Source organism: Enterobacter sp. 120016, from assembly GCF_018383635.1.
Classification (GTDB): Bacteria; Pseudomonadota; Gammaproteobacteria; order Enterobacterales; family Enterobacteriaceae; genus Enterobacter; species Enterobacter asburiae_D.
Genome location: NZ_JAHAWC010000016.1, coordinates 57,473 through 112,163, shown reverse-complemented (window position 1 = coordinate 112,163; position 54,691 = coordinate 57,473). Strand labels below are relative to the sequence as shown.

At 56.4% G+C, this 54,691-nt stretch carries 51 protein-coding genes (1 of these 51 only partly in view); 33 read left to right on the top strand and 18 right to left on the bottom strand.

Features of this window, described 5'->3' with window-relative positions; translation table 11 throughout:
• Positions 1–264: 264 nt before the first annotated feature.
• From avtA to KIF87_RS19200, 4 genes are all read left to right on the top strand, one after another.
• Positions 265–1,521, top strand: coding sequence for a valine--pyruvate transaminase (avtA, locus tag KIF87_RS19215; RefSeq protein ID WP_213330172.1), 1,257 nt, complete (start codon positions 265–267; stop codon positions 1,519–1,521).
• A gap of 403 nt (positions 1,522–1,924) precedes the next feature.
• On the top strand, positions 1,925–2,191 hold the full coding sequence (locus KIF87_RS19210; RefSeq protein WP_213330170.1) for a hypothetical protein: 267 nt from the start codon (positions 1,925–1,927) through the stop codon (positions 2,189–2,191).
• Complete coding sequence (locus KIF87_RS19205; protein WP_349628243.1) at positions 2,188–3,063, top strand: collagen-like triple helix repeat-containing protein; 876 nt, start codon at positions 2,188–2,190, stop codon at positions 3,061–3,063. The genes KIF87_RS19210 and KIF87_RS19205 overlap by 4 nt, the downstream gene beginning before the upstream one ends.
• 90 nt (positions 3,064–3,153) lie before the next feature.
• Entirely contained in the window at positions 3,154–4,872 is a 1,719-nt protein-coding gene (locus KIF87_RS19200) for a ShlB/FhaC/HecB family hemolysin secretion/activation protein (RefSeq protein WP_213330167.1), read from the top strand.
• Here KIF87_RS19200 and KIF87_RS19195 read toward each other — a convergent pair.
• The gene (locus KIF87_RS19195; RefSeq protein ID WP_213330165.1) at positions 4,856–5,311 is read right to left on the bottom strand and encodes a 4Fe-4S dicluster domain-containing protein; all 456 of its coding nucleotides are present in this window, start codon (positions 5,309–5,311) and stop codon (positions 4,856–4,858) included. The genes KIF87_RS19200 and KIF87_RS19195 overlap by 17 nt on opposite strands.
• Before the next feature lie 3 nt (positions 5,312–5,314).
• On the bottom strand, positions 5,315–6,133 hold the full coding sequence (gene yiaJ / locus KIF87_RS19190; RefSeq protein WP_021242452.1) for an IclR family transcriptional regulator YiaJ: 819 nt from the start codon (positions 6,131–6,133) through the stop codon (positions 5,315–5,317).
• A 225-nt stretch (positions 6,134–6,358) separates the two neighbouring features.
• Between yiaJ and yiaK the strand changes: the two genes are divergently transcribed.
• The 8 genes from yiaK to araD all read left to right on the top strand — a co-directional run bounded on the left by yiaK (position 6,359) and on the right by araD (position 14,196).
• Positions 6,359–7,357, top strand: a complete 999-nt coding sequence (gene yiaK / locus KIF87_RS19185; protein WP_213330163.1) for a 3-dehydro-L-gulonate 2-dehydrogenase — start codon at positions 6,359–6,361, stop codon at positions 7,355–7,357.
• Between the two features lie 10 nt (positions 7,358–7,367).
• Positions 7,368–7,835, top strand: a complete 468-nt coding sequence (locus tag KIF87_RS19180) for a YhcH/YjgK/YiaL family protein (protein WP_213330161.1) — start codon at positions 7,368–7,370, stop codon at positions 7,833–7,835.
• Positions 7,836–8,052: 217 nt separating this feature from the next.
• Entirely contained in the window at positions 8,053–8,979 is a 927-nt protein-coding gene (locus tag KIF87_RS19175; protein ID WP_213330159.1) for a DUF4862 family protein, read from the top strand.
• Between the two features lie 46 nt (positions 8,980–9,025).
• Positions 9,026–10,345: an MFS transporter gene (locus KIF87_RS19170; RefSeq protein ID WP_213330157.1), complete on the top strand. Its 1,320-nt coding sequence runs from the start codon at positions 9,026–9,028 to the stop codon at positions 10,343–10,345.
• 143 nt (positions 10,346–10,488) lie between these two features.
• A complete protein-coding gene (locus KIF87_RS19165) occupies positions 10,489–11,994 on the top strand; it encodes an FGGY-family carbohydrate kinase (RefSeq protein WP_213330155.1) in 1,506 nt (501 codons plus the stop codon).
• The gene (ulaD, locus tag KIF87_RS19160) at positions 11,991–12,644 is read left to right on the top strand and encodes a 3-keto-L-gulonate-6-phosphate decarboxylase UlaD (protein ID WP_213330153.1); all 654 of its coding nucleotides are present in this window, start codon (positions 11,991–11,993) and stop codon (positions 12,642–12,644) included. The genes KIF87_RS19165 and ulaD overlap by 4 nt, the downstream gene beginning before the upstream one ends.
• A gap of 2 nt (positions 12,645–12,646) precedes the next feature.
• On the top strand, positions 12,647–13,507 hold the full coding sequence (locus KIF87_RS19155) for an L-ribulose-5-phosphate 3-epimerase (RefSeq protein WP_213330151.1): 861 nt from the start codon (positions 12,647–12,649) through the stop codon (positions 13,505–13,507).
• Complete coding sequence (gene araD, locus KIF87_RS19150) at positions 13,501–14,196, top strand: L-ribulose-5-phosphate 4-epimerase (protein WP_213330149.1); 696 nt, start codon at positions 13,501–13,503, stop codon at positions 14,194–14,196. The genes KIF87_RS19155 and araD overlap by 7 nt, the downstream gene beginning before the upstream one ends.
• Here the strand turns inward: araD and KIF87_RS19145 are convergent, their stop codons facing one another.
• Entirely contained in the window at positions 14,197–15,006 is an 810-nt protein-coding gene (locus KIF87_RS19145) for an AraC family transcriptional regulator (RefSeq protein WP_032643746.1), read from the bottom strand. It lies immediately after the preceding gene.
• A gap of 225 nt (positions 15,007–15,231) precedes the next feature.
• Here KIF87_RS19145 and KIF87_RS19140 point away from each other — a divergent pair, with 225 nt between their 5' ends.
• Both KIF87_RS19140 and KIF87_RS19135 read left to right on the top strand, forming a co-directional pair.
• Positions 15,232–16,632: an MFS transporter gene (locus tag KIF87_RS19140; protein WP_213330147.1), complete on the top strand. Its 1,401-nt coding sequence runs from the start codon at positions 15,232–15,234 to the stop codon at positions 16,630–16,632.
• A 10-nt stretch (positions 16,633–16,642) separates the two neighbouring features.
• Positions 16,643–18,592 (top strand): glycoside hydrolase family 127 protein, encoded by a 1,950-nt coding sequence (locus KIF87_RS19135; protein WP_213330145.1) that lies wholly within the window; start codon positions 16,643–16,645, stop codon positions 18,590–18,592.
• A gap of 69 nt (positions 18,593–18,661) precedes the next feature.
• On the opposite strand, the gene KIF87_RS19130 is transcribed toward KIF87_RS19135, so the two are convergent.
• Positions 18,662–19,402 (bottom strand): MipA/OmpV family protein, encoded by a 741-nt coding sequence (locus KIF87_RS19130; protein ID WP_159515264.1) that lies wholly within the window; start codon positions 19,400–19,402, stop codon positions 18,662–18,664.
• Between the two features lie 117 nt (positions 19,403–19,519).
• Here KIF87_RS19130 and KIF87_RS19125 point away from each other — a divergent pair, with 117 nt between their 5' ends.
• Positions 19,520–20,485, top strand: a complete 966-nt coding sequence (locus tag KIF87_RS19125; RefSeq protein WP_121425999.1) for a LysR family transcriptional regulator — start codon at positions 19,520–19,522, stop codon at positions 20,483–20,485.
• On the opposite strand, the gene aldB is transcribed toward KIF87_RS19125, so the two are convergent.
• The 6 genes from aldB to KIF87_RS19095 form a co-directional block, all read right to left on the bottom strand.
• Positions 20,482–22,020 carry an aldehyde dehydrogenase AldB gene (gene aldB, locus KIF87_RS19120; RefSeq protein ID WP_213330143.1) on the bottom strand — a complete coding sequence of 513 codons (1,539 nt, stop codon included), beginning with the start codon at positions 22,018–22,020 and terminating at the stop codon, positions 20,482–20,484. The two genes, KIF87_RS19125 and aldB, sit on opposite strands and share 4 nt — an antisense overlap.
• A gap of 86 nt (positions 22,021–22,106) precedes the next feature.
• Positions 22,107–23,954 carry a selenocysteine-specific translation elongation factor gene (selB, locus tag KIF87_RS19115; protein WP_213330141.1) on the bottom strand — a complete coding sequence of 616 codons (1,848 nt, stop codon included), beginning with the start codon at positions 23,952–23,954 and terminating at the stop codon, positions 22,107–22,109.
• The gene (gene selA, locus KIF87_RS19110; RefSeq protein ID WP_213330139.1) at positions 23,951–25,336 is read right to left on the bottom strand and encodes an L-seryl-tRNA(Sec) selenium transferase; all 1,386 of its coding nucleotides are present in this window, start codon (positions 25,334–25,336) and stop codon (positions 23,951–23,953) included. Before selA ends, selB begins: the two co-directional genes overlap by 4 nt.
• A 228-nt stretch (positions 25,337–25,564) precedes the next feature.
• Positions 25,565–26,173 (bottom strand): glutathione S-transferase, encoded by a 609-nt coding sequence (locus KIF87_RS19105; protein WP_213330137.1) that lies wholly within the window; start codon positions 26,171–26,173, stop codon positions 25,565–25,567.
• Between the two features lie 90 nt (positions 26,174–26,263).
• Positions 26,264–27,400, bottom strand: a complete 1,137-nt coding sequence (locus KIF87_RS19100) for an HlyD family secretion protein (protein WP_213330135.1) — start codon at positions 27,398–27,400, stop codon at positions 26,264–26,266.
• A gap of 2 nt (positions 27,401–27,402) precedes the next feature.
• Entirely contained in the window at positions 27,403–27,759 is a 357-nt protein-coding gene (locus KIF87_RS19095; RefSeq protein ID WP_024906600.1) for a DUF3302 domain-containing protein, read from the bottom strand.
• Between the two features lie 656 nt (positions 27,760–28,415).
• Here KIF87_RS19095 and KIF87_RS19090 point away from each other — a divergent pair.
• The 9 genes from KIF87_RS19090 (at position 28,416) to trmL (ending at position 38,506) form a co-directional block, all read left to right on the top strand.
• Positions 28,416–30,323, top strand: a complete 1,908-nt coding sequence (locus tag KIF87_RS19090; protein ID WP_213330133.1) for a PTS mannitol transporter subunit IICBA — start codon at positions 28,416–28,418, stop codon at positions 30,321–30,323.
• A 102-nt stretch (positions 30,324–30,425) separates the two neighbouring features.
• Positions 30,426–31,574 (top strand): mannitol-1-phosphate 5-dehydrogenase, encoded by a 1,149-nt coding sequence (mtlD, locus tag KIF87_RS19085; RefSeq protein WP_196350873.1) that lies wholly within the window; start codon positions 30,426–30,428, stop codon positions 31,572–31,574.
• Positions 31,571–32,161, top strand: coding sequence for a mannitol operon repressor MtlR (gene mtlR / locus KIF87_RS19080; protein ID WP_038417732.1), 591 nt, complete (start codon positions 31,571–31,573; stop codon positions 32,159–32,161). The genes mtlD and mtlR overlap by 4 nt, the downstream gene beginning before the upstream one ends.
• Positions 32,162–32,219: 58 nt before the next feature.
• Positions 32,220–32,582 (top strand): YibL family ribosome-associated protein, encoded by a 363-nt coding sequence (locus KIF87_RS19075; protein ID WP_063145475.1) that lies wholly within the window; start codon positions 32,220–32,222, stop codon positions 32,580–32,582.
• Positions 32,583–32,853: 271 nt separating this feature from the next.
• Positions 32,854–34,509, top strand: coding sequence for an L-lactate permease (gene lldP / locus KIF87_RS19070; protein WP_213330131.1), 1,656 nt, complete (start codon positions 32,854–32,856; stop codon positions 34,507–34,509).
• On the top strand, positions 34,506–35,279 hold the full coding sequence (gene lldR / locus KIF87_RS19065; RefSeq protein ID WP_121426006.1) for a transcriptional regulator LldR: 774 nt from the start codon (positions 34,506–34,508) through the stop codon (positions 35,277–35,279). The genes lldP and lldR overlap by 4 nt, the downstream gene beginning before the upstream one ends.
• Positions 35,276–36,463: a quinone-dependent L-lactate dehydrogenase gene (gene lldD / locus KIF87_RS19060; protein ID WP_023309918.1), complete on the top strand. Its 1,188-nt coding sequence runs from the start codon at positions 35,276–35,278 to the stop codon at positions 36,461–36,463. Before lldR ends, lldD begins: the two co-directional genes overlap by 4 nt.
• Positions 36,464–36,646: 183 nt before the next feature.
• Positions 36,647–37,987, top strand: a complete 1,341-nt coding sequence (locus tag KIF87_RS19055; protein WP_133550814.1) for an MFS transporter — start codon at positions 36,647–36,649, stop codon at positions 37,985–37,987.
• 45 nt (positions 37,988–38,032) lie between these two features.
• On the top strand, positions 38,033–38,506 hold the full coding sequence (gene trmL / locus KIF87_RS19050) for a tRNA (uridine(34)/cytosine(34)/5-carboxymethylaminomethyluridine(34)-2'-O)-methyltransferase TrmL (RefSeq protein WP_033147028.1): 474 nt from the start codon (positions 38,033–38,035) through the stop codon (positions 38,504–38,506).
• Here the strand turns inward: trmL and cysE are convergent.
• The 5 genes from cysE to KIF87_RS19025 form a co-directional block, all read right to left on the bottom strand.
• Entirely contained in the window at positions 38,503–39,324 is an 822-nt protein-coding gene (cysE, locus tag KIF87_RS19045) for a serine O-acetyltransferase (RefSeq protein ID WP_008502718.1), read from the bottom strand. The two genes, trmL and cysE, sit on opposite strands and share 4 nt — an antisense overlap.
• Before the next feature lie 74 nt (positions 39,325–39,398).
• Positions 39,399–40,418, bottom strand: coding sequence for an NAD(P)H-dependent glycerol-3-phosphate dehydrogenase (gene gpsA, locus KIF87_RS19040; RefSeq protein ID WP_023309915.1), 1,020 nt, complete (start codon positions 40,416–40,418; stop codon positions 39,399–39,401).
• Positions 40,418–40,885: a protein-export chaperone SecB gene (gene secB / locus KIF87_RS19035; RefSeq protein WP_003860835.1), complete on the bottom strand. Its 468-nt coding sequence runs from the start codon at positions 40,883–40,885 to the stop codon at positions 40,418–40,420. The genes gpsA and secB overlap by 1 nt, the downstream gene beginning before the upstream one ends.
• A 32-nt stretch (positions 40,886–40,917) precedes the next feature.
• Positions 40,918–41,169 (bottom strand): glutaredoxin 3, encoded by a 252-nt coding sequence (gene grxC, locus KIF87_RS19030; protein WP_023309914.1) that lies wholly within the window; start codon positions 41,167–41,169, stop codon positions 40,918–40,920.
• Between the two features lie 11 nt (positions 41,170–41,180).
• Positions 41,181–41,612, bottom strand: coding sequence for a rhodanese-like domain-containing protein (locus KIF87_RS19025; RefSeq protein ID WP_023309913.1), 432 nt, complete (start codon positions 41,610–41,612; stop codon positions 41,181–41,183).
• 247 nt (positions 41,613–41,859) lie between these two features.
• Between KIF87_RS19025 and gpmM the strand changes: the two genes are divergently transcribed.
• From gpmM to KIF87_RS19010, 3 genes are read left to right on the top strand one after another with little or no spacing between them, the layout of a single operon-like run.
• The gene (gene gpmM, locus KIF87_RS19020; protein WP_213330129.1) at positions 41,860–43,404 is read left to right on the top strand and encodes a 2,3-bisphosphoglycerate-independent phosphoglycerate mutase; all 1,545 of its coding nucleotides are present in this window, start codon (positions 41,860–41,862) and stop codon (positions 43,402–43,404) included.
• Positions 43,405–43,437: 33 nt separating this feature from the next.
• The gene (envC, locus tag KIF87_RS19015; protein WP_229231479.1) at positions 43,438–44,697 is read left to right on the top strand and encodes a murein hydrolase activator EnvC; all 1,260 of its coding nucleotides are present in this window, start codon (positions 43,438–43,440) and stop codon (positions 44,695–44,697) included.
• A gap of 3 nt (positions 44,698–44,700) precedes the next feature.
• Positions 44,701–45,633 (top strand): divergent polysaccharide deacetylase family protein, encoded by a 933-nt coding sequence (locus KIF87_RS19010; RefSeq protein ID WP_213330127.1) that lies wholly within the window; start codon positions 44,701–44,703, stop codon positions 45,631–45,633.
• A 3-nt stretch (positions 45,634–45,636) separates the two neighbouring features.
• On the opposite strand, the gene KIF87_RS19005 is transcribed toward KIF87_RS19010, so the two are convergent.
• The gene (locus KIF87_RS19005; RefSeq protein WP_213330125.1) at positions 45,637–46,437 is read right to left on the bottom strand and encodes a glycosyltransferase family 2 protein; all 801 of its coding nucleotides are present in this window, start codon (positions 46,435–46,437) and stop codon (positions 45,637–45,639) included.
• 205 nt (positions 46,438–46,642) lie between these two features.
• Between KIF87_RS19005 and KIF87_RS19000 the strand changes: the two genes are divergently transcribed.
• Both KIF87_RS19000 and KIF87_RS18995 read left to right on the top strand, forming a co-directional pair.
• Entirely contained in the window at positions 46,643–47,848 is a 1,206-nt protein-coding gene (locus KIF87_RS19000) for a glycosyltransferase (protein ID WP_213330123.1), read from the top strand.
• 15 nt (positions 47,849–47,863) lie between these two features.
• Complete coding sequence (locus KIF87_RS18995) at positions 47,864–48,778, top strand: hypothetical protein (RefSeq protein ID WP_213330121.1); 915 nt, start codon at positions 47,864–47,866, stop codon at positions 48,776–48,778.
• A gap of 27 nt (positions 48,779–48,805) precedes the next feature.
• Here KIF87_RS18995 and tdh read toward each other — a convergent pair whose 3' ends face one another.
• Complete coding sequence (gene tdh / locus KIF87_RS18990; protein ID WP_032650737.1) at positions 48,806–49,834, bottom strand: L-threonine 3-dehydrogenase; 1,029 nt, start codon at positions 49,832–49,834, stop codon at positions 48,806–48,808.
• A gap of 9 nt (positions 49,835–49,843) precedes the next feature.
• Complete coding sequence (gene kbl / locus KIF87_RS18985) at positions 49,844–51,040, bottom strand: glycine C-acetyltransferase (RefSeq protein ID WP_023309905.1); 1,197 nt, start codon at positions 51,038–51,040, stop codon at positions 49,844–49,846.
• Between the two features lie 215 nt (positions 51,041–51,255).
• Here kbl and rfaD point away from each other — a divergent pair, with 215 nt between their 5' ends.
• The 4 genes in view from rfaD to KIF87_RS18965 are tightly spaced (at most 3 nt apart) and all read left to right on the top strand, a layout consistent with a single transcriptional unit that may run on beyond the window.
• On the top strand, positions 51,256–52,188 hold the full coding sequence (gene rfaD / locus KIF87_RS18980) for an ADP-glyceromanno-heptose 6-epimerase (RefSeq protein WP_063145463.1): 933 nt from the start codon (positions 51,256–51,258) through the stop codon (positions 52,186–52,188).
• Positions 52,189–52,190: 2 nt separating this feature from the next.
• On the top strand, positions 52,191–53,237 hold the full coding sequence (gene rfaF, locus KIF87_RS18975) for an ADP-heptose--LPS heptosyltransferase RfaF (RefSeq protein ID WP_063438983.1): 1,047 nt from the start codon (positions 52,191–52,193) through the stop codon (positions 53,235–53,237).
• A 3-nt stretch (positions 53,238–53,240) separates the two neighbouring features.
• Positions 53,241–54,224, top strand: coding sequence for a lipopolysaccharide heptosyltransferase RfaC (gene rfaC / locus KIF87_RS18970; protein ID WP_213330120.1), 984 nt, complete (start codon positions 53,241–53,243; stop codon positions 54,222–54,224).
• Positions 54,225–54,227: 3 nt separating this feature from the next.
• Positions 54,228–54,691: the 5' end (the start) of a glycosyltransferase family 9 protein gene (locus KIF87_RS18965; protein WP_213330118.1), read on the top strand. It continues 625 nt past the right edge of the window; only the first 464 of its 1,089 coding nucleotides appear in the window; it begins with the start codon at positions 54,228–54,230; its stop codon lies beyond the right edge, outside the window.

Sequence of the window (54,691 nt, the reverse complement as noted above, 5' to 3'; positions counted from 1 at the left end):
CTGAAGAAAAAGTCGATCACCATGGGTAAAGGATGTTAAAAAGTGTTCACCATGTCCCCGAACACCTGTCTACCATGTCCCCGGACTGTACACCCCTTTGGGGAGAGGACCGGGGTGAGGGGAAATCCCACCAGAACTATTCACTACACAAATCCAACTCCGCCATACAAAACAACAAATCCGACCACATCACCCGATTTGCACCAGCACGGTGCTAGCGTTATGGTTACCCACTTTCAAAATAAGCTCGACAGATCACCTGCTATGACGTTTTCACTTTTCGGCGACAAATTTACCCGCCATTCAGGCATTACTCGCCTGATGGAGGACCTCAACGACGGGCTGCGCACACCGGGCGCAATCATGCTCGGCGGCGGAAACCCGGCTCAAATCCCGGAGATGACGACCTATTTCCAGACGCTGCTCGCTCAGATGCTGGAAAGCGGCAAAGCAACCGATGCGCTTTGCAATTACGACGGCCCGCAGGGTAAAACCGAGCTGCTGGCACTCCTCGCCGAAATGCTGCGTGACGAGCTGGGTTGGGATATCGAACCACAGAATATTGCACTGACAAACGGCAGCCAGAGCGCGTTTTTCTACTTGTTTAACCTGTTCGCAGGGCGTCGCGCCGACGGCACCACCAAAAAAGTGCTGTTCCCGCTGGCACCGGAGTATATCGGCTACGCTGATTCCGGCCTGGAAGAAGATCTGTTCGTCTCCGCGCGCCCGAATATTGAGCTGCTGCCGGAAGGCCAGTTCAAATATCACGTCGATTTTGAACACCTGCATATTGGTGAAGAGACGGGCATGATCTGCGTATCGCGTCCGACTAACCCAACGGGCAACGTGATCACCGACGACGAACTGATGAAGCTGGATGCGCTCGCGAACCAGCACGGCATTCCGCTGGTGATCGATAACGCCTACGGCGTGCCGTTCCCGGGCATTATCTTCAGCGAAGCACGTCCGCTGTGGAACCCGAACATTGTCCTGTGCATGAGCCTCTCTAAGCTGGGTCTGCCGGGCAGCCGCTGCGGCATCATCATCGCTAACGAGAAAATCATCACCGCTATTACCAATATGAACGGCATTATCAGCCTCTCACCCGGCGGCATCGGCCCGGCGATGATGTGCGAAATGATTAAGCGCAACGACCTGCTGCGTCTGTCCAATGACGTGATCAAACCGTTCTACTACCAGCGCGTTCAGGAGACGATCGCGACAATTCGCCGCTATTTGCCGGAAGAACGCTGCCTGATCCACAAGCCTGAAGGGGCGATTTTCCTGTGGCTGTGGTTTAAGGATTTGCCTATCACCACCGAGCTGCTCTACCAGCGCCTGAAAAAGCGCGGCGTGCTGATGGTACCAGGCGATTATTTCTTCCCGGGGCTCGATAAGCCGTGGCCGCATACGCACCAGTGCATGCGCATGAACTATGTGCCCGACCCGGAAAAAATCGAAGCGGGGGTTAAGATCCTCGCCGAAGAAATCGAAAAAGCCTGGCGCGAAGGCAATTGTTAAATAATAAGGCTCTTCAAATGAAGAGCCTTAATTTTTCCGTGATCTCTATCTTATATAAAGGATATATCCTTCAGTATTTATTCCCTATTATTTAAAGGGATAATTTAGGATAATTCCTGTTGTTTTAATGGCGCTATAGTAATTAGAAAATAATTAAGTGCACGTTAAATAATAATTCAATTAACTCCTTGTTATATAAAACTTAAAACCAACGGCACTGGCAGAAAAATATCCTCGAAGCGAGTCTATGTGCATTTTTAAAATACTGCATATACTCACTAATACGCCGCTCGGCGTTCTATTGCGTGGAGTATTTTTATGCTACCTAATAATGCTAGTCGCATCAGCGTAATTGCTGCTGCGGTACTGCTCGCGTTCTCTCTTTCTGCCTGCAGTGGAAGCGGTGGCGGATCTCACTCAACAGCCAAAAATAACCCTGCAACCGGAAGTAATACCGGCTCGGGTGATGGAAGTGGCACAACGGCTAACAATGGTGGTTCAGGTAGTAACGGATCTGGCTCAGGTTCAGGGACTGGCTCGGGCTCCGGAACAGGCTCAGGAACGGGGACCGGAACAGGCTCAGGCTCAGGAACGGGGACCGGAGGTAACGGCAGCGGAGGAACCGGAACAGGCAACACGGGCAGTGGCGGCACAACCACTGCAGGTGTGAATACTGTGCTGGGCGATGCCGGTAAAACAGTAACCAGCGTTGGCTCTACGGTGGATGGCCTTGGAAGCCAGCTTCCAACGAATAATCCCGTAACGTCAACCGTTTCAACCACCGTCAGCGGTGTTGGCAGCGCTGTTTCTACCGTGGGGACAGGCGTCACAACCGGCGTTGGCGATCCGGGCAACGCGAACGGTGTGGGGACAACGGTTAAAGGCGTAACCACGTCGGTAACCTCCCTGGGCAATACCGTTTCAACGGTAGGCACGGGCCTGGCGAGTTCTACTTCAGGCACACCGGTCAGCGGCGTTACCGGCCTGACGGGCAGCGTGGTAAACAGTACCGGGCAACTGGTCAGTAACACCGGCACAGGTTTAACCAACACGGTAAGTAGCCCTGCGATAACGCAGGTAACAACCGATACCACAACCGTTGCCAACAAGACGCTGGGCGGAGTACAGGGCGTCACGCAAAGCGTGGGCACCACGACGGGTCTCGGCACACCGGTCAACGGTCTGCTGACCCAGGTGGGTAACACCGTGAGCGGCGTGGGAACCAACGTCAGCAACAGTAATAGCGGGCTTAACGGTGTCGGTCAGGTCGTCCAGAACGTCGGCCAGACGGTGACGGATAGCGGCACGCTGGTGAAACCCGCCTCTTCGACAACCGGAGGAGGATCGGGCTCTCTCACGGCCAATGCAAATGTGGCGGCCACGAACAACAGCCTGGGTGCAACGGTCAATACGACCCTTAATACCCTGACTGCTGGCGTTACGGCCAACGCAGCAACAACATCAGGTCAAAACACGTCGACAACTAACCCGGTCAACGGTCTCAATACGTTAACCTCCGGTCTGCTGACGCCAAAACAGTAAAACGGTTATTGCCTTTCTGCGCCCCTGCTTCAGGGGCGCGTTGTACAGCGACACTCCCCCTAACCGGGAATGATGAACAGGGATAGCGCGATGAAAAACCATTTCCTTTTTTCGCTGACGGGGCTGGTTGTGCTGAGCATGGCCCGCGCCGATACACTGCCCTCTATTATTAACCCTGATAACCCGGCGCAAGTTTCTCGTAACGTTGCCCCAGAACAGCCTGAGACCGTCCCACAGCCGAAAGTCAAAATAGAAAAACCGCAGTCAACGCTGACGCCTGAAACGCCCATTACCATTCATCACATTCAGTTTATTGGCGGCACGCGTTATCCTTTGCAGGAATTACTTAAACCCTTCAGGCCTTATGCCGGAAAAACCGTGCCGCTAAAAACGCTCACGGGGCTGGTAAATGATATTACGGCGCGCTATAAGGCCGACGGTTTTCCGCTCTCCTATGCCTGGCTGCCGGATGATAATTTCCAGCAGGGAAATATTAAAATTGTTCTGGTTGAAGGGTATGTCGCTCACAGTGACATCACCAGTAATAACCCTCACATCGCCGAGCGTCTTAAACGATTGTCAGAAAAAATCATGGCGGAAAAACCGCTGTCTCAGGATACGTTCGATCGCTATAGCCAGCTGATGACCCGTACCCCTAACGTTCCGGTCACGGCCAACGCGAAGCTGCCAACCAATATCTATGGCGCGGCGGCGATGCAGATAACCGGTAATCAGGAGCGGAGCTGGAATATCGCCTCCACGATCGACACCCGTAAAGGGCAAGATTTAATGATGCTGAACGGAACGCTCAGCAACCTGACAAGCTATGGCGATCAGCTGGGCGTGGCGACGCTTGTGCCGTTAGATAGCAACACGCGAAAAAACTATGTGGGTCTGAACTGGCAGCAGTTTTTAAACGATGAAGGGCTGACGATGCAGCTCAAAGGCAGCTATTACCGTGAAGATCCGCGAGATTTTTCCCCCCTGCTCTCTTTGCCCAATAATATTCAGGTCGATTCGAAGCAAAAAACAACGCAGTACAACGGCGGCGTGACGTTTGGCTATCCATTGCTGCTAACGCAAAAATCCCAAATTAATCTGACCGGCGGTTTTGATTATACCGACCGCCAGGATGATTATGCCCTGCAGGCCAGAGTGCAGGGCAAAACCTATAGCCTGGACTCCGTCAACCAACACGCGCGTTATCCTGCGCTGGAAGTGGGTATCAACGGTGCGCATCAATTCACAGCCGCCAGCATCAGCGGCCGGCTCAACGTCCGTCAGGGTATTGATGCGATGGGGGCCGATATCGTCTCAGCCCCTAAGCCCGATATGAATTTTACGCTCACAAAAAGCTATCTGGACGCTGCCTGGCTGTTTGCCGAAAAGTGGCGGCTATCAACATCCTGGGAGGGAGACTGGTCAAATAACACGTTGCCAGAGCCCGAACGCGTTAGCTTCGGTGCCCAGCGCTTTGGCCGTGGGTACCAGGACAGTGAAGCAAGCGGTGATTACGGCTATGGCGGGCAGGTAGAACTGCGCTATATCAAGATGCGGAAAGAGAGCGCCTGGCTTGCCACCATCCAACCCTATATCCTGGCCGATACCGCGCAAACCTGGTTTAACACGTCCGGTTTACCTCATCAGCGGCTCGGGTCAGTGGCTACCGGGGTGATGATAGGCGATACGCGCCACTATAGCGTCACGGTGGAGGCGGCAAGACCCGTCGGGGATGTTCCGACAGACAGTCGCAACAGGGACTGGCGCTACAGTCTGACGTTCACGTGGAATTTCAATAAAATGCAGTAAGCTTTTCAGCCCGATTACTGACAGGGTCAACACAGCGCAGCGCGTGGGTTGGACAGGCCTCCACGCAGGCCGGTCCGCCTTCGCGATGCACACATAAATCACATTTCAGCGCCTGCGGCTTATTTCCCTCCAGACGAACCTGCATCGCCCCAAACGGACACGCCACCACACAGCTTTTGCACCCAATGCAGCGCGTCTGCTCAACGAGCCAGGCTCCCGCCGTGCGGCTGATGGCATGGGTTGGACAGACGTTAGCACAGGGCGCGTCCTCGCACTGATGGCAACCCACGGCCGTAGTGTAGGCGCCCCCCTTAACCACCCGAAGGCGGGGCGTAAAGGCATGAGCGGAGACAGCGCTCTGATGCGACACCGCGCAGGCCACTTCGCAGGTGCGACACCCAATGCATTTTTCCGCATCCGCCATGATAAATCGGTTCATCTGTTACGCCTCGCGCACGTTAAAACCCAGCTCTTTTGAGATAGCCTCTGCCGTTTCGCGCAGCGGCTTGAGCAAGTTCTTCTCACCCACCTGCTTCATTCGCGACGTTGATAGCGAGATAGAGATCGCATACGGGACGCGGCCGTGGATATCAAATACCGGCACGGCAATGCAGGAAACGCCCAGCTCGTTCTCTTCTTTGTCCATCGCCATGCTGCGATCGCGAATTTCCGCCAGCTCATCATACATCGCACTCAGCTCAGTGATGGTGTTGCGCGTCAAAGGTTGGATCTGTTCCTGATGGCTTTCCCAGTAGCTCGCCACGTAATCCTGATGACCAAACGCCATGTAGATCTTGCCCATTGCGGAGCAGTAGAGCGGCATATGCTGTCCGATATAGGCGCGCGTGCGCAGCATACCGGTTGTCGGTTCGAGCTTGTAAATCAGGATCGCGTGGTCGTCTTCCCGGCTGGAGAAGTTCACCGTCTCGCCGGTCGCAATGTTCAGCGCTTCGAGGTGCGGAGCGGCCACGTGAATGATATTCAGCGACGACAGCGCCTTTTGCCCGACGGCGATAAATTTGGTGGTCAGGCGATAGCTGCCCGCCGCGGGTGCCGGGGTCACGTACCCGCACGACTGTAGCCCCTGCAGCAAGCGGTGCACGGTGCTCTTATTCAGCCCCGCCAGTTCCGATAAATGCGCAAGCGGACACCCGTTCGGATAGTTGCTGAGGATCTCAATCAGCATCAGGCCGCGAAACAAGCTCTGGCTGCCTGCTGGCCTCTCTTTTTCTTGCGTCATTTCGCTCTCTTTCATGCTCATTAAATGGCTCCTTTTTATCGCGCCCTGATGGTAGCGCAAAGTGTGGTTCAGTTCACGATCTCAACAGAAAAAACACAACCGTTTGATTTTAATCGATTTTGAAAAACATGAATGTCGTTGATCTGACAAAATTTGATCGCTATATTTGAAATCAGATTTCGCATAGTGAAATTTAGCGATAAAAAAGCACTCACACTTGCCCCTTAAAAGAACAGGAGAACAGGGATGAAAGTGACCTTTGAAGAGTTGAAAGCGGCGTTCAATCGGGTCCTGCTCGATCGCGGCGTGAAAGCTGAAACCGCAGACGCCTGCGCCGAGATGTTCGCCCGCACCACGGAGTCCGGCGTCTATTCGCACGGCGTTAACCGCTTCCCGCGCTTTATTCAGCAGCTTGATGCAGGCGATATCATTCCCGACGCTCAGCCAAAACGGGTGATGACATTAGGGGCTATCGAACAGTGGGACGCCCAGCGCGCCATCGGCAACCTCACGGCGAAAAAGATGATGGATCGCGCCACCGAGCTGGCGTCCGACCACGGTATTGGTCTGGTGGCACTGCGTAACGCGAACCACTGGATGCGCGGCGGCAGCTACGGCTGGCAGGCGGCGGAGAAAGGCTATATCGGCATTTGCTGGACCAACTCTATCGCCGTGATGCCCGCATGGGGATCAAAAGAATGCTGCATCGGCACCAACCCGCTGATCGTGGCTATTCCCTCTAACCCGATCACCATGGTCGATATGTCGATGTCGATGTTCTCCTACGGCATGCTGGAAGTGAATCGCCTGGCCGGGCGCGAGCTGCCGGTCGATGGCGGCTTCGACGACGAGGGCAATCTCACCCGAGAGCCGGGCGTGATTGAGAAAAACCGCCGTATTCTGCCGATGGGCTACTGGAAAGGGTCCGGCTTATCCATCGTGCTCGACATGATCGCCACCCTGCTCTCCAACGGATCCTCCGTCGCGGAAGTGACCCAGGACAACAGCGACGAGTATGGCGTGTCGCAGATCTTTATCGCCATCGAGGTTGATCGCCTGATCGACGGCCCAACCCGCGATGCCAAACTGCAGCGCATCATGGACTTCGTCACCACCGCCGAACGCGCTGATGAAAACGTCGCCGTCCGTCTTCCGGGGCATGAATTCACGCGCCTGCTGGAAGAGAACCGCCGCGACGGCATCACCATCGATGACAGCGTGTGGGCGAAAATCCAGTCTCTGTAAGGAGTGGACCATGATATTCGGACATATTTCACAGCCAAATCCGTGCCGCCTGCCGCGGGCGATAGAAAAAGCACTTCATTTTCTGCGCACTACGGATTTCACCACCCTGGCGCCAGGCGTGGTGGAAATTGAAGGCCGCACTATTTTTGCCCAGGTTCTCGACCTGACGACAAAGGAACCGCACGAGAACCGTCCTGAAGTGCACCGCCGCTATCTGGATATTCAGTTTTTGGCATGGGGTGAAGAGAAAATTGGTATCGCTATTGATACCGGCAATAACGAAATAAGCGAATCATTACTGGAACAGCGGGATATTATTTTTTATCGCGACAGTGAAAATGAATCGTTTATCGAAATGATACCCGGCAGCTATGCCCTATTTTTCCCGCAGGATGTGCATCGTCCTGCCTGTATTAAAAACAAGGGATCCGCAATTCGTAAAATTGTGGTGAAAGTGGCAATCAGCGAATTAGATTAATTTTCTGATACACCCTAAATAATTCGAGTTGCAGGACAAAACGGCTTGCCGTTTTGAACAGCGCTTGCGCTGGCCCCGAAGGGGCGAGGCCACAGGCCGAGTCACGCGGCAAGAGAGTGAATCTCCAGGAGCTTCATAAGTAAGTGACTGGGGTGAACGAGCGCAGCCAACGCACATGCAACTTGAAGTATGACGGGTATAAATACAGGAACGCGAAATGACCAACACCGGTTTTATTATTGGTGCGTACCCCTGCGCACCCTCGTTTCACCAGAAAGGGGAACAAGAAGAACAAACCTTCTGGCGGGAACTTTCCGACACGCCGAACATTCGCGGGCTGGAACAGCCGTGCCTTGAAAATCTCCATCCGTTTGGCGACGAATGGCTGTTCCGCCATACGCCGGGTGACTGGCAAATCGTCGTCACGGCAGTGATGGAAACCATGCGTCGTCGCGGCAGCAACGGCGCGTTTGGCCTGGCCTCAGCCGACGAAGCGCAGCGTAAAGCCTGCGTAGACTTTTACCGGCATTTGCACCAGAAAGTTAACGCCGTGAACGCCCGTTATCCGGGCAAAGTAATCGCCCTGGAAATGCAGGCCGCCCCGCAGGCGGGCAATGCTTCCGTCGAACAGGCTACCGAGGCGTTTTCACGCTCGATCCGGGAAATCGCGGGCTGGGACTGGGACTGCGATCTGGTGCTGGAACACTGCGATGCCATGAACGGTCCGGCACCGCGCAAGGGCTTCCTGCCCTTAGAGCAGGTGCTGGAGGTGGTGAAAGAGACGGATATCAGCGTTTGCATCAACTGGGCGCGTTCGGCCATCGAAGGCCGTAATACGACGCTCCCGCTGGAACATGTTCAGGCCGCGCTCAAAGCCGGAAAGCTGGGGGCACTGATGTTTTCAGGCACGACTACCAGCGGTGAATACGGTGAATGGCAGGATCTTCACGCGCCGTTTTCTTCATTCTGCGCCGACAGTTTGATGTCAACTGAACTCGCAAAATCACTCTTTACTGCGGCGAGCGCCGCAACGTTGAAATTCTCCGGTATTAAATTACTGGAAATAAATGCTAATGCTGACGTCAGCCATCGCATCGCTATTTTGCGTGACGGTATTAGCGAAATGAATAAAGCAACGCAATAACAATAAAAATATCCCTATTCCGGTTACATTGACTGAGACAGTAAATATGAACACTTACTCGAATACTCAACAAGCGGACATTCCGCGCCAGCGCTGGCTAAGAATCATTCCTCCCATTCTTATCGCCTGCATTATTTCATATATGGACCGCGTGAATATCGCGTTTGCGATGCCGGGTGGTATGGATGAAGAATTAGGTATTACCGCAACGATGGCAGGCCTGGCGGGCGGGATCTTCTTTATCGGCTATCTGTTCCTGCAGGTTCCCGGCGGCAAGATTGCCGTGCACGGCAGCGGCAAGAAGTTTATCGGCTGGTCGCTGGTTGCCTGGGCGGTGATCTCGGTGCTCACGGGTCTGGTGACGAATCAGTATCAGCTTCTGGTGCTGCGCTTCTTACTCGGCGTGGCGGAAGGCGGGATGCTGCCCGTTGTGCTCACCATGATCAGCAACTGGTTCCCGGACGCCGAGCGCGGTCGCGCCAATGCCATTGTGATCATGTTCGTGCCCATCGCCGGGATCGTCACCGCCCCGCTGTCAGGCTGGATTATTACCGCACTCGACTGGCGCTGGCTGTTCATCATTGAAGGTCTGATGTCCGTCGTTGTGCTGGTGCTGTGGGCGTTCACCGTGTACGACCGACCGCAGGAAGCCCGCTGGATTTCAGAGGCGGAGAAAAACTATCTGGTGCAAACGCTGGCGGCGGAGCAGCAGGCCATCGCCGGAAAAGAGGTAAAAAATGCCTCGCTCAGCGCCGTGCTGTCCGACAAAACCATGTGGCAGCTGATCGCCCTGAACTTCTTCTACCAGACCGGGATTTACGGTTACACGCTCTGGCTGCCGACCATCCTGAAAGAGCTGACGCACACCAGCATTGGTCAGGTGGGCATGCTCGCCATCCTGCCTTACATCGGCGCCATTGCGGGCATGTTCCTGTTCTCTACGCTTTCTGACCGCACCGGCAAGCGCAAGCTGTTTGTCTCCCTGCCGTTGATTGGCTTTGCGCTCTGCATGTTCCTCTCCGTGGCGCTGAAAGCAAACACCTGGCTGGCATATTCCGCACTGGTGGGCTGCGGGTTCTTCCTGCAATCCGCCGCGGGCGTGTTCTGGACCATCCCGGCGCGACTGTTCAGCGCAGAGATGGCGGGCGGCGCGCGCGGCGTGATCAACGCCCTGGGCAACCTTGGTGGCTTCTGTGGCCCGTATGCGGTTGGCGTGCTGATCACCCTGTACAGCAAAGATGCGGGCGTTTACTGCCTGGCGGTGTCTCTGGCGCTGGCGTCACTGCTGGCCCTGCTGTTACCGGCGAAATGCGATGCCGGCGCAGAGCCTAATCCCACGGTGACTCCGCATAAACGTGCGGCCTGATGCCCTCACCCCAGCCCTCTCCCACGGGGAGAGGGAGAAAACCGAACCGTAGGCCGAGTAAGCAACGCGCCACCCGGCAAGTAAGCGCACCGAACCGTAGGCCGGGTAAGCGAAGCGCCACCCGGCGAATAAGTGAGATGAAGATGAGTGAAAAAGAACCCTTCTGGCTGGGTATCGATTGTGGCGGTACTTATCTGAAAGCCGGTTTATACAACAGCCAGGGCAAGGAAGTCTGTATCGAACGTCGCTCGGTTGCCACGCGTAGCCCGCGCGCTGGCTACGCGGAGCGGGATATGCCCTCACTGTGGCAGCACTGCCACGCAACCGTCGCCACGCTGCTCAAACATTCAGGTGTAAACGGCAACCTGATTAAAGGTATCGGCATTTCTGCACAGGGTAAGGGACTGTTTCTGCTCGATAAACAGGACCAACCGCTGGGCAACGCCATACTCTCCTCTGACCGCCGTGCGCTGGACATTGTGCAGCGCTGGCAGCAGGACGGCATTCCCGAAAAGCTTTATCCGCATACGCGCCAGACGCTGTGGACCGGGCACCCGGCCTCGCTCCTGTGCTGGGTGAAAGAGAACGAGCCGCAGCGGTACCAGCAGATTGGCAGCGTATTGATGGCGCACGACTATCTGCGCTGGTGTCTGACCGGCGTGAAGGGCTGCGAGGAGAGTAATATCTCTGAGTCCAATCTCTACAACATGAATACCGGAAAATACGACCCACAGCTTACGCGCTGGCTCGGTATCAGCGAAATTGACGGCGCCCTGCCGCCGATTGTCGGTTCAGCAGAAATTTGCGGGGAAATCACCGCTCAGGCAGCCGCACTTACCGGTCTCGCGGCGGGCACGCCCGTCGTTGGTGGACTGTTTGACGTGGTTTCCACCGCAGTCTGCGCCGGGCTGCAAGACCAGCACACGCTAAATGCCGTGATGGGCACCTGGGCCGTCACCAGCGGGATCGCCAGTGCGCTTCGCGACAACGAACCCTTCCCGTACGTCTATGGCCGCTACGTTCACCCGCAGCAGTACATCGTTCACGAAGCCAGCCCCACCTCGTCCGGCAACCTTGAGTGGCTCACCGCACAGTGGGGCGACATCTCATTCGATGAGATCAACCAGGCTGTTTCCAGCCTGCCGAAAGCGGAAGGCGATCTGTTCTTCCTGCCGTTCCTCTACGGCAGCAACGCCGGGCTGGAGATGACCAGTGGTTTTTACGGCATGCAGGCGCTACACACCCGCGCGCACCTGCTGCAGGCGGTTTACGAAGGCGTGGTGTTCAGCCACATGACCCACCTCAACCGCATGCTCGAACGCTTTACCCAGGTACAGGCGCTGCGCGTCACGGGTGGCCCTACCCATTCGGACGTGTGGATGCAAATGCTCGCTGACGTCAGCGGCCTGGCGATTGAACTGCCGCAGGTGGAAGAGACCGGCTGTTCCGGCGCGGCGCTGGCGGCGATGGTGGGTACCGGTGTGTTCACCGACTTCCACTCAGCGCAGCGCGCGCTCAAACATGACATCCGGGTGATTGAGCCGGACATGCGCGCCCATGCGGCCTACCAGCGCAAATATCACCGTTACCAGCTACTGATTTCAGCACTACAGGGCTATCACGCCCGTGTTAAGGAGTACGACCTATGAGCCGACCATTACTGCAGCTGGCGCTCGACCACACTTCACTGCAGGCCGCACAGCGCGACGTCGCGACGCTTTCAGATCACGTCGATATCGTCGAAGCGGGCACCATTTTGTGCCTGACCGAAGGGCTGAACGCCGTGCGCGCCCTGCGCGCGCAGTGCCCGGATAAGATCGTCGTTGCGGACTGGAAAGTGGCCGACGCCGGAGAAACGCTGGCAGAACAGGCGTTTGGCGCGGGCGCGAACTGGATGACCATCATCTGCGCCGCGCCGCTGGCAACCGTTGAGCGAGGCCACGAGGTGGCACTGCGCTGCGGAGGTGAAATCCAGATGGAGCTCTTTGGCAACTGGACGCTGGACGACGCGCGCGCATGGCATCGCGTCGGCGTGAAGCAGGTAATCTATCACCGCGGGCGCGACGCACAGGCGAGCGGCCAGCAGTGGGGCGAAGCGGATCTCGAGAAAATGAAGGCGCTCTCCGACATCGGTTTACAGCTTTCAATTACCGGCGGCATCACCCCCGCCGATCTGCCGCTGTTTAAGCAGATCAACGTTAAAGCCTTTATTGCCGGGCGCGCGCTGGCAGGCGCCGTCAATCCGCCGCAGGTGGCGCAGGCATTCCACTCGCAAATTCGCGACATCTGGGGAGCGTAACTATGCGTCAGCATCCGTTAGGGATTTACGAAAAAGCACTGCCAAAAGATCTCTCCTGGCCGGAACGTCTGGTACTGGCGAAAAGCTGCGGGTTCGATTTTGTTGAGATGTCAGTCGACGAGACCGACGAGCGTTTGTCACGCCTCGACTGGAGCACCACGCAGCGCGCCTCTCTGGTTGAAGCGATGTTGGAAACCGGGGTGTCTATCCCGTCCATGTGCTTGTCTGCCCACCGTCGCTTCCCGTTTGGCAGCCGCGATGAAACCGTGCGCGAACGCGCCCGCGAGATCATGACCAAAGCCATCAGGCTGGCGCGCGATCTGGGCATTCGCACCATCCAGCTTGCCGGGTATGACGTCTATTACGAAGAGCACGATGAGGGGACGCAGCAGCGCTTTGCCGAAGGGCTGGCGTGGGCGGTAGAGCAGGCCGCCGCCGCGCAGGTGATGCTGGCGGTGGAGATCATGGATACCGCGTTTATGAACTCCATCAGCAAATGGAAAAAGTGGGACGATATGCTCGCCTCGCCGTGGTTCAGCGTTTACCCGGACGTTGGCAACCTGAGCGCGTGGGGCAACGACGTCACCGCCGAGCTGACGCTGGGCATTGACCGCATTGCGGCTATTCACCTGAAAGATACCCAACCCGTCACCGCGCAAAGTCCCGGGCAGTTCCGCGACGTGCCGTTTGGCGAAGGCTGCGTGGATTTTGTCGGCGTGTTTAACACGCTGAATAAGCTGAACTATCGCGGCGCGTTTCTGATTGAAATGTGGACTGAAAAAGCAAAAGAGCCGGTGCTGGAAATCATCCAGGCGCGCCGCTGGATTGAAGCCCGTATGCAGGAAGGAGGCATGACATGTTAGAACAACTCAAAGCCGAGGTGCTGGCAGCAAACCTGGCGCTGCCCGCCCACCAGCTGGTGACCTTCACCTGGGGCAACGTCAGCGCGGTGGATCGCGAAAGCGGCGTGATGGTGATCAAGCCCTCCGGCGTGGAGTACGACGTGATGACGGCGGAAGATATGGTGGTGGTGAATATCGCCACGGGCCAGGTTGTCGAGGGTAATAAAAAACCCTCTTCAGACACGCCCACCCATCTTGCGCTGTACCGTCGTTACCCGGAGATTGGCGGCATCGTGCATACGCATTCTCGCCACGCTACCATCTGGTCACAGGCGGGGCAGGATTTACCCGCCTGGGGCACAACGCACGCGGACTATTTCTACGGAACCATTCCCTGCACGCGCCTGATGACCACGGCAGAGATTGCCGGGGAATACGAATACCAGACGGGTGAAGTGATCATCAAAACCTTCGAGGAGCGCGATCTCAGCCCGATGCAGATCCCGGCTGTGCTGGTCCACTCCCACGGCCCGTTCGCCTGGGGTAAAGACGCTGCCGATGCGGTCCACAATGCCGTCGTGCTTGAAGAGTGCGCGTACATGGGTCTGTTCTCACTCCAGCTCGCACCGCAGCTACCGGTTATGCAGCAGGAGCTGCTCGACAAGCATTATCTGCGCAAGCACGGGGTGAATGCCTATTACGGCCAGTGATCAGCCGGAATTGATATGCTCTTTACAGTACCGCCGTTTCCAGACGGCGGGGGTTAGCCCGGTATGCTTTGAAAAGATCTGCCGAAAATACCCCACGTCATTAAAGCCGCAGCGGGTTGCCACTTCGGTGAGCGAGGCAGAGCCATCCAGCAACAGCTTTTCTGCCGCCCTGACGCGCTGGCGATGTATCGCCTCCGTCAGGGTTAAATGGAAAGTCCGGCGAAATACGCGCCCGAGATAATCGGCATTGCAGTGCAACGCTTTTGCCAGCTGCGAGGTTGAAAGCGGTAAATGAAACTGCGTGCGAATGAGCTGCTTCGCCTTCCACGCCATCGCCGCACCGGCTTCATCAGCATTATCTTCATATCCTGATGAAATGGAAATTTGCTGTAAAATCAGTAATAAAATGATTTCCAGCGCCACGCTTCGCTGTAATTTTTCCTGCTCACTCAGGAACTGGCGAAAAAGAGAAATCACATACTGTGCATCCCTCACTCGGCAATGTTGTTCTATTGCCAAATTTGGCAACCGGGGCGGGTGATGCTCAACCTCAAAATGCAGCCAGTAAAATTTAAGATCGGCCGGAAAGTCGCCCACGCCCACATGGCGTCGGTCTGGCCAAAGCAGCAAACTCTCTCCTGCTTTTACCTCAAATAACGTGCTTTCTTCCTGGATCGTTAATGTCCCTTTTTCGACAAAAATAATCTCCCACGACGTTAATTTTCGCGCAGGATGGCGGCCCACTCCCCGGGAGATAAATAACCCGCCATTTTGGACCTTAATCGGAAGCGCTATGGATAATTCAAGCATGGATATTCACCATTCCGCTTTTATTGCCATTAGTATTCAACTTACGCTTTGATTATTAATCAATATTCGAATAACTGTCCGATCGGAATCACATTTTTATCATCAGGTCGGAATCGTCATCTTTTTATACTTTTCCCTTCCCTTGTTGGCCTTTCCGTTCGGTGCAGAATAAATGAGTACCTTGCACAAATACGATAATAAATTCGATTACTGAGGAGTTACTTCATGACTTCCACACCGATTACAGAATCAGACGTGACACAAGGGGCAACAGAAAGCCACTTGTCCGTCCGCGAAAAAATTGGCTACGGCCTGGGTGATGCGGGCGGGACGGTGATTACCTGCTTGATCATGAACTTTCTGACCTTTTTCTATACCGATATTTTTGGTCTGACGCCTGCGCTCGTTGGCACGCTCTTTATTGCCTTGCGCGTATTTGACGCCATTTCCGATCCGGTAATGGGTATTATTGCCGACCGCACGCAAAGCCGCTGGGGGCGCTTTCGCCCGTGGCAGCTGTGGGTCGCCTTCCCGATCGGAATTATCGGCGTGCTGACTTTCACCGTTCCGGAAGCCAGCATGGGCGTGAAAATCGCCTGGGCGTTCGGTACCTATTTGCTGTTGTCTGTGGGCTATACGGCCATCAACGTTCCCTACTGCGCGCTGATCAACACCATGACCACCCGTCACAATGAGGTGATCTCCTGCCAGTCATGGCGCTTTGTACTCTGCGGCGTTGCGGGTTTCCTGGTCTCAGTGGGTCTGCCGTGGCTCGTCGAGGCGCTGGGCCAGGGCAATGCCGCAAAAGGTTACCAGCTTGGCGTTGGGGTGCTGTGCGCTGTCGCCGTGGTGATGTTCCTGTGCTGCTTCTTCTGGGTGCGGGAGCGCGTCCCGCTGGCGCTGATGGGCAAATTCACCCTGCGCGAGCATCTGGCCGGGTTGCGTAAAAACGATCAGCTGCTGCTGATGCTGGTGATGTCGTTCCTGCTGATCAATGTCTTCAACATTCGAGGCGGCGGGTATATGTACTTCATCACCTACGTGCTGCAGGGCAGTACCGCGTATACCTCGCTGTTTTTCACCATGGTGACCTTTGCCGCCATTCTGGGCGCGGTGATCGTTAGCCCGCTGTCGCGCCGTATTGATACCGTCAAACTCTACTATTACACCAACCTGGTGCTCGCCGCGCTCGCAGTGGGAATGTGGTTCCTGCCAGGCGGCCCGGCACACCAGACGCTCTGGCTGATCGTTATTTTGAGCAACGGCGTCATTCTCGGGTTTACCCTGCCGCTGCACTTCTCGCTGATGGCGTTTGCCGACGACTACGGCGAGTGGAGAACCGGCGTGCGTTCGTCGGGGATGAACTTCGCCTTCAACCTGTTTTTCATCAAGCTCGCGTGGGCGTCTAGCGCCGGGATCATTAGCCTGGTGTTTATTGCCGTGGCCTATCAGCCAGGCGCGGGCAATCAGACGCCAGCTTCGCTGCAGGGCATCACCGCCATGGAGACGCTGCTCCCCGCCCTTTTCCATCTGCTGCTGGCCGTCTCTATCCGCTGGTGCAGACTCAACAACCCTATGATGTCGCGCATTGCCACCGACCTGCGCCAGCGTCACGTACCGTCCTGAGGAGAACGCTATGTCAATAATGGAAGCCGATCTGCATAATCTAAAAATTAACGACCCGTTTCTCGGGCAGTATCAACGGCTGGTACGAGAAGTGGTGATCCCCTACCAGTGGGATGCACTAAACGATCGCGTAACGGAAGCCGAACCCAGCCACGCCATCACCAACTTCCGCATTGCGGCGGGCCTGGAGCAAGGTGAATTCTACGGCATGGTGTTCCAGGACAGTGACGTGGCGAAATGGCTCGAAGCCGTGGCGTGGTCGCTGTGCCAGAAACAGGATGCTGAACTGGAAAAAACCGCCGACGAGGTCATTGAACTGATTGCCGCAGCGCAGTGTGAAGATGGCTATCTCAACACGTACTTTACGGTGAAAGCCCCCGAGGAGCGCTGGACGAATCTGGCCGAATGCCACGAGCTGTACTGCGCCGGACATATGATTGAAGCGGGCGTGGCGTATTTCCAGGGAACAGGGAAACGCCGTCTGCTGGATGTGGTCCGCAGGCTGGCGGACCATATCGACAGCGTGTTTGGCCCTGGTGAGAACCAGCTACATGGTTATCCGGGCCACCCGGAAATCGAGCTGGCGCTGATGCGGCTTTACGACGTCACGCAGGAGCCCCGCTACCTCACGCTGGTGAAATATTTCGTTGAACAACGCGGCGTGCAGCCTCACTTCTACGATATCGAATATGAGAAGCGCGGCAGAACATCATACTGGAACACCTATGGTCCGGCCTGGATGGTCAAGGACAAAGCCTACAGCCAGGCGCATGAGCCACTTGCTGAACAACAAACGGCCATTGGACACGCGGTGCGTTTTGTCTACCTGATGGCGGGCATGGCGCATCTGGCGCGCCTGAGTCATGACGAGGGTAAACGGCAGGACTGTCTGCGGCTGTGGACAAATATGGCGCAGCGCCAGCTGTATATTACCGGTGGAATCGGGTCGCAAAGCAGCGGCGAGGCGTTCAGCAGTGATTACGATCTGCCCAACGATACGGTCTATGCTGAAAGTTGTGCCTCCATCGGTCTGATGATGTTTGCCCGCAGGATGCTGGAAATGGAGGCCGACGGCCACTACGCCGACGTGATGGAGCGCGCATTATACAACACGGTACTGGGCGGGATGGCGCTGGACGGTAAGCATTTCTTTTATGTGAATCCGCTGGAAGTGCACCCGAAAACGCTGGCGTTCAACCATATCTACGATCACGTGAAACCCGTCCGCCAGCGCTGGTTTGGCTGCGCCTGTTGCCCACCGAATATCGCCCGCGTGCTGACGTCGCTGGGGCATTATATTTATACCGTCCGCCAGGATGCGCTTTTTATTAACCTTTACGTGGGCAACGATGTCGCCATACCGGTTGGCGACGAAACCCTGGCGCTGCGAATTAGCGGTAACTATCCGTGGCAGGAACAGGTAAAAATCGACATTACCTCGCCTGTTCCCGTCACGCATACGCTCGCCCTACGGCTGCCGGACTGGTGTGCCGCGCCTGACGTTTTATTAAATGGTGAAGCGGTAACGGGCGAGATCTCACGTGGATACCTTTATCTGACCCGCAGCTGGCAGGAGGGTGACGTCATTACGCTAACGTTACCTATGCCGGTTCGTCGGGTGTATGGCAACCCACTGGTCCGCCAGCAGGCGGGGAAAGTCGCCCTGCAGCGCGGACCGCTGGTCTACTGCCTGGAAGAGGCCGATAACGGTGCCAATCTTCATCACCTCTCTCTGCCTGAAAATAGCGAGTTCAGGATCTTTGAAGGGAAAGGGATTTTCGCACACAAGATGCTGATACAGGCAGAGGGGATTGGGTGTCACGTGAAGGACACGGATGCGCTGTGGCAATACGACCGCTCGCCGGTACAACGTCAGCCCCGGACGCTGACCTTTATACCTTGGTTTAGCTGGGCCAACCGGGGAGAAGGGGAAATGCGGATATGGGTGGATGAAGGCTGAATATCTGCGGTCTGTTGCCCTCACCCCAACCCTCTCCCACGGGAGAGGGAGTAAAGAGGCTTTACCGCATCAGAAACGCCAGGTCAGGCCGGTCATCAGCGCGAAGCTGTCGTCGCGGTCGATCATCGGGCTGTTCTTCACGTCGTCAGGCAACACGGTGTAGACCGCGCTGGCGTTGAGGTACAGCTTCTGGGTTAACTGATATTTAGCCGCCAGGCCAACGTATGGCGTCCAGCTGTCACCGGCGGTGTATTGCTCCAGACCTGAGCGGCGAGACTCGCTGCCGGATACGCCGTAGTAGTAGTCGTTATAGCTTTCGTCGCTGTAGAACACACCAACAGAAGGCGTCAGGGTCAGGCGCTCCATTCGGATCGGACGGAAGTACGATACCTCGCCCACTACGCCACCGCTTTCATCCATCGCATCACCCGAGACAGCCACCTTCAGCGAACCCCAGCTTTCATGGCGGTAGTACGCGCCGCCGAGGAAGGCTGACGCTTTACGCTCATCAAGCTGCTTCATCTGATGGTCGTCGTTGTCATCAGGATCGAAGTGCAGCGGCATCCATGACGCGGTCAGGCTGAATTCATTTTTTGGGTCTTTCCACAGGATCCATCCTCCGGTGGTCTGGCGAACGTAAAAGCGATCGCCTTCGTAGCTAATTAACGGTACTGCGGTCGTATTTTCGTTATAGCCTTTGTAAGGAGACTCATTAAATACAGCCCCCGCTCCAAGTGAAAAGTCTCCGGCCATTGCTGAGGATGTTGCAAATAACGTGGCAGCGATGAGTAAATTGTATTTAATAGTCATTACATGTAATCCATTAAAATGCCAAACAAGCGAGGCGCATAATAATGGTTACAAATTTGCCAATGCAACGCTGCGGTTTATATAATATTATATATAAAATCATATAGATGGGTGTGCATGATGAATAAATTACAGCTAAAGCCACGCGAATTAAAAATTATATCCGTCATCGCAGCCACCCATAGCATTGGTGATGCCGCCGCCCTGCTCGGCATGGCGCAGGCCAACGTCAGTAAATATCTGTCTGATTTTGAAACGCGGGTTGGACTGAAGGTTTTTGAGCGCACCACGCGCCAGCTGGCCCTGACCCAGTTTGGTGAAGCGTTACTCCCTTACGTTAATGCCACGCTGGATAAAAACAGTCAACTCGTTAATTTCATTGCTGATTATAAGCATGAAAAGCGCGGAAAGGTTACAATCTATGCCCCTACAGGTATCGTAACCTATCTCGCGCGCCACGTGATCCATCAGATAGAAGACATCGGTGACATTCGCATATCGCTGAAAACCTACAACCTGGACCGGAATGAATTTTCAGAAGGCGTTTCCTTTCCGGATGACTGCGACATTTTAATTACCTATGCGCAACCGAAAGACGAAAGCCTGGTCGCCAGCGTGTTGACAAAATATTCCGTTACGGCATTCGCAACCGTGGAGTATTTAAATAAACATCCCTTAACGGGACCTGAAGATTTAATTAACCACTCCTGCATTCTCATTGACTCCATGCTGGTCGATGATGCGAACATCTGGCGTTTCCGCGTGCACGGCAGTGATAACGTGCATGACTATCGGGTGACCGGTAATTATATTTGCGACAATACGCAGACGGCCCTGGAGCTGGCAAGAAATAATCTCGGGATTGTTTTTGCGCCAAAAGAGAGTCTGAAGAAAGAATTAACAAACGGGATGCTGGTTCCCTGCTTCCCGCATCAGGAAGAGTGGTGGCTCGATCTGACGGCCATCTTCCGCAAACGTGAATACCAGCCCTGGCGCGTGCAGTACGTTCTGGATGGCGTTCTTAACTGCCTGCGCCAGCAAATTGCTCAGGCCGCCCATGGACGGCCTGAGCTGGGCGATTAGAACAGCCCCAGCGGTTTATCGGAGTAGCTGACCAGCAAGCATTTCGTCTGCTGGTAATGCTCCAGCATCATCTTGTGGGTTTCACGCCCGATGCCCGACTGCTTATAACCGCCAAAGGCCGCGTGTGCCGGATAGGCGTGGTAGCAGTTGGTCCAGACGCGCCCGGCCTGAATGCCTCTGCCCATTTTATAGGCCAGATTACCGTTGCGGCTCCAGACGCCTGCCCCCAGGCCATACGGCGTGTCGTTGGCAATCTCCAGCGCCTCCTCCATGGTTTTGAAGGTGGTCACGGCCAGCACCGGTCCGAAAATTTCCTCCTGGAAGACGCGCATGTTGTTCTGACCGAACAGGATCGTCGGTTCAAGGTAATACCCTTCCTGCAGATCCCCTCCCAGCACCTTACGGCGACCACCGGTCAGAATATCCGCCCCTTCTTTCTTGCCGATATCAATGTAGTTGAGGATAGTTTCAAGCTGTCCGTGTGAGACCTGCGCGCCCATCTGCGTGACGTTATCGAGCGGGTTACCGCTGCGGATAGACTCAACGCGGCGAATAGCCCGCTCCATAAAGCGCTCATAGATGGACTCCTGCACCAGCGCGCGGCTTGGGCAGGTGCAGACTTCGCCCTGGTTAAACGCAAACAGCGCAAACCCTTCCAGTGCTTTATCGAAGAAGGCATCCTCTTCCTCCATCACGTCCGCGAAGAAGATGTTCGGGGATTTCCCGCCCAGCTCCAGGGTCACCGGAATAATGTTCTGCGTGGCGTACTGCATGATCTGCTGGCCCACTTCCGTCGACCCGGTAAACGCCACTTTGGCGATCCGTTTCGAGGTAGCCAGATATTCCCCTATCTCACCGCCCGCCCCGTTGACCACGTTAATCACGCCCGGCGGCAGAAGATCGCCAACGATTTCCATCAGCAGCAGCACCGAGAGCGGGGTCAGACGCGCCGGTTTCAGCACAATGCAGTTCCCGGCCGCCAGCGCGGGCGCCATTTTCCAGCTCGCCATCAGCAGCGGGAAGTTCCACGGAATGATTTGCCCGACGACGCCCAGCGGTTCGTGGAAATGATACGCCACGGTGTCGCTGTCTACCTCGCTTATCCCGCCCTCCTGAGCGCGAATGCAGGAGGCAAAATAGCGGAAGTGGTCAATGGCCAGCGGCACGTCTGCCGCCATCGTTTCCCGGATCGGCTTGCCGTTATCCCAGGTTTCCGCCGTCGCCAGCAGCTCCAGATTCTGCTCCATCCGGTCGGCGATTTTGAACAAAATGGCCGCGCGGTCCTGAACGGAGGTATGGCCCCATTTATCTTTCGCTTTGTGCGCCGCATCCAGCGCCAGATCGATATCGCGCTTGCCGGAGCTGGTTATCTCGCACAGCGGCTGGCCGGTAACGGGGGTCAGGTTGGAATAGTATTCGCCGTCGACGGGAGCTACCCAGTCGCCGCCGATAAAGTTGTCATAACGAGGCTTCAGCTTGAGGGGAAAACCATACTCGCCGGGCTGGATACGCGATGAGGGAGGATTGTTTGTCATGACCGTCTCCTTACTGTTGGTGTACAACAAGGGTAGTTCCGGCTGGCGATTTTCTCGCCAACCGGTAACGGCGTTTACGACGGGGGTCACGGAGTTTCAGGAAATAATAACGAATCTCGCAATAAATGATCGTTACCGCGACGGCGGGTAAAGCCGATGCGGTTGAAATACTCCAGGATCTGAATCGCCAGCTTGCGGCCCACGTTCAGCCGGTCGCGGAAATCGGCCGCGCAGGTAGAGCCCCGCTCCTGATCCAGCTCGCGGATCAGGTTGGCAAACGCCACAATACGATCGTTACGGTAATAACGATCTTTCACGATCGCGACTATCAGCCCCTGCTGCGCCGCATGGCGCAATACCTGACGCATCACCTGCTCGTCAGTGCTCGTTTCGCGGGCCAAATCGCGAACCCACCACGGCTCATCGCCAAACAGCGAGGCCACTTTTTGCCATACTGCCTCTTGCTCTGCGGTGAACCCGGCCTTGTGATCCGGCAGATGCAGCCAGCCGTGGTGGCTTTTGATCGCCCCGCTTTCGCGCATGTTTTCAATCAGCAGCAGCACCAGCGCATCGTCTTCCATCGGCAGCGCCATGCGCCGCAGACGCTCGCGGCCCGGGCCAGGCTCGTCCTGATGCTGTTCATGGTACGTCGCCAGCGTGTTCAGTATCTTACGCTGCCAGTGTGCCGCAACCGGGGCATTAAGCAGGCTATTCCCAGCCTGAATAAAGCCCGGCTGCTGGGTGAGCTGGCGTAAGCCTTCCCCGCTCAGCTGGCGTGCCCATGCAAAATCACTCAGGCTCACCGCACCGCGATCGAGATGAACCCGCAGCGCGGCGCTATCATCGCTGGCCTGCGCCAGCGCTGCCAGCCACTGTAGATATTCAGGTTTACGCTTGCCGCGTCGCGGTGGATTCAGCGCGACGACCCGTGCCCCGGCCAGCGTTTCCCGCGCGGAAATATCACGCAGTACCAGACGATCGTTGTCTGCAAGCCAGAGCGGAGAATCGAATACCAGTTCGGCAAGGTCGTTTTCCAGCAGCGACACGCGCCCGGTGATATGGCTCGCCGCATGGTGAATATGCAGCGGCTGCCATTGGGTCAGGGGCACGTTTGTTTGAAGGGAGACAATGACGCGTTCAGAGGGTTCAGGTGGGGCATCGGCCAGCAGCCAGTCGCCGCGGTTAAGCTGCTCTTTTTCCGCATCCCCGGCAATGTTCAGCGCGATCCGCTGCCCGGCATGAGCGCGCTCTGCGGGCTGGTTTTGCGCATGTAAGCCGCGCACGCGCATCGGTTTGTTAACGCCCGTCAGCCACAGGCTGTCCCCCACTTTTACTTCACCGCTGAGCGTCGTACCGGTAACCACCAGGCCCGCGCCTTTGACGGTAAACGCCCGGTCAATGGCCAGACGGAAGCGGTGATGGCTGGCGTGGTCACGCGACGAAAGCTGCTGTAAGTGGTGGCGAAGTTCATCGATACCGCGCCCTTCTGTCGCCACGGTGACAAAAAGCGGCGCATCGGCAAAACCATATTCCCGCAGGGTCGCCTGTACCGTTTCGCGCACCTCGCTGACGCGTGCGTCATCCACGCGATCGGCTTTGGTCAGCGCCACGGTCAGTTGCGGGTTGCCGGTCAGTTGCAGGATCGCCAGGTGCTCACGGGTTTGCGCCATAACGCCATCATCGCAGGCCACCACCAGCAGGGCATGATCGATGCCCCCCACGCCCGCCAGCATATTAGACAGAAACTTTTCATGCCCCGGAACATCTATAAAACCCAGTACGCGGCCATCTGGCTGGGGCCAGTAGGCATAGCCCAGATCGATGGTCATGCCGCGCTTTTTCTCTTCCGGCAGGCGGTCGGCGTTTATGCCGGTGATCGCCTGCAGTAACGTGGTTTTTCCGTGGTCGACATGACCGGCGGTGGCAATAATCATTTCAACAACATCTCCAGAAATCGCTCTTCATCTTCAAGGCAGCGCAGATCCAGCCACATTCGGCCATCGTAAATCCGCCCGATAACCGGCGCAGGCAGGCCACGCCAGCGCGATGACAGGGCTTCAAGGTCGCTGCCGCGCCCGTCACGCGGGGTGAACGTGAGCGCTTCACTCGGCAGCCTGTCCACCGGCAGCGAACCGCTGCCAATCTGCGACTGGCAGGGTTCAATGCGAACGTCAAAATCGGGGTAGTGCGGAGCAATGCGCGGCAGCAGCAGTTCGGCCTGGGCGCGAATCGAGGCGGCATCGCGGCTTAACAAACGCAGCGTGGGCAGACGGTCGGCCAGTTTCTCCGGATGGAGATAGAGCCGCAGCGTCGCGTCCAGCGCGGCAAGCGTCATTTTATCGGCTCGCAGGGCGCGCTTGAGCGGATGCTGCTGCAGCTTCGCAATCAGCTCGCGCTTGCCGACGATAATCCCGGCCTGCGGCCCGCCCAGCAGCTTGTCGCCGGAAAAGCTGACCAGGCTGACGCCCGCGGCAATCATCTCTTGCGGCATCGGCTCCTTCGGCAGCCCGTAAAGGCTCAGATCCACCAGCGAGCCGCTGCCGAGATCGGCAATCACCGGTATATTCAGTTCGCGGCCCATCGCCGCCAGCTCCGCCTCTTCAACCGTTTTGGTAAAGCCTTCAATATGGTAATTGCTGGTGTGGACCTTCATCAGCAGGGCGGTATTTTCATTCACCGCCGCGCGATAATCTTTCGCATGGGTGCGGTTGGTGGTGCCCACTTCATGTAGCGTGCAGCCCGCCTGGCGCATCACGTCCGGAATGCGAAACGCCCCGCCAATCTCCACCAGCTCGCCGCGGGAAACCACTACCTCTTTGCCGCTGGCGGTGGCCGCCAGCATCAGCAGCACCGCTGCGGCGTTGTTATTCACAATGCAGGCATCTTCCGCGCCGGTCAGCTGACACAGCAGGTCCGCCAGCGCCCGGTCACGATGCCCGCGTCCGGCACCGTCCAGATCGTACTCCAGCGTCACGGGCGCTCGCATGGCCTGCGCGACCGCAGCAACCGCCTCTTCCGCCTGCTGCGCGCGGCCCAGATTGGTATGCAGTACGGTACCGGTCAGGTTAATCACCGGGCGTAACGCGCTTTGCGCTTTCTCATCCAGCCGGCGTTCAACTTCCTGCTCCCACGCCGCGCACCAGCTGGGCAAGGCGTTTTCTGCCTGAATTGCGCATCGGGCTTCGTCCTGAAGCAGGCGTAACATCTCCACCGTCGCGGTATGGCCGAAGCGTTCAACAGCAGCATGCATGCGGGGCTCACGAAGGAGACGGTCGGTAGCGGGGATCTGGCTGTACAGCGAATGATGAGTAGTCATGAAAGCGCCTGGCGAGTAAATATCTTCCCCCCTCCCGACGGGAGAGGGAGTTAACATGTGGAGGGATTGTACCGCCTCCGACGCCGAAGTGTTATATACCCTAAATAATTCAAGTTGCATGAAGGCGGCGACGCAGTGAATCCCCAGGAGCGTACATGAGTACGTGACTGGGGTGAACGAGGAAAGCCAACGCACATGCAGCTTGAAGTATGACGGGTATAACCCGCGTCAAGCCTTTGGCGGTTCTGTCCGGGCAAAGCTCTCGCGGCTAAAAAGGGTGTCTGCCAGTTTCACCAGCAGCGGACGGTCGACGCACCAGCCAGGGGAAACGCGGCGGAAGTTGAGATAGCCGATGGCGCAGGCGATAGCGATGGTCGCCAGATTCAGGCTGTCGGTTTGAATCTTCCCCTCCCGGATAAGCTGTTCGCACCTGTCCAGGCTGCGGCTGATTTTTTCCCGCTGGCGCAGCAGTTCGTTTTCCGACTGCTGGGCGGCAGGCCTTGCCTGTTCACGCACCGAGGTGAGAGCCGCATCCATGATGCCATCGGCCAGGGCTTCAATTTGCTTCACCGCCAGCGCCGCTTTTGGGTCAGCCGGAAGCATTGCCGGGGCAACGCCCAGCAGCTCGATATACTCCGCGATAATCGGGGAGTCGAACCAGTACTCGCCCTCGTCCGTCACCAGCGCCGGGACTTTCCCCAGCGGGTTGTACTGCGCGACGCCGTTTTCAGCGTTGTAGGGCTGTTCATTGATGAATTCAAATTCAATCCCTTTCTCCAGCAGGAGAATCGAGATTTTTCGCACGAAGGGACTGGTGTAGCTACCGATGAGTTTCATTGCCTGATCCTTGATGCCGGAAAAAAGTCAGTATGGATCAAGCGATGAAAAAAGGGCAGGTATGCGTGTCGCATTCCTGCCCTGGAAGAATTAGTGATCGAGGTAGAGGTAGTGCATCCAGCTGGTCATGCGCAGCAATACTTTACGCATCACCGAGACGTGGGCGAAATGGTCCGAGTAGACCGCCACCTGGGCATAAATACCGTCCGGCAGCGCATCGACTTCCGCATTCGGATCCAGTTCGATAGTGCCCAACACGCCGTCCGTTCCCGGCACCACCGTCAGCGACTGCAGCGCGCCCTGCGCCTGATAGGAGCCTCCCGGCACCACCGGCAGAATCGCGGTGAGCTTCCCGGAGAACACCTGACCCGGCAGCGCGTTAAACACCACTTCCGCTTCATCGCCCGGCTTCAGACGCAGCAGCGAGTTCTGACGGAACTGGGCCACGATCTGACGCTTCTGTTCAGGAATAAAGACCATCACCGGACGCAACGGCAGCGCGGCGGCGTACGTCCCCGGACGGATCAGCACCTGGGTGACGTAACCATCGCTTGGCGCACGTACCACGGTCTGATCCAGGTTGTATTTGGCTTCGGCGAGCTGAGCGCGTAAGGAGGCAATCTGCGACTGCTCGCCGTTCACCATGCTGTCCAACTGGCTTTGAATCTGGGTCTGTTCAGCAACGGAGCCTTTTACCAGCGCATCCTGCGCGAGATAGTTCTGCCGCGCGTTGTCGATATCGCTTTCAGAGAACGGATTCACCTTCGCCTGGCTGCCTTTCAGGTAGCGCTGATAATCTTTATACAGGCGGTCACGCTCTGCGGAGACGCGCGTCGTATTGGCGACGGCCTCCACCAGCTGCGCTTTCAGATTGTCGATATTGTGCGTCGCGGTCACCAGGTCAGCCTGGAGTCTGTCGACGCGCGCCTGGTAGCGGCCTGGATCAAGTTTAAATAACACTTCGCCTTTTTTAATAAGCTGGTTATTTTTATCGGTCACTTCACTGACCACCCCGGTAACCTGCGGCGTAATCGGAATAGAAATAACCGCTTTTTGCGCCGTAAAGGTGTACGGATGGTTATAGTTCATTAACAGAATAAGACCGGCAACAATAAACACCCCGCCTAATGTCGCGGTGGCAAGCGTCCACTGGTTTACCGGAATACGGAATATTTTAAAAATCACCCAGGCAAATGCCACATAGGTCAAAATAATTAACAGATCCATGATTAGCGCTCCAGCGTGTTCTTATCAGCAGCAGGCTTTACCGCGGCCAGCTTTTGTTCGAGTTCCGCCACGCGTTTGGCGAGCGCATCCATGCCCGGCACCTCATCAGGCTTTGTGATGTGGTTCTGCATACCCCAGCCGCGATCTTCACGGTACAGCGTGGCCCAGATCCACAGGAACGGCCAGATGGCATGGAGCGTAAAAAGGCTAATCCAGCCTGCCGTATGAATCGCATCGGCATGGGGATGGTTACGCTTTTTGGCCATATTATAAGGGATGTCATGGATTGCGATGATTCCGTAAAAGAGAACCAGAAATACAAAAATCAATACGCCCAGCGCAAAATAGTTGAGAAACATATTCTCCTCACTTAAACAACGTCAACTCATTAAATTAATATAATGGTATGCAACCTAATTAATTTTTATAAGCACGGGGTTGTGCTTACTATTTCCGAGCCGGGGAGTATGGGTTTTTATAATATCTCCATGCAAGTTTATAAGCGTGTCAAAATATATCCTGAATAATAATAGACTTAACCTTACAATATGAGCGTAATCCACCTTTTAACTTTTCGCCATACCACACATCAAAAGTGGTTTTTTAGCTTAACGTGTCGCGCCAGGTCATCCTGGCACCGAATCGCCAGGCAGAGTTTGCCGCCGATCGCAGCCGGAGAAATCTCCATAAAAATATTTTGTGAAATCAGTCACAATCCGGAAACAAACACACAAAACCAAAACGTGAACACCATCACAGAAAAGGGTGGTTTTTGCTTTATTTCTCGCCATCGTATTTTTTTTGTCCATTCGTTTTGTGATTCAGATCACCTCATTGATATCCACACCCCCTACATTTACGTGACATGTGTCACACAAATTTTCGCTGTCTGGACAGTTGAACGATTCAGTGCCAGATTTCACAGCATCAGAACAGGGTCCGGCTACCTCTGCCGCCTCATTAACAATAAACCTCGGGCCGCAAGCCTAAGCGCAAACAGAAGAAGGGGTGTTTTATGTCATCCGATTTCAAGATCAAAGTTCAAAGCTTTGGTCGTTTCCTCAGCAACATGGTGATGCCAAATATCGGCGCGTTTATCGCGTGGGGTATCATCACTGCATTGTTCATTCCGACAGGGTGGTTGCCTAACGAAACGCTGGCGAAACTTGTTGGCCCAATGATTACCTATCTCCTGCCGCTGCTCATCGGTTTCACCGGTGGTCGTCTGGTGGGCGGTGACCGTGGTGGCGTAGTGGGTGCTATCACGACCATGGGTGTTATCGTCGGCGCGGATATGCCGATGTTCCTCGGTGCAATGATTGCCGGTCCTCTGGGCGGCTGGGCGATTAAGAAATTCGACGTCTGGGTTGATGGTAAGATTAAATCCGGCTTCGAAATGCTGGTGAACAACTTCTCTGCGGGCATCATCGGGATGATCCTCGCGATTCTGGCGTTCCTCGGCATTGGCCCTGCGGTTGAAGTGCTGTCCAAAATTCTGGCGGCAGGCGTTAACTTCATGGTTGCGCACGACATGCTGCCGCTGGCGTCTATCTTCGTAGAACCGGCGAAAATCCTGTTCCTGAACAACGCCATCAACCACGGCATCTTCTCGCCGCTGGGTATTCAGCAGTCTCACGATCTCGGCAAGTCCATCTTCTTCCTGATTGAAGCGAACCCGGGTCCGGGTATGGGCGTACTGCTGGCGTACATGTTCTTTGGTCGCGGCAGCGCGAAGCAGTCTGCTGGCGGTGCGGCAATCATTCACTTCCTGGGCGGTATTCACGAAATTTACTTCCCGTACGTGCTGATGAACCCACGTCTGATCCTGGCCGTTATCCTTGGCGGTATGACCGGCGTGTTCACCCTGAGCGTGCTGGGCGGCGGTCTGGTGTCTCCGGCCTCTCCGGGTTCTATCCTGGCGGTACTGGCGATGACGCCAAAAGGGGCGTACTTCGCGAACATCGCGGCCATCTGTGCGGCCATGGCCGTCTCCTTCGTGGTCTCTTCTATCCTGCTGAAAACCAGCAAAGTGAAAGAGGACGACGATATTGAAGCGGCGACCCGTCGTATGCACGACATGAAAGCCGAATCCAAAGGCGCAACTCCACTGACCGCAGGCGATGTGTCTAACGACCTGAGCCACGTGCGTAAAATCATCGTTGCCTGTGATGCCGGTATGGGTTCCAGCGCAATGGGTGCAGGCGTGCTGCGTAAGAAAGTGCAGGATGCGGGCCTGACCAACATCTCCGTGACCAACAGCGCCATTAACAGCCTGCCGCCGGATGTTGACCTGGTCATCACGCACCGCGACCTGACTGAACGCGCCATGCGTCAGGTGCCGCAGGCACAGCACATCTCGCTGACCAACTTCCTCGACAGCGGCCTGTACACCAGCCTGACCGAACGTCTGGTTGCGGCGCAGCGTCACGAAGACAACGAAGTGAAAGTGCGCTCCAGCCTGCAGGACAGCTTTGACGAGAGCAACGCCCACCTCTTCAAGCTGGGTGCGGAAAACATCTTCCTCGGTCGTACAGCTGCAACCAAAGAAGAGGCGATTCGCTTTGCCGGTGAGCAGCTGGTGAAAGGCGGCTACGTGCAGCCTGAATACGTTGACGCGATGCTGGAACGCGAAAAACTGACGCCAACCTACCTGGGCGAATCCATCGCGGTGCCGCACGGTACGGTTGAAGCGAAAGATCGCGTCCTGAAAACCGGCGTCGTATTCTGTCAGTATCCGCAGGGTGTGCGCTTCGGTGAAGAAGAAGACGACATCGCCCGTCTGGTGATTGGTATCGCCGCTCGCAACAACGAGCACATTCAGGTGATTACCAGCCTGACCAACGCGCTGGACGATGAGTCTGTTATCGAGCGTCTGGCACAGACTGAAAGCGTTGAAGAAGTTCTGGCACTGCTCAACAAATAGCAGCGACTCTTCCCTCTCCCCCCATGGGGAGAGGGCTAGGGTGAGGGGAAACGTTCCTCACCCCAGCCCTCTCGGGTAAAAACATTGATGAAGGTTAACACTATGAAAGCATTACATTTTGGCGCAGGTAATATCGGTCGTGGTTTTATCGGTAAACTGCTGGCAGACGCGGGCATTACGCTGACATTCGCCGATGTGAATCAGGTTGTCCTGGATGCCCTGAATGCGCGTCATAGCTATCAGGTCCACGTGGTCGGTGAAAACGAGCAGGTTGAGACGGTATCCGGCGTCAACGCGGTCAGCAGCATCGGTGAAGACGTTATCGACCTGATCGCCAGCGTCGATCTGGTGACCACGGCGGTAGGCCCGGTTGTCCTTGAGCGCATCGCTCCTGCGGTCGCGAAAGGCCTGGCAAAACGCAAAGCGCAGGGCATCGACACCCCGCTGAACATTATCGCCTGTGAAAACATGGTGCGCGGCACCACGCAGCTGAAAGGCCACGTTCTTAACGCTGTTGCGGATGAAGACAAAGCCTGGGTTGAAGCGCACGTCGGGTTTGTGGATTCCGCCGTGGACCGCATCGTTCCGCCGTCTGAATCCGCCACCAACGACCCGCTGGAAGTGACCGTGGAAACCTTCAGCGAGTGGATCGTGGATAAAACCCAGTTTAAAGGCGCCCTGCCGACCATTCCGGGAATGGAATTAACCGATAACCTGATGGCATTTGTCGAACGCAAACTCTTCACGCTGAACACCGGGCATGCTATAACCGCGTACCTCGGAAAATTGGCCGGTCATCAGACCATTCGTGACGCGATCCTCGATGAGAAGATCCGCGCGGTGGTAAAAGGGGCAATGGAAGAGAGCGGCGCGGTGCTGATCAAACGCTACGGTTTTGATGCTGATAAACACGCAGCATACATCCAGAAAATCCTCGGTCGCTTTGAAAACCCGTATCTGAAAGATGACGTTGAGCGCGTGGGCCGTCAGCCTCTGCGCAAACTGAGCGCGGGCGATCGCCTGATTAAGCCGCTGCTGGGCACGCTGGAATACGGCCTGCCGCACGCCAACCTGGTGAAAGGGATTGCCGCTGCAATGCACTACCGCAGCGAACAGGACCCACAGGCGCAGGAACTGGCTCAGCTGATTGATAACAAAGGCGCGCAGGCTGCGCTGGCGCAGATTTCCGGTCTGGACGCCAACAGCGACGTGGTTGTGGAGGCGGTTAACGCATACAACGCAACCAAATGATGCACAGTGAGGCGCAGGTTAACCTGCGCCCAGATAATAGATTGTCAGATATGCAGGCAATAATGGAACAAACCCAGGCCTTTGAAAATCGTGTGCTTGAGCGTCTGAATGCTGGCAAAACCGTACGAAGTTTCCTGATTGCCGCCGTCGAGCTGTTAACCGAGGCGGTGAATATCCTGGTGCTTCAGGTGTTTCGCAAAGACGACTACGCGGTAAAATATGCTGTAGAACCGTTACTGGACGGAGACGGACCGCTGGGCGATTTATCCGTGCGTCTGAAGCTGATTTATGGTCTTGGCGTGCTGAACCGGCAAGAGTATGAAGATGCGGAGCTGCTAATGGCGCTGCGCGAAGAACTCAATCATGACGGTAATGAGTACACCTTTACCGATGATGAGATCCTGGGGCCCTTCGGCGAGCTGCACTGCGTCACCGCGCTGCCCCCTGCTCCCCATTTTGATAACAGCGACCCTGAGCTCTACGCGATGCAAAAGCTGCGTTATCAACAGGTTGTCCGTTCCACCATGGTTCTCTCCCTGACTGAGCTGATTTCCCGAATCAGCTTAAAAAAAGCGTTTCAGAAGTAAGCCTGCTCACATTGGTGTATCCTTCCCTGTAAATTCCCCGTTTTCAGAGTTATTTGTCATGAAAGAAGTCGAAAAGAACGAAATTAAACGCCTGAGCGACCGCCTGGATCTGATCCGCCACCAGATGGCTGGCCTGTCACTGGTCGATTCCGCCGAGAAGTACGCCGAGCTGGAAAAAGAAGCCGCCACGCTGGAAACAGAAATCGAGCGCCTGCGCGAAGTGAAAGGCCAGAAGCTGAGCAAAGAAGCGCAGAAGCTGATGGATATGCCGCACCGTCGCGCGATCACCAAAAAAGAGCAGGCCGACATGGGCAAGCTGAAGAAAAGCGTCCGTGGTCTGGTGGTGGTACACCCGATGACCGAGCTTGGCCGCGAAATGGGCCTGAAAGAGATGACGGGATTTTGTAAGACGGCATTCTGATTTCATGCCGGGTGGCGCTGCGCTTACCCGGCCTACTCTTTTCCCCTTCGCGTGAATTGGTCCAACCAATAGCGCAAGCAATCCTCCCCCGGTTCACAATTCCATTATTTCCGCTCACAAAACCATTGCTAGCTCATAACATCTGGTTAACCATTCATTGTCATTAACCCTACAACACAATATTGGCAGGACCACTTTTACACAACCTGTGACGCAGAATTGAGCGGAGACTCACCCGCAGCGCAGGCTGTCTGGTCCCCAGGAGACCTGCATGAGCCTCTGGCAACAAAACTACGACCCGGCCGGTAATATCTGGCTGTCGAGCCTGATCGCATCGCTTCCGATCCTGTTCTTCTTCTTTGCGCTGATTAAGCTCAAGCTGAAGGGCTACCTCGCCGCGACGTATACCGTTGCTATCGCCCTGATGGTGGCGCTGTTCTTCTATAAAATGCCGGTCGATCGCGCGCTGGCCTCCGTCGTCTACGGTTTCTTCTACGGCCTGTGGCCGATTGCGTGGATCATCATCGCGGCGGTCTTTGTCTATAAAATCTCGGTGAAAACCGGGCAGTTCGACATTATCCGCTCGTCGATTCTCTCCATCACGCCGGACCAGCGCCTGCAGATGCTGATTGTCGGCTTCTCCTTCGGGGCGTTTCTGGAAGGAGCGGCAGGTTTTGGCGCACCGGTGGCGATCACCGCCGCGCTGCTGGTCGGTCTGGGCTTTAACCCGCTCTATGCCGCGGGCCTGTGTCTGATTGTGAACACCGCGCCGGTGGCGTTTGGCGCGATGGGTATTCCGATTCTGGTGGCCGGACAGGTCACCGGGCTGGACAGCTTCGAGATCGGCCAGATGGTCGGCCGACAGCTGCCCTTCCTGACCATTATCGTCCTGTTCTGGATCATGGCGATTATGGACGGCTGGCGCGGCGTGAAGGAGACCTGGCCTGCGGTGATGGTGGCGGGCGGTTCGTTCGCCATTGCCCAGTACCTCAGCTCCAACTTCCTCGGCCCGGAGCTGCCGGATATCATCTCCTCGCTGGTGTCGCTGGTCTGTCTGACGCTGTTCCTGAAGCGCTGGCAGCCGGTACGTATTTTCCGCTTCACCGACATGGGCGCCTCGCAGGTTGATCAAACCCTGGCCCGCACGGGCTATACGGCAGGACAGGTGATCCGCGCCTGGTCACCGTTCCTGTTCCTGACCGCAACGGTCACCCTGTGGAGCATCCCGCCGTTTAAAGCCCTGTTCGCGCCGGGCGGGGCGCTGTACGACATGGTGATTAATATTTCCGTGCCGTTCCTCGACAAGATGGTCGCCCGTATGCCGCCGGTGGTGCACGCCGCCACGCCGTATGCCGCGGTCTATAAATTCGACTGGTTCTCCGCTACCGGTACCGCCATCCTGTTTGCCGCACTCCTTTCCGTGGTGTGGCTGCGCATGAAGCCTGCGGCCGCGGTGCAAACCTTTGCGGCGACCATTAAAGAGCTGATGCTGCCGATTTACTCCATCGGCATGGTGCTGGCGTTCGCGTTTATCTCGAACTACTCCGGCCTGTCATCGACGCTGGCGCTGGCGCTGGCACATACCAGCCACGCCTTCACCTTCTTCTCGCCGTTCCTCGGCTGGCTGGGGGTGTTCCTGACCGGTTCCGATACCTCGTCTAACGCCCTGTTTGCCGCCCTGCAGGCAACGGCAGCCCAGCAGATTGGCGTGTCGGACGTCCTGCTGGTGGCCGCGAATACCACCGGCGGCGTGACCGGGAAAATGATCTCTCCACAATCCATCGCCATTGCCTGTGCGGCGGTGGGACTGGTCGGTAAAGAGTCGGATCTGTTCCGCTTTACCGTGAAACACAGCCTGATATTCACCTGCATGGTGGGGGTGATCACCACCCTGCAGGCCTATGTCTTAACCTGGATGATCCCATGATAGTGATGCCCAGACGCCTGTCCGACGAGATTGCCTCTCGCGTGCGGGCGCTGATTGAAGAACAACAGCTGGAAGCGGGCATGAAGCTGCCCGCCGAACGCCAGCTCGCCGCCCAGCTTGGCGTGTCGCGCAATTCACTGCGCGAGGCGCTGGCGACGCTGGTCAGCGAAGGGGTGCTGCTGAGCCGTCGCGGCGGCGGCACCTTTGTGCGCTGGCAGCATGACGACTGGTCCGAGCAAAACATCGTTCAGCCGCTGAAGACGCTGATGGAGAACGACCCGGACTACAGCTTCGACATCCTTGAAGCACGTCACGCCATCGAAACCAGTACCGCCTGGCACGCGGCCATGCGGGCAACCGACGCCGACAAAGAGAAACTCATCGCCTGCTTTGAGGCCACGCAGAGCAGCGACCCGGATATCGCCTCACAGGCGGACGTGCGTTTTCACCTGGCGATTGCCGAGGCGTCGCACAATGTGGTGCTGCTCCAGACCATGCGCGGGTTCTTCGACCTGCTGCAATCCTCCGTTAAACAGAGCCGCCAGCGCATGTATCTGGTTCCGCCGGTGTTTGCCCAACTGACCGAACAGCACGAGGCGGTGCTCAAGGCCATTCTGGCCGGTGATGCCGAGGCCGCACGCAAAGCGATGATGGCGCATCTCGGCTTCGTGCACACCACCATTAAACGATTCGATGAAGACCAGGCCCGACAGGCGCGTATTACCCGTCTGCCTGGCGACAGTGATATTTCCAGGGAGAACAAAGCATGATTATTTCAGCAGCCAGTGACTATCGCGCCGCGGCGCAGCGCATTTTGCCCCCGTTCCTGTTCCACTACATCGACGGCGGGGCGTATGCCGAATACACCCTGCGCCGCAACGTGGAAGATCTGTCGGAGGTGGCTCTGCGCCAGCGCGTGCTGAAGAATATGTCTGACCTGAGCCTTGAGACGAAGCTGTTCAACGAAACGCTCTCCATGCCGGTGGCGCTCGCGCCTGTAGGCTTATGCGGGATGTATGCCCGCCGTGGCGAAGTGCAGGCCGCCGCTGCGGCGGATGCCAAAGGCATTCCATTTACCCTTTCCACCGTGTCCGTCTGCCCGATTGAAGAGGTCGCCCCGACCATCAAGCGCCCGATGTGGTTCCAGCTGTACGTCCTGCGGGATCGCGGCTTTATGCGTAACGCGCTCGAGCGCGCCAAAGCGGCGGGCTGCTCCACGCTGGTCTTTACCGTCGATATGCCGACCCCCGGCGCGCGCTATCGTGATGCCCACTCCGGCATGAGCGGCCCGAACGCTGCGCTCCGTCGTTACTGGCAGGCCGTGACCCACCCGCAGTGGGCGTGGGATGTCGGCCTGAACGGTCGGCCTCACGACCTCGGGAATATCTCGGCTTACCTCGGTAAACCGACCGGGCTGGAGGATTACATCGGCTGGCTGGCGAACAACTTCGATCCGTCGATCTCGTGGAAGGACCTGGAATGGATCCGCGAGTTCTGGGATGGCCCGATGGTGATCAAAGGGATCCTCGATCCGGAAGATGCCCGCGACGCGGTACGCTTTGGCGCAGACGGGATTGTGGTCTCTAACCACGGCGGACGCCAGCTTGACGGGGTGCTCTCCTCCGCACGCGCCCTGCCGGCCATCGCCGATGCGGTGAAAGGCGATATTGCCATCCTGGCCGACAGCGGCATCCGCAACGGGCTGGACGTGGTGCGAATGATTGCGCTGGGCGCCGACAGCGTACTGCTGGGGCGTGCGTATCTGTATGCGCTGGCGACGGCGGGCCAGGCGGGCGTGGCGAATCTGCTCAACCTGATCGAAAAAGAGATGAAGGTGGCGATGACGCTGACCGGCGCGAAAACGATCGGTGAAATCAGTAGGGATTCCCTGGTGCAGGAGTTAAGCAAATTACCGGCGGCGCTGGCTCCCCTTGCTCAGGGAAACGCGGCCTGATCCTCTCCGGTTAACCCCCCCCTTTTTCATGCGCCCGATCTCCCCCTCGGGCGCTTTTTTATGCCAAAAATAACATCCAGATAACATATTGGATAAGAAAATTTGACATCCACCCGCCGCCCGCAATTGTATAGACAAGCAAATACAAGAACACAAAAACAACATCAGATCGGAGTGGAGCGTATGGCGTATTCAGGTAAGGTGGATATTCAGCAGGTGATCGATGAGAGCCCCTTTTCAGGGTTTCACTGGCTGCTCATTGTACTGGGCTTTCTGGTTCTGGCGATCGATGGTTTTGATACGGCAGCGATGGGTTACATCGCGCCTACGCTGTCGGCAGAATGGGGGATACACAAACAGGATCTGGGGCCGGTGCTGAGCGCAGCGCTGCTGGGGCTGTCGCTGGGCGCGCTGATTGCCGGTCCGGTGTCTGACCGGATGGGGCGCAAGCGGGTGCTGGTCTTTTCGTGCCTGTTCTTCGGCCTTGCGAGCCTGGGAACGGCCTGGGCGCAAAGTCTGAATACCCTGACGCTGTGGCGCTTTCTGACGGGCCTGGGCCTCGGCGCCGCAATGCCTAATGCCATCACGCTGATCTCCGAGTTTGCCCCCCAGCGCTGTCGCGCCATGGCGATTAATACCATGTACTGCGGCTTCCCTCTGGGCGCGGCGGGCGGCGGCGCGATCTCTTCCTGGCTTATCCCCCACCACGGCTGGCGAAGCGTGCTGCTGACCGGGGCGATTGCTCCGCTGATTTTAACGCTGCTGCTGGCGCTGTTTTTACCGGAGTCCGTGAAGTTTCTGGTGCAGCGTGGGAAGGACGTCATGCAGGTCCGCCGCATCGCCAGCCGGTTCGCCCGCAGCACGCTGGATAGCGTCACGGGCTTTTTCCTCGCGGAGGAGAAAGTCGCGTCTAAAAAAGGGAGCGTGTCGCAGCTGTTTTCCATGCCCTGGCTGCCAGGCACCCTGATGCTGTGGGTGACCTATTTTATGGGCCTGGTCATTTACTACGTCCTGCTGAGCTGGATGCCAACGCTAATGCAGGGGATGGGTTATGCGCTGGCGGAATCCGCCTGGCTCACCTCGCTGTTCACCTTCGGCGGCACCGCAGGCATTCTGCTCGCGGGCTGGATGATGGACCGCTGGGAAGCGCACAGGGTGGTCGCGTGTGGTTTCGTGCTGACGATGGGCCTTATTCTTTTGCTTGGCATTGAGCATAACCATATCGCCCTGTTTGGCGGGTTGATTTTCCTGATGGGGATCGCGATGAACGGCGCGCAGTCGGGCATGCAAACCCTTGCCGCCACCTTTTACCCTACCGAGTGCCGCGCGACGGGCATCGCCTGGATGCAGGGGATCGGCCGCTTTGGCGGCGTGGCGGGAACCATGACCAGCGCCCAGCTTCTTTCTATGCAGTGGCAGGCAGACAGTATTTTAATGATCCTCAGCGTGCCCGCTCTGGTGGCCGCTGCGGCAACCGTCTACAAAATGCTGTACAGCCGCTCGCAGGAACCCGGCGTCGCGTAGTTCCTCTCTTTTCTGCTATTCTGCCCCCGCAATTAAGGGGGCAGCATGCTTAACATCGTTTTATTCGAACCAGAAATTCCGCCGAATACCGGCAATATCATCCGCCTGTGTGCGAACACCGGTTTTCGTCTGCATATCATTGAGCCGATGGGCTTTACGTGGGACGACAAACGTCTGCGTCGCGCAGGGCTGGATTATCATGAATTTACCGCCGTCGTTCGCCATCACGATTACGCCGCGTTTCTGGAAGCAGAGAAGCCGCAGCGCATGTTCGCCCTGACTACCAAAGGCACGCCAGCGCATAGCGCCGTGAGCTATCAGGCAGGTGACTATCTGATGTTTGGCCCGGAAACCCGCGGCCTGCCGGCCACGATCCTGGATGCCCTGCCCGCCGAGCAGAAAATCCGTATTCCGATGATGCCGGACAGCCGCAGCATGAACCTGTCGAACGCGGTGTCGGTGGTGGTGTATGAAGCCTGGCGCCAGCTGGGTTACCCGGGCGCCATTCTCAGAAGCTAAATGCCGTCACCATACTCGAAGGTATGGTGAATGCCGTTGAAGTGCTGATCCATGTCCATGGACGGCTTATCGCTGTCTGGTTTACCGACGATGCGCGCCGGTACGCCAGCGGCAGTAGTATGCGGTGGCACAGGCTGGAGCACCACGGAGCCTGCGCCGATCTTCGCGCCGCGCCCGACTTCGATATTGCCGAGGATTTTGGCACCCGCGCCAATCATCACCCCTTCACGAATTTTCGGATGGCGATCGCCGCTGGTTTTACCGGTACCGCCCAGGGTAACCGACTGCAGGATCGAGACATCATCCTCAATGACCGCCGTTTCCCCGACGACAATCCCGGTGGCGTGGTCGAGCATGATCCCACGACCAATCTTTGCCGCCGGGTGAATATCGACCTGGAACGTCACGGAAACCTGGTTTTGCAGGAAGATCGCCAGCGCGCGGCGGCCTTCATTCCACAGCCAGTGGCCGATGCGGTAAGCCTGCAGGGCATGGAAGCCTTTCAGGTACAGCAGCGGCGTAGAATATTTATCGACCGCCGGGTCACGCGTGCGCACGGCCTGGATATCGCAGGCGGCAGAGGCGATCATTTCCGGGTCTGCGGCGTAAGCCTCTTCCACCACTTCACGGATGGCGATAGCAGGCATGATCGAGGAAGCCAGCTTGTTGGCGAGCATATAGCTCAGCGCGCTGCCGAGATTTTCGTGCTTGAGTAGCGTCGCGTGGTAGAAACTGGCCAGCATAGGCTCGCAGTCGGCCAGCGCCCGGGCTTCGGCTTTAATATTGTTCCAGACGATATCCAGTTCTTCACACGGCATTGCTTACTCCAGACGATAGTTAATGACCAGCCAGTTCTGCGCTGGCTGGGTCATTCAGGTGACAACGGTTCCGACTAGTTACTGCTGCGCTCGTCCTTGCGCGCACGACCTAATAAGGTCAATGCTGCCTCGCGCGCATTTTTTCCGCAATACAATACCTGATAAATTTCCTCGGTTATTGGCATTTCGACACCGAAACGGTGCGCCAACTCGCGGACTTCTTTGGTATTGCGGTAGCCTTCAACCACCTGACCAATCTTCTCCTGCGCGCCTTTTACATCGCTGCCCTGTCCGAGCATCATGCCAAAGCGGCGGTTACGAGACTGGTTGTCGGTACAGGTCAGCACCAGGTCGCCCAGGCCAGCCATTCCCATAAAGGTGGCCGGATCGGCGCCCAGCGCTTCGCCCAGGCGGGACATTTCGGTCAACCCTCGGGTGATCAGCGCCGTACGCGCATTGGCACCAAAGCCAATGCCGTCTGACATCCCAGCACCAATCGCAATCACGTTCTTCACCGCACCGCCCAGCTGCACGCCGATAAAATCGGGGTTGCTGTAGACGCGGAAGCTCTTGCCGCAGTGCAGCAGCTGTTGAAGATCGTCGGAGAAGGCCTGATCGGTGGAGGCCAGCGAAATCGCCGTCGGCAGGCCAGCAGCCAGCTCTTTGGCAAAGGTCGGGCCGGAGATGACCGCCAGTGGGATCTCATCACCCAGCGCTTCGCGGGCAACGTCCTGCAGCAGGCGTCCGGTTTCGGCTTCCAGTCCTTTTGTCGCCCAGACAATGCGCGCATCCGGTCGCATCAGCGGCTTAATCTGACGGAGCACGTCGCCAAATACATGGCTCGGGACCACAATCAGAATGTTGCGGCTGGCCGCCAGCGCGGTCGCAAGGTCGCTTTCAAGGTGCAGGGAGTCAGGGAACGGAACGTCCGGAAGAAACGCCACGTTACAACGGTCGCGTTGCAGCGTTGCGATATGTTTTGGATCGTGGCCCCAGAGAACCACTTCGTGACCATTTCTTGCCAGCGTGATGGCAAGAGCGGTGCCGTATGAGCCGGCACCGATCACAGTCATTGACGCATTAACAGTGCTCATCAGGCATCCTGATGTTGTTCAGCACCTTCGCCAGCTTGCTGCTGCAGATAGTTCATGAACAGCGCATCAAAGTTAACTGGCGCAAGGTTCAGTTGCGGGAATGTACCGCGGGAAACCAGGCTGGTGATGCATTCACGCGCATACGGGAACAGAATGTTCGGGCAGTACGCACCCAGGCAATGCGCCATCTGGTTGCCTTCGATACCGCCGATAGAGAAGATGCCGCCCTGCTGTACTTCACACAGGAATGCAGTTTCTTCGCCCAGAGACGCGGTAACGGTCACACGCAGCACGACTTCATACACGTCATCTGCCAGTTGGGTAGATGCGGTATCCAGATCAAGTTTAACCTCTGGCTGCCAATCTTTCTGGAAAACATGTGGCGCATTTGGCGCTTCGAAAGAGACGTCCTTGGTGTAGATACGCTGGATCTGGAAAGTCATTTCGGTGTTGTTTTGTTCTGACATGGAAATACCCTTTTTAATTGTCCTAAAGTCTCTTAGCTCAGCAGCGGATCGAGTCCACCACGGGCGTCGAGCGCATACAAGTCATCACAGCCGCCAATGTGCTGCGCATCAATAAAAATCTGCGGAACCGTCGTACGACCACTACGTTTGATCATCTCTTCGCGTTTAATCGCGTCACCGTCAATTGGCAGTTCCTGGAACGTGACGCCTTTGCTGTTCAGCAGCGCTTTCGCACGATGACAGAACGGGCACGTCGCTTTGGTATAGATCTCAATATTGGCCATGACTGAACTCCTTATTTACCGCGAACCAAAGGAAGATTTTCCCCGCTCCAGCCGGAAATACCTTCTTTCAGCACCGTTACGTTTTCGAAGCCTGCTTTATGAAGCGCGCTGGCAGATTCCTGTGCCTGCATGCCGGTCGCATCGACAACGATAATCGGCTGGGCTTTGTGTTTCTCAAGCTCACCGACGTTGTTCGCTTTGATTTCAGCTGGCAACAGGTTGATTGCGCCCGCAATGTGACCTTTACGGAAATCGTCACGCTGACGCAGATCGACCACGACGGCATCTTCTTTGTTAATCAGACGCGTCGCTTCACCACGGGTGATAACCTTAATTTTAGACGTCAGGCTCTTAAATGTGGTGAACAGCACAGCAGCCAGCAGGCCAATCCACGCGATGCTCAGAACCGGATGGCGGCTAACGAATTGCATAATTTCTTGCATGGAGGGTAACTACTCCCGACTAAGTGATAAAAAAAACCAGGACAGGAGTATACCTGTGCGTTCTGGCAAATACAGCCAGCGACCATAACCTAATCCATTTTCTGCGGCATGCCACCTAAAAAAATGCCTCAAAATGGTCTGGTCAGCACCTTGCCCCTGCGCTTTCTTTGATCTTCTGCGGCTATTTGATCGATTCAGCTGTAGTAAAATTACGCAAATTTTGACTCTTGAGCATGAGGTTGTCGCAATGTCGGTTTCTAAAAAACCTATGGTACTGGTGATTCTGGATGGCTATGGCTACCGTGAAGACAGCCAGGATAACGCTATTTTCAACGCCAAAACCCCGGTCATGGATGCGCTGTGGGCAAAACGTCCGCATACGCTGATTGACGCGTCTGGCCTGGAAGTAGGCCTGCCGGACCGCCAGATGGGCAACTCCGAAGTCGGTCACGTAAACCTGGGCGCCGGGCGTATTGTGTATCAGGATCTGACGCGTCTGGACGTTGAAATCAAAGAACGCACCTTCTTCTCCAACCCAACGCTGGCTGGCGCGGTCGATAAAGCCGTTGCCGCGGGCAAGGCCGTACACATCATGGGCCTGCTCTCTGCGGGCGGCGTTCACAGCCACGAAGATCACATCATGGCGATGGTTGAACTGGCCGCCGAGCGCGGTGCGGAAAAAATCTATCTGCACGCCTTCCTGGACGGTCGCGATACGCCACCACGCAGCGCAAAAGGCTCTCTGCAAGCCTTCGAAGAGAAATTCGCCGCGCTGGGTAAAGGCCGCGTAGCGTCCATCATCGGCCGTTACTACGCAATGGACCGCGACAACCGCTGGGATCGCGTTGAACAGGCCTATGACCTGATGACCCTGGCAAAAGGTGAGTTCCAGTTCGCGACCGCCGTTGAAGCCCTGGAAGCGGCTTATGCACGTGATGAAAACGACGAATTCGTGAAAGCGTCCGTGATCCGTGCTGAAGGCCAGGCTGATGCCGCCATGGAAGATGGCGACGCGCTGATCTTCATGAACTTCCGCGCTGACCGCGCGCGTGAAATCACCCGCGCGTTCGTCAACAGCGACTTCGACGGTTTTGCCCGCAAGAAAGTGGTAAACCTCGATTTCATCCAGCTGACTGAATACGCGGCAGACATCAAAGCGCCTTGCGCGTATCCACCAGCATCGCTGGCAAACACCTTCGGCGAGTGGATGGCGAAGAACGACAAAACGCAGCTGCGTATTTCCGAAACTGAAAAATATGCACACGTGACCTTCTTCTTTAACGGCGGCGTTGAAGAGCCGTTCAAAGGCGAAGACCGCATTCTGATCAACTCCCCGAAAGTGGCCACCTACGATCTGCAGCCAGAAATGAGCTCTGCCGAACTGACGGAAAAACTGGTTGCGGCCATCGAGAGCGGTAAGTACGACACCATCATCTGTAACTACCCGAACGGCGACATGGTGGGGCATACCGGGGTGATGGAAGCGGCAGTGAAAGCGGTTGAAGCGCTGGACAACTGTGTTGAGCAGGTAGCAAAAGCGGTTGAATCCGTTGGCGGCCAGCTGCTGATCACCGCTGACCACGGTAACGCTGAACAGATGCGCGACCCGGCGACCGGCCAGGCGCACACGGCTCATACCAACCTGCCTGTTCCGCTGATTTATGTAGGTGATAAATCACTGAAAGCAGTGGAAGGCGGCAAGCTTTCCGACATCGCGCCAACCATGTTGACGCTGATGGGTATGCCGATCCCTGAAGAGATGACTGGTAAGCCGCTGTTCATCGTGGAATAATCGCTCCCCATGAGGGGAAAGGCGATTTTTTCAATCACATGGGTCGTGAAGCCGCTTAGGTTATCAGTCAGACCTCTGTTTTACGCCAGCGCACTCAGCGCTGGCGTATTGCTGTGCGCCGCATCCGCCCACGCGGATGACCGCGACCAGCTGAAATCCATTCAGGCCGATATCGCCGCCAAAGAGCGTGCGGTACGCCAGCAGCAGCAGCAGCGCTCCGCCCTCCTCGCCCAGCTTAAGCAGCAGGAAGAGGCGATCTCCGCCGCCACGCGCAAACTCCGAGAAACGCAAAATACCCTCGCCCAGTTGAATAAACAGATCGACGAGATGAACGCGTCGATTGCCAAACTCGAGCGCCAGCGTGATGCGCAGGAGCGCAATCTTGCCGCACAGCTTGATGCCGCATTCCGCCAGGGTGAACATACCGGTCTCCAGCTGATCCTCAGCGGTGAAGAGAGCCAGCGCGGCCAGCGCCTGCAGGCCTACTTTGGCTATCTCAACCAGGCGCGTCAGGAGACTATCGCGCAGCTGAAGCAGACACGCGAAGAGGTCTCCACGCAAAAAGCCGAGCTGGAAGAGAAGCAGAGCCAGCAGCAGACGCTGCTCTACGATCAGCAGGCCCAGCAGGCGAAGCTTGAGCAGGCTCGCAACGAGCGTAAGAAAACCCTTTCCGGCCTTGAATCCTCCATTCAGGAAGGTCAGAGCCAGCTGAGCGAAATGCGCGCCAACGAATCAAAACTGCGTAACAGCATCGCCCGTGCGGAAGCGGCGGCGAAAGCGCGCGCCGAAAAAGAGGCGCGCGAGGCGCAGGCCGTTCGCGACAAGCAGCAGGAAGCGTCCCGCAAAGGGACCACCTACAAGCCAAGCGAGAGCGAACGTTCTCTGATGTCGCGTACCGGCGGTTTGGGCTCTCCTCGCGGTCAGGCTTTCTGGCCCGTTCGCGGTTCAATTCTGCATCGCTATGGCGAACAGCTGCAGGGTGAGCTACGTTGGAAAGGGATCGTTATCGGTGCGTCTGAAGGTAGCGAAGTGAAAGCCATAGCCGATGGCCGCGTAATTCTGGCCGACTGGCTGCAGGGTTACGGACTGGTGGTGGTGGTCGAACACGGTAAAGGTGACATGAGCCTTTACGGCTACAACCAGAGCGCGCTGGTCAGCGTCGGCACGCAGGTGCGCGCCGGCCAACCCATCGCCCTTGTGGGCAGCAGTGGCGGTCAGGGCCGCCCGTCACTCTATTTCGAAATTCGTCGCCAGGGTCAGGCGGTCAATCCACAGCCGTGGTTGGGAAGATAAGTTTTGCTTCAATTTCGTCGAATGGTTTTCTCCGTCGTCAGCGCGCTGGCGCTGGCTGCACCGGTATATGCAGGTAAACTCGCTATCGTGATTGATGACTTCGGTTATCGTCCACACTATGAAAATCAGGTGCTGGCGATGCCGTCGGCCATCTCTGTCGCCGTCCTTCCGAATGCCCCCCACGCGCGTGAGATGGCGACCAAAGCCCACAGCAGCGGTCATCAGGTGCTGATCCACCTGCCCATGGCTCCGCTCAGCAAGCAGCCGCTGGAAAAAGATACCCTGCGCCCGGATATGAGCAGCGAGGAGATCGAGCGCATTATCCGCGACGCCTACAACAAAGTGCCGTATGCCGTAGGGCTGAACAACCATATGGGCAGCGCGATGACATCAAGCCTGTACGGGATGCTCAAAGTGATGCAGGCGCTGGAACGCTACAACCTCTACTTCCTCGACAGCATGACCATCGGCAACAGCCAGGCGATGCGTGCCGCTCAGGGAACGGGTGTAAAGGTGATTAAGCGTAAGGTGTTCCTGGACGATACCCAGAACGAAGCCGATATCCGCACGCAGTTTAATCGCGCGGTACAGCTGGCCCGCCGCAATGGCTCAGCGATTGCCATCGGTCACCCGCACCCGTCTACCGTTCGCGTCCTGCAGCAAATGCTGCCGACCTTGCCTGCCGATATCACGCTGGTGCGTCCGAGCGATCTGCTGAACGAGCCGCAGGTGGATACCTCCACACCGAATTCTGCGCAGCCCGTCCCGACAGCGCCGCGTAATCCGTTCCGCGGCGTGAAGCGCTGTGCACCGAAGCAACCGCTTGAACCGGTCTATGCGACCCGCTTCTTCTCCGTCATCGGAGACAGCATCAGCAACAGCACGCTGGTGAAATACGTCCAGCAGCAGTGGCAGGGATGGGGCAAGAAAGCCTGACGCTTATTTCGCAATCTGAGAGTCCGTCTGCTCGTTGGCAACGGGCTCTTTTTTTTCCTGATGTTGATACCAGGATTTGAAATACTTCAAAAAGCTATAGGCTGTGGCATACAGTCCTGTCGCCACCCCCACTTTGCCCTTACGCCAGGCGCCGCTAAACAGATACCATTTGAAAAAAGCGCCGATGTCGCTGATTACGCCGCGTCCAATTGAGGGCCGTATTTTTTGATGCTGAACCAGGCGGGTTGAATAACAGTTTAATTTGTTAAAAAGCTCATGCAGCGTGGGAAACGTATCATGTTTTACATAGCCCGGAATACGCGCACAACGGAGAAAACCTTCGACCTGATCGTCTACCGGCCTGTTATTAAACCGGGACTGTTTACGGTTAAAAAGACGCACAGGATAATCAGGTGATGAAACAGGATAGATCGTCCGGACCTCTTCCCCCAGAACAAACCAATGGCGGCATATTCGCCATGCCATTCCGGGGTCTGGCTCATCACCTGCTTTTAACGTTAAAACGGCATTGACCGTTTCCTGGTCAAGAATTTCGTCGCTGTCAATGCACAGGACCCAGTCATGGCTGGCTAAGGATATGGCATGGTTCATCTGCTCGCCATGCCAGCCAAATTTTTTATAGACGGGTAGCAGTCCAAAGCTCTCACAAATATATCGTGTTTTGTCCGTACTGCCGGAATCGACCACGACAACTTCATCCGCTATTTTTAAAAGAGGCGGGATAACATCGTGCAATAATCTTTCAGAATTAAACGTTAATAAGCAGACCGTTATTTTAAACATTTTTCCACTCTCAATAGCAGCCTAAATTAATATTATTAATACTATATAAATGAGTAGAGACGATTAAAGTCCAGAATCACACTTTCCAAATAAGCACGCTTGAAATTTTGTCTAATCCTGAAGCGCCATAAAATAGAAAAATCTATTTTATTTCAGCAGATTCTTTATAATGCAGTCAGATGAAGGGTAGCACACGGATTCAGACATGCCGCACAAAAGTAAAATTCTCCTCCTGGATACGGGTAAAGAATGGGGGGGAGGCACCAACAGTATGCTTGAGCTCCTGAAGCGAATCAATCGCGATAAATTCGATATTACCTGTTGTTTTTACAGTGATTATAGTCGTGCTGAAGGTGAGACAATTGGCCAGGTGCTCAACGGCATCGGCATCCCGCTCATCGTGATCCCTCAACGTCCGCAGCCGCTCTGGGCCAAATTGCTGAAGGAAGCGGGACGTAGCCTGCTGTTTTTCTCTCGCAGCGCCCGCAAGGCATTAACACGTCATGTGGATATCATGTGGCGCATCAGGCCTAACGTCAGCAAAATCGAAACCCTTTTCACGCAGGGCGGTTTCGATACGCTCTATATGAATAACCAACCGGGCTCAAATGAGGAAGGCTATCTCGCGGCGGCAAAGCTGCAGGCGCGGTTGATTCAGCACTGCCGTATTGAACCCGTTTTGACCCCACCGCTGGTGAAGCTGGTTAATGCCCATGCCACAAAAATCATCGCCGTCTCGCACGGCGTTGAACGCGTGTTGCTTCAGCATGGCGTCCGGCCCGAACTGTGTACGACGGTCAATAATGCCATCGACATCCACCAGCCTTTACCTGACCGACGCGCGATGCGCCAGCGCCTGAACATCGATGACGACACGTTTGTGTTCGGCAGTATTGGGTCGTTAATCCCTCGCAAAGCCAACCACCACACGCTGGAGGCGCTGGCGCAGTTCAGCCAGAAGCATCCCCAGGCGAAATGGAAAATGGTGCTGGTCGGCGAAGGTGGCGAACGCCGCGCTTTAGCGGAACAGGCCCGAGCGCTGGGAATTGAACACCACGTCATTTTCACCGGCTTTCAGAATACCCCGTTTGATTACCTCGCAACGTTTGACGCCTTTATTCTCGCCTCAAAAAGCGAAGGGCTGCCGCGCGTGGTGCTGGAAGCGATGCTTCTCAATATCCCCGTGATTGGCTCTCAGGTGACCGGCACGGCGGAGTTGATTGATCATGATTCGACAGGGCTGCTCTTCCCCTGGAGCGATGTTTCACAGCTTGCACAGCATCTGGACAATATCTGGGCAGATGCGGATCTGCGGGCTCGGCTGGCTGCGGCTGCATACCAGAACGTCTGTCATACCTATGCCATCGAAAACTATGTCAGCGGTGTCGAAGCCGTGCTTGGCGCGCACTAACCAAACGAGATAACTATGTTTAAATTTCTTAATGCTCGCTATCGTCATATCACCGGGCGACACAATATTCCTTACAGCTCTCTGCCCGTGACGGGCGCGCTTGCTGCGGTGGATTCTATTGTGATTCCGTGTACCGGCGCAGATTTCGTCGAAGAAGCATTACTCTCTGCCACCTTCGCGGAACGTTATGCCACCGGGGTGAACGAAATCGTCATCGTCAGCGATCAGCCTGAATCCGCCTTTGGGGTACTGCCGCCGAAAACCCGCGTAGTGACGCTTAACCTTCCCGTTCGTGAGGAAGGTTACCGCTATAAGCAGATCTACCTCAGCCGTCTGGTGAAGCTTAACGCCCCACTGCAGGCGCGCGGTGAAGGGATACTGATGATCGACTCCGATCTCAACCTGTTGAAAATGCCCGAGATCGGCATGGCCGATATGCACATCTACTCCAGCTTCCGTCAGGGCAAAATGATTGCCAAGCTGGACGGTGCGCCAGCGGAGAAAGTGCCGGCGTATTACAAAGAGACGGTACGCCCGTATCTGGTCGATCACGTTAACGGCGCGTTTCTTGCGGCCACTAAAAAGACCTGGCGCCGTATCTGCCCGCTGTGGCTGACGCTGTTCCAGGATACCTGGGAGCTGATGGACGACACGCAGCCGCCGACCGATCAGCTGCCGCTCGCCGCGCTGCTGGACATGCTGGATCTAAAAACGGTTAACCTGGGCGACTGGATGAACTGGCCGGTCTCGAAGAAGATCGGCGGTCAGGAAGCCGTTGTACCGAAAGAGGTGATTGGCGCACACGGCGGTTTCCCTCTCTCCGAATGGCAGAAGTATCTTGAATCGCCGGATAACACGCTGCTGTTCAAAGGTCAGGACTACACCCGCAAGGTGCGTTACCTGACGGACGAAGAGAAAAAGAATCAATGAAAAAAGGGGCCACAGGCCCCTTTTTGATTACTTATCCCAGCTCAGGATCACTTTCCCTGACTGGCCGGAACGCATCGCGTCGAAGCCCTGCTGGAACTCATCGATGGAGAAGCGGTGAGTAATAATCGGGGACAGATCCAGACCGGACTGGATCAGCGCCGCCATCTTGTACCAGGTCTCGAACATCTCGCGGCCATAAATGCCCTTGATGAACAGCCCCTTGAAGATGACTTTGTTCCAGTCGATAGACATATCTGACGGCGGAATACCCAGCATCGCGATACGGCCACCGTGGTTCATGGTGTCGAGCATGGTGCGGAACGCCGGCGGCGCGCCGGACATCTCCAGACCCACGTCAAAGCCTTCGGTCATGCCCAGCTCTTCCATCACGTCGGTCAGGCTCTCTTTCGAGACATCTACCGCACGGGTGACGCCCATTTTGCGCGCCAGCGACAAACGGTATTCGTTCACGTCGGTGATCACAACGTTGCGCGCACCCACGTGCTTCGCTACGGCTGCCGCCATAATGCCGATTGGGCCCGCGCCGGAGACCAGCACGTCTTCACCAACCAGGTCGAAGGAGAGCGCCGTATGCACCGCGTTGCCGAACGGGTCGAAGATGGAGGCCAGATCGTCAGAGATATTGTCCGGGATTTTGAACGCGTTAAACGCCGGGATCACCAGGTATTCCGCGAAGCAGCCCGGACGGTTTACGCCCACGCCAATGGTATTACGGCACAGGTGCGTACGTCCGCCGCGGCAGTTACGGCAGTGACCGCAGGTAATATGGCCTTCACCGGAGACGCGGTCGCCAATTTTGAAGCCTTTTACTTCCTGGCCGATACCCACCACTTCGCCGACATATTCGTGACCGACAACCATCGGTACCGGAATGGTTTTCTGCGACCACTGGTCCCAGTTGTAGATGTGAACGTCAGTACCGCAGATAGCCGTTTTACGAATTTTGATCAGCAGATCGTTATGACCGACTTCCGGCTCCGGCACGTCGGTCATCCAAATCCCTTCTTCCGCTTTCAGTTTGGATAACGCTTTCATCACACGTCCTCAGGCAATTACGCCCAGCTGTTTGCCGATGCGGGTAAAGGCTTCCACCGCACGCTCAATTTGTTCAGGCGTATGCGCCGCAGACATCTGGGTGCGGATACGCGCCTGACCTTTTGGCACCACCGGGAAGAAGAACCCGGTGACGTAAATCCCTTCTTTCTGCAGCTCGCGGGCAAACTTCTGCGCAACGACCGCATCGCCCAGCATGACCGGAATGATCGCGTGGTCAGCACCGGCCAGGGTGAACCCTGCGGCGCTCATTTTTTCACGGAACAGACGGGCGTTGGACCACAGACGGTCGCGCAGCTCAGCGCCGGACTCCACCATCTCCAGTACCTTGATGGAGGCGGCAACAATGGCTGGCGCCAGGGAGTTGGAGAACAGATACGGGCGAGAGCGCTGGCGCAGCCACTCAACCACCTCTTTACGCGCGGCGGTATAGCCGCCGGACGCGCCGCCGAGCGCTTTGCCCAGCGTACCGGTGATGATGTCCACGCGGCCCATCACGTCGCAGTATTCGTGCGAGCCACGGCCGTTTTCGCCGACAAAGCCGACCGCGTGAGAGTCATCGACCATCACCAGCGCATCGTATTTGTCCGCCAGGTCGCACACGCCCTTCAGGTTGGCGATCACGCCGTCCATGGAGAACACGCCGTCGGTGGCGATCAGCACGTGGCGAGCACCCGCTTCACGGGCCTCTTTCAGGCGCGCTTCCAGCTCAACCATGTCGTTGTTGGCGTAGCGGAAACGCTTCGCTTTGCACAGGCGTACGCCGTCGATGATGGAGGCGTGGTTCAGGGCGTCGGAGATAATCGCATCTTCTGCGCCAAGCAGGGTCTCAAACAGACCGCCGTTGGCATCGAAGCAGGAGGAGTACAGAATCGCGTCTTCCATTCCGAGGAAGCTCGCCAGCTTTTGCTCAAGCTGCTTGTGGCTGTCCTGCGTACCGCAGATAAAGCGTACGGAGGCCATGCCGAAACCGTGGGTGTCCATGCCGTTTTTTGCAGCGGCAATCAGCTCAGGGTGATTCGCAAGACCCAAGTAGTTGTTCGCACAAAAGTTGATCACATGGCTGCCGTCGGCAACGGTGATGTCCGCCTGCTGGGCAGACGTGATAATACGCTCTTCCTTGAACAACCCTTCCGCACGTGCGGTGTCGAGGTCGCTGTTTAACTGTTTGTAAAAATCACCACGCATTGCAATTCTCCAGACTCGGCAAATTTCGGGACATATTACCCAAACCTATAGTTCATGACGAGATGACACGTCATCTCTTGTCGTTTTTGCAGCATAAATCACGCGTACCCCTGCGCTGTGAAGGTGAATGGCTGAAGGGCAGCCATACTAATGATATGATAGAGACATTAGCGTCCGGGATTGTCCCCGGGCTTCACACTTCAAAGGTTACAGTTATGATCATCGTTACCGGCGGCGCGGGCTTTATCGGCAGCAATATTGTTAAGGCTCTCAATGACAAAGGCATCACCGACATCCTGGTGGTTGACAACCTGAAAGACGGCACCAAGTTCGTCAACCTGGTGGATCTGAACATCGCTGACTACATGGATAAAGAAGACTTCCTTATCCAGATTATGGCAGGCGAAGAGTTTGGCGAGATCGAAGCTATCTTCCACGAAGGTGCGTGTTCTTCCACCACCGAGTGGGACGGTAAGTACATGATGGACAACAACTATCAGTACTCAAAAGAGATCCTCCACTACTGCCTGGAGCGTGAAATTCCGTTCCTGTACGCCTCCTCCGCGGCAACCTACGGCGGCCGCACCTCGGACTTTATCGAGTCCCGCGAATATGAGCAGCCGCTGAACGTCTACGGCTATTCTAAATTCCTGTTCGACGAGTACGTGCGTCAGGTTCTGCCAGAAGCGAATTCGCAGATTGTCGGCTTTCGCTACTTCAACGTCTACGGACCGCGTGAAGGCCACAAAGGCAGCATGGCAAGCGTAGCGTTTCACCTGAACACCCAGCTGAATAACGGCGAAAGCCCGAAACTGTTCGAAGGCAGCGACGGCTTCAAGCGCGACTTCGTTTACGTGGGCGACGTTGCCGCAGTGAACCTGTGGTTCTGGGAAAACGGCGTATCCGGCATCTTCAACCTGGGTACGGGCCGTGCGGAATCCTTCCAGGCGGTGGCCGATGCAGCGCTGGCGTACCACAAGAAAGGCAGCCTTGAGTACATACCGTTCCCGGAAAAACTGAAAGGCCGTTATCAGGCGTTCACGCAGGCCGATCTGACCAACCTGCGCGCCGCAGGCTACGACAAGCCGTTCAAGACCGTTGCCGAAGGCGTAACGGAATATATGGCCTGGCTGAACCGCGACGCGTAAGTATGAAGATTCTGGTGATCGGCCCGTCATGGGTGGGCGACATGATGATGTCGCAAAGTCTCTATCGCACGCTCAAGGCGCGTTATCCCCAGGCGATAATCGACGTGATGGCACCCGCGTGGTGCCGTCCGCTGTTGTCGCGTATGCCGGAAGTGAATGAAGCCATCCCGATGCCGCTCGGCCACGGGGCGCTGGAAATCGGCGAACGCCGCAAGCTCGGTCATAGCCTGCGCGAGAAGCGCTACGATCGCGCCTATGTCCTGCCAAACTCCTTTAAATCCGCCCTGGTGCCCTTTTTTGCGGGCATCCCACATCGCACCGGCTGGCGCGGTGAAATGCGCTACGGCCTGCTGAACGATGCGCGGGTGCTGGATAAAGAGGCCTGGCCGCTGATGGTGGAGCGCTATGTGGCGCTGGCCTATGACAAAGGCGTGATGCGCAGTGCGAAAGACCTGCCGCAGCCGCTGCTCTGGCCACAGCTTCAGGTTAACGACGGGGAGAAATCCCAAACCTGCAGCGCGTTTGGTCTTTCGTCTGAACGCCCGATGATTGGCTTCTGCCCTGGCGCCGAGTTCGGCCCGGCAAAACGCTGGCCGCACTACCACTATGCGGAGCTGGCGAAACAGCTGATTGACGAAGGCTACCAAATTGTCCTGTTCGGTTCGGCAAAAGACCACGAGGCTGGCAACGAAATTCTCGCGACGCTCAGTAATGAACAGCAGGCCTGGTGCCGCAACCTGGCAGGCGAAACGCAGCTTGAGCAGGCGGTTATTCTGATTGCCGCCTGCAAGGCCGTAGTCAGCAACGACTCTGGCCTGATGCACGTCGCTGCCGCGCTCAACCGCCCGCTGGTGGCGCTGTATGGCCCAAGTAGCCCGGACTTCACGCCCCCGCTTTCACATAAAGCGCGCGTCATCCGCCTGATCACCGGCTACCACAAAGTGCGTAAAGGCGATGCCGCAGAAGGCTACCATCAGAGCCTGATCGACATTACGCCAGAGCGCGTTCTCGAAGAGCTTAACGAACTGCTGTTGAGCGAAGAAGGATAACGAATGCGGGTACTGATCGTTAAAACTTCTTCGATGGGCGATGTTCTGCATACGCTGCCGTCGCTGACGGACGCCATGCGGGCCATTCCCGGCATTCGTTTTGACTGGGTGGTGGAGGAAGGCTTCGCGCAGATCCCCACCTGGCATGAAGCGGTTGACCGCGCGATCCCGGTGGCGATTCGCCGCTGGCGCAAAGCGTGGTTCTCCGCGCCGATTAAAGCCGAACGCAAAGCCTTCCGTGAGGCGGTGCAGGCACAGCGTTACGACGCGATTATCGACGCCCAGGGGCTGGTGAAAAGCGCCGCGCTGGTCACGCGTCTGGCACACGGCGTAAAGCACGGCATGGACTGGCACACCGCCCGCGAACCGCTGGCGAGCCTGTTCTATAACCGCCGCCACCACATCGCAAAGCAGCAGCACGCCGTCGAACGTACCCGCGAGCTGTTTGCAAAGAGCCTGGGCTATGCGAAACCGGAAACCCAGGGCGACTACGCCATCGCGCAGCACTTTTTGCGCAATACAGATCCCTGTGCTCAGCCTTATCTTGTCTTCCTGCATGCCACAACGCGCGACGATAAACACTGGCCGGAAACGCACTGGCGAAGCCTGATCGAACTGATGCAACCCACCGGCATCCATATTAAACTCCCGTGGGGCGCCGAACATGAGCGGCAGCGCGCAGAGCGTCTGGCAGCAGGCTTTTCGCACGTCGAGGTATTGCCGAAACTCACGCTGGCGCAGGTCGCAGCGCAGCTGGCGGGGGCGAATGCTGTTGTTTCCGTTGATACTGGCTTAAGCCATTTAACCGCGGCGCTGGATCGTCCGAATATTACGATTTTTGGTCCGACCGATCCTGGATTGATCGGGGGTTACGGTAAAAACCAGCATCAGATGGTCAGCCCGACCCAGCAAACGAAGGATATCAGCGCAGATGCTATTTTTTCATTTTTACAGGGCAGCCGTTGGCTTTCCAACAGGGATATCTAACGCATGAGTTACGTATTTCTGCTGATTTTACTCTTTCCGGTGAAACTCATCCGGAAGCTGTTCCGCAAAGAGACGGGTAAAAACCTGGTCATTCAGACAGCAAAAATCGGCGATTTTGTGAATGCCACGCCTCTCCTGGCATACCTGCAAAAAAGCGACGTGCTCGTCAGTCGTAGCGTGGGTGCATTGGCGAAGCATGATGAGACGATCGACGAGATTTTTTTTATCGAGCAGCATAAGCGTAACCTGTGGCGAAAGCTGGTCTTTGCCTGCCGGATCATGAACCGCTATGACAATGTCTATCTCCTGCAACCTAACAGCGTGAACCTCTTTTTTGCCTCCGTGTGTAATGCTAAAAACAAACAGTTTTTAAGCACTTACACGCGCAGGTGGTATCACGGTATTTTCTATGCAACGGCAGACGGGACTGTTGAACACGGTAGAAAGACGCTGTCGGTCACGAACTA

What these genes read in the sequence shown, in the direction of transcription:
- rfaF (WP_063438983.1), top strand. Translation starts at nt 52,191, where the DNA reads ATGAAGATTCTGGTGATCGGCCCGTCATGGGTGGGCGACATGATGATG.
- gpmM (WP_213330129.1), top strand. Translation starts at nt 41,860, where the DNA reads ATGTCGGTTTCTAAAAAACCTATGGTACTGGTGATTCTGGATGGCTAT.
- KIF87_RS19165 (WP_213330155.1), top strand. Translation starts at nt 10,489, where the DNA reads ATGAGTGAAAAAGAACCCTTCTGGCTGGGTATCGATTGTGGCGGTACT.
- araD (WP_213330149.1), top strand. Translation starts at nt 13,501, where the DNA reads ATGTTAGAACAACTCAAAGCCGAGGTGCTGGCAGCAAACCTGGCGCTG.
- KIF87_RS19180 (WP_213330161.1), top strand. Translation starts at nt 7,368, where the DNA reads ATGATATTCGGACATATTTCACAGCCAAATCCGTGCCGCCTGCCGCGG.
- selB (WP_213330141.1), bottom strand. Translation starts at nt 23,954, where the DNA reads ATGATTATTGCCACCGCCGGTCATGTCGACCACGGAAAAACCACGTTA.
- KIF87_RS19075 (WP_063145475.1), top strand. Translation starts at nt 32,220, where the DNA reads ATGAAAGAAGTCGAAAAGAACGAAATTAAACGCCTGAGCGACCGCCTG.
- lldP (WP_213330131.1), top strand. Translation starts at nt 32,854, where the DNA reads ATGAGCCTCTGGCAACAAAACTACGACCCGGCCGGTAATATCTGGCTG.
- KIF87_RS19170 (WP_213330157.1), top strand. Translation starts at nt 9,026, where the DNA reads ATGAACACTTACTCGAATACTCAACAAGCGGACATTCCGCGCCAGCGC.
- secB (WP_003860835.1), bottom strand. Translation starts at nt 40,885, where the DNA reads ATGTCAGAACAAAACAACACCGAAATGACTTTCCAGATCCAGCGTATC.
- mtlD (WP_196350873.1), top strand. Translation starts at nt 30,426, where the DNA reads ATGAAAGCATTACATTTTGGCGCAGGTAATATCGGTCGTGGTTTTATC.
- KIF87_RS19130 (WP_159515264.1), bottom strand. Translation starts at nt 19,402, where the DNA reads ATGACTATTAAATACAATTTACTCATCGCTGCCACGTTATTTGCAACA.
- KIF87_RS19195 (WP_213330165.1), bottom strand. Translation starts at nt 5,311, where the DNA reads ATGAACCGATTTATCATGGCGGATGCGGAAAAATGCATTGGGTGTCGC.
- KIF87_RS19145 (WP_032643746.1), bottom strand. Translation starts at nt 15,006, where the DNA reads ATGCTTGAATTATCCATAGCGCTTCCGATTAAGGTCCAAAATGGCGGG.
- KIF87_RS19200 (WP_213330167.1), top strand. Translation starts at nt 3,154, where the DNA reads ATGAAAAACCATTTCCTTTTTTCGCTGACGGGGCTGGTTGTGCTGAGC.
- KIF87_RS19005 (WP_213330125.1), bottom strand. Translation starts at nt 46,437, where the DNA reads ATGTTTAAAATAACGGTCTGCTTATTAACGTTTAATTCTGAAAGATTA.
- yiaJ (WP_021242452.1), bottom strand. Translation starts at nt 6,133, where the DNA reads ATGAGCATGAAAGAGAGCGAAATGACGCAAGAAAAAGAGAGGCCAGCA.
- selA (WP_213330139.1), bottom strand. Translation starts at nt 25,336, where the DNA reads ATGACTACTCATCATTCGCTGTACAGCCAGATCCCCGCTACCGACCGT.
- KIF87_RS19175 (WP_213330159.1), top strand. Translation starts at nt 8,053, where the DNA reads ATGACCAACACCGGTTTTATTATTGGTGCGTACCCCTGCGCACCCTCG.
- KIF87_RS19025 (WP_023309913.1), bottom strand. Translation starts at nt 41,612, where the DNA reads ATGCAAGAAATTATGCAATTCGTTAGCCGCCATCCGGTTCTGAGCATC.
- KIF87_RS19095 (WP_024906600.1), bottom strand. Translation starts at nt 27,759, where the DNA reads ATGTTTCTCAACTATTTTGCGCTGGGCGTATTGATTTTTGTATTTCTG.
- grxC (WP_023309914.1), bottom strand. Translation starts at nt 41,169, where the DNA reads ATGGCCAATATTGAGATCTATACCAAAGCGACGTGCCCGTTCTGTCAT.
- tdh (WP_032650737.1), bottom strand. Translation starts at nt 49,834, where the DNA reads ATGAAAGCGTTATCCAAACTGAAAGCGGAAGAAGGGATTTGGATGACC.
- lldD (WP_023309918.1), top strand. Translation starts at nt 35,276, where the DNA reads ATGATTATTTCAGCAGCCAGTGACTATCGCGCCGCGGCGCAGCGCATT.
- kbl (WP_023309905.1), bottom strand. Translation starts at nt 51,040, where the DNA reads ATGCGTGGTGATTTTTACAAACAGTTAAACAGCGACCTCGACACCGCA.
- cysE (WP_008502718.1), bottom strand. Translation starts at nt 39,324, where the DNA reads ATGCCGTGTGAAGAACTGGATATCGTCTGGAACAATATTAAAGCCGAA.
- KIF87_RS19100 (WP_213330135.1), bottom strand. Translation starts at nt 27,400, where the DNA reads ATGGATCTGTTAATTATTTTGACCTATGTGGCATTTGCCTGGGTGATT.
- mtlR (WP_038417732.1), top strand. Translation starts at nt 31,571, where the DNA reads ATGATGCACAGTGAGGCGCAGGTTAACCTGCGCCCAGATAATAGATTG.
- lldR (WP_121426006.1), top strand. Translation starts at nt 34,506, where the DNA reads ATGATAGTGATGCCCAGACGCCTGTCCGACGAGATTGCCTCTCGCGTG.
- KIF87_RS19105 (WP_213330137.1), bottom strand. Translation starts at nt 26,173, where the DNA reads ATGAAACTCATCGGTAGCTACACCAGTCCCTTCGTGCGAAAAATCTCG.
- KIF87_RS19055 (WP_133550814.1), top strand. Translation starts at nt 36,647, where the DNA reads ATGGCGTATTCAGGTAAGGTGGATATTCAGCAGGTGATCGATGAGAGC.
- aldB (WP_213330143.1), bottom strand. Translation starts at nt 22,020, where the DNA reads ATGACAAACAATCCTCCCTCATCGCGTATCCAGCCCGGCGAGTATGGT.
- KIF87_RS19090 (WP_213330133.1), top strand. Translation starts at nt 28,416, where the DNA reads ATGTCATCCGATTTCAAGATCAAAGTTCAAAGCTTTGGTCGTTTCCTC.
- KIF87_RS19000 (WP_213330123.1), top strand. Translation starts at nt 46,643, where the DNA reads ATGCCGCACAAAAGTAAAATTCTCCTCCTGGATACGGGTAAAGAATGG.
- ulaD (WP_213330153.1), top strand. Translation starts at nt 11,991, where the DNA reads ATGAGCCGACCATTACTGCAGCTGGCGCTCGACCACACTTCACTGCAG.
- KIF87_RS19140 (WP_213330147.1), top strand. Translation starts at nt 15,232, where the DNA reads ATGACTTCCACACCGATTACAGAATCAGACGTGACACAAGGGGCAACA.
- gpsA (WP_023309915.1), bottom strand. Translation starts at nt 40,418, where the DNA reads ATGAGCACTGTTAATGCGTCAATGACTGTGATCGGTGCCGGCTCATAC.
- rfaD (WP_063145463.1), top strand. Translation starts at nt 51,256, where the DNA reads ATGATCATCGTTACCGGCGGCGCGGGCTTTATCGGCAGCAATATTGTT.
- rfaC (WP_213330120.1), top strand. Translation starts at nt 53,241, where the DNA reads ATGCGGGTACTGATCGTTAAAACTTCTTCGATGGGCGATGTTCTGCAT.
- KIF87_RS18995 (WP_213330121.1), top strand. Translation starts at nt 47,864, where the DNA reads ATGTTTAAATTTCTTAATGCTCGCTATCGTCATATCACCGGGCGACAC.
- KIF87_RS19135 (WP_213330145.1), top strand. Translation starts at nt 16,643, where the DNA reads ATGTCAATAATGGAAGCCGATCTGCATAATCTAAAAATTAACGACCCG.
- KIF87_RS19155 (WP_213330151.1), top strand. Translation starts at nt 12,647, where the DNA reads ATGCGTCAGCATCCGTTAGGGATTTACGAAAAAGCACTGCCAAAAGAT.
- avtA (WP_213330172.1), top strand. Translation starts at nt 265, where the DNA reads ATGACGTTTTCACTTTTCGGCGACAAATTTACCCGCCATTCAGGCATT.
- KIF87_RS19125 (WP_121425999.1), top strand. Translation starts at nt 19,520, where the DNA reads ATGATGAATAAATTACAGCTAAAGCCACGCGAATTAAAAATTATATCC.
- yiaK (WP_213330163.1), top strand. Translation starts at nt 6,359, where the DNA reads ATGAAAGTGACCTTTGAAGAGTTGAAAGCGGCGTTCAATCGGGTCCTG.
- trmL (WP_033147028.1), top strand. Translation starts at nt 38,033, where the DNA reads ATGCTTAACATCGTTTTATTCGAACCAGAAATTCCGCCGAATACCGGC.